The 56,463-nt window shown below is 75.0% G+C and carries 51 protein-coding genes and 1 pseudogene (2 of these 52 running past the window's edge); 28 read left to right on the top strand and 24 right to left on the bottom strand.

Annotated features, from left to right (window positions below; all coding sequences use genetic code 11):
• Both AB0J00_RS02280 and AB0J00_RS02275 read right to left on the bottom strand, forming a co-directional pair.
• Positions 1 to 179, bottom strand: the beginning of a protein-coding gene (locus AB0J00_RS02280) for a class I SAM-dependent methyltransferase (protein ID WP_357739529.1). Its footprint begins 583 nt before the window's first position; 179 of the gene's 762 nt are visible here — the first part of the coding sequence; its start codon is at positions 177 to 179; its stop codon lies off the left edge, out of view.
• Positions 173 to 1,462, bottom strand: coding sequence for a glycosyltransferase family 4 protein (locus AB0J00_RS02275; RefSeq protein WP_357739526.1), 1,290 nt, complete (start codon positions 1,460 to 1,462; stop codon positions 173 to 175). The genes AB0J00_RS02280 and AB0J00_RS02275 overlap by 7 nt, the downstream gene beginning before the upstream one ends.
• A gap of 73 nt (positions 1,463 to 1,535) precedes the next feature.
• Here AB0J00_RS02275 and AB0J00_RS02270 point away from each other — a divergent pair, with 73 nt between their 5' ends.
• From AB0J00_RS02270 to AB0J00_RS02260, 3 genes are all read left to right on the top strand, one after another.
• Positions 1,536 to 1,829, top strand: a complete 294-nt coding sequence (locus tag AB0J00_RS02270; protein WP_357739524.1) for a Dabb family protein — start codon at positions 1,536 to 1,538, stop codon at positions 1,827 to 1,829.
• Between the two features lie 144 nt (positions 1,830 to 1,973).
• Positions 1,974 to 2,813, top strand: a complete 840-nt coding sequence (locus AB0J00_RS02265; protein WP_357739521.1) for a hypothetical protein — start codon at positions 1,974 to 1,976, stop codon at positions 2,811 to 2,813.
• A gap of 202 nt (positions 2,814 to 3,015) precedes the next feature.
• On the top strand, positions 3,016 to 4,146 hold the full coding sequence (locus tag AB0J00_RS02260) for a DUF4192 domain-containing protein (protein ID WP_357739518.1): 1,131 nt from the start codon (positions 3,016 to 3,018) through the stop codon (positions 4,144 to 4,146).
• A gap of 37 nt (positions 4,147 to 4,183) precedes the next feature.
• On the opposite strand, the gene AB0J00_RS02255 is transcribed toward AB0J00_RS02260, so the two are convergent.
• Complete coding sequence (locus AB0J00_RS02255; protein WP_357739515.1) at positions 4,184 to 6,253, bottom strand: S9 family peptidase; 2,070 nt, start codon at positions 6,251 to 6,253, stop codon at positions 4,184 to 4,186.
• 149 nt (positions 6,254 to 6,402) lie between these two features.
• On the bottom strand, positions 6,403 to 7,134 hold the full coding sequence (locus AB0J00_RS02250) for a metal-dependent transcriptional regulator (protein WP_357739512.1): 732 nt from the start codon (positions 7,132 to 7,134) through the stop codon (positions 6,403 to 6,405).
• Positions 7,135 to 7,342: 208 nt separating this feature from the next.
• On the opposite strand from AB0J00_RS02250, the gene AB0J00_RS02245 reads away from it, so the two are divergent.
• A complete protein-coding gene (locus AB0J00_RS02245) occupies positions 7,343 to 8,527 on the top strand; it encodes an acetoin utilization protein AcuC (RefSeq protein ID WP_357739509.1) in 1,185 nt (394 codons plus the stop codon).
• A gap of 71 nt (positions 8,528 to 8,598) precedes the next feature.
• Positions 8,599 to 11,292, top strand: coding sequence for a GNAT family N-acetyltransferase (locus tag AB0J00_RS02240; RefSeq protein WP_357739506.1), 2,694 nt, complete (start codon positions 8,599 to 8,601; stop codon positions 11,290 to 11,292).
• Between the two features lie 60 nt (positions 11,293 to 11,352).
• On the opposite strand, the gene sigB is transcribed toward AB0J00_RS02240, so the two are convergent.
• On the bottom strand, positions 11,353 to 12,336 hold the full coding sequence (sigB, locus tag AB0J00_RS02235; RefSeq protein ID WP_357739503.1) for an RNA polymerase sigma factor SigB: 984 nt from the start codon (positions 12,334 to 12,336) through the stop codon (positions 11,353 to 11,355).
• Positions 12,337 to 12,585: 249 nt separating this feature from the next.
• The gene (dtd, locus tag AB0J00_RS02230; protein WP_357739501.1) at positions 12,586 to 13,017 is read right to left on the bottom strand and encodes a D-aminoacyl-tRNA deacylase; all 432 of its coding nucleotides are present in this window, start codon (positions 13,015 to 13,017) and stop codon (positions 12,586 to 12,588) included.
• A 64-nt stretch (positions 13,018 to 13,081) separates the two neighbouring features.
• Here dtd and AB0J00_RS02225 point away from each other — a divergent pair, with 64 nt between their 5' ends.
• Genes AB0J00_RS02225 through AB0J00_RS02190 form a run of 8 tightly spaced genes read left to right on the top strand, consistent with a single transcriptional unit; the run spans position 13,082 to position 23,071 of the window.
• Positions 13,082 to 13,867, top strand: a complete 786-nt coding sequence (locus AB0J00_RS02225) for an IclR family transcriptional regulator (RefSeq protein WP_357739498.1) — start codon at positions 13,082 to 13,084, stop codon at positions 13,865 to 13,867.
• A 48-nt stretch (positions 13,868 to 13,915) separates the two neighbouring features.
• Positions 13,916 to 15,937 (top strand): acetoacetate--CoA ligase, encoded by a 2,022-nt coding sequence (locus AB0J00_RS02220; RefSeq protein WP_357739495.1) that lies wholly within the window; start codon positions 13,916 to 13,918, stop codon positions 15,935 to 15,937.
• Positions 15,938 to 15,961: 24 nt separating this feature from the next.
• Positions 15,962 to 17,782: a PEP-utilizing enzyme gene (locus tag AB0J00_RS02215; RefSeq protein WP_357739492.1), complete on the top strand. Its 1,821-nt coding sequence runs from the start codon at positions 15,962 to 15,964 to the stop codon at positions 17,780 to 17,782.
• The gene (locus tag AB0J00_RS02210) at positions 17,779 to 18,876 is read left to right on the top strand and encodes a PEP/pyruvate-binding domain-containing protein (RefSeq protein ID WP_357739489.1); all 1,098 of its coding nucleotides are present in this window, start codon (positions 17,779 to 17,781) and stop codon (positions 18,874 to 18,876) included. The genes AB0J00_RS02215 and AB0J00_RS02210 overlap by 4 nt, the downstream gene beginning before the upstream one ends.
• Before the next feature lie 5 nt (positions 18,877 to 18,881).
• Positions 18,882 to 19,382, top strand: a complete 501-nt coding sequence (locus tag AB0J00_RS02205; protein WP_357739486.1) for a biotin/lipoyl-containing protein — start codon at positions 18,882 to 18,884, stop codon at positions 19,380 to 19,382.
• The gene (locus AB0J00_RS02200) at positions 19,379 to 20,746 is read left to right on the top strand and encodes a biotin carboxylase N-terminal domain-containing protein (RefSeq protein ID WP_357739483.1); all 1,368 of its coding nucleotides are present in this window, start codon (positions 19,379 to 19,381) and stop codon (positions 20,744 to 20,746) included. The genes AB0J00_RS02205 and AB0J00_RS02200 overlap by 4 nt, the downstream gene beginning before the upstream one ends.
• On the top strand, positions 20,746 to 22,227 hold the full coding sequence (locus tag AB0J00_RS02195; RefSeq protein ID WP_357739480.1) for a biotin carboxyl carrier protein: 1,482 nt from the start codon (positions 20,746 to 20,748) through the stop codon (positions 22,225 to 22,227). Before AB0J00_RS02200 ends, AB0J00_RS02195 begins: the two co-directional genes overlap by 1 nt.
• Positions 22,220 to 23,071, top strand: coding sequence for an HAD hydrolase-like protein (locus AB0J00_RS02190; protein ID WP_357739477.1), 852 nt, complete (start codon positions 22,220 to 22,222; stop codon positions 23,069 to 23,071). Before AB0J00_RS02195 ends, AB0J00_RS02190 begins: the two co-directional genes overlap by 8 nt.
• Before the next feature lie 3 nt (positions 23,072 to 23,074).
• On the opposite strand, the gene AB0J00_RS02185 is transcribed toward AB0J00_RS02190, so the two are convergent.
• Positions 23,075 to 24,382 carry a DUF2254 domain-containing protein gene (locus AB0J00_RS02185; RefSeq protein WP_357739474.1) on the bottom strand — a complete coding sequence of 436 codons (1,308 nt, stop codon included), beginning with the start codon at positions 24,380 to 24,382 and terminating at the stop codon, positions 23,075 to 23,077.
• 49 nt (positions 24,383 to 24,431) lie between these two features.
• Positions 24,432 to 25,448 (bottom strand): LuxR C-terminal-related transcriptional regulator, encoded by a 1,017-nt coding sequence (locus AB0J00_RS02180; protein WP_357739471.1) that lies wholly within the window; start codon positions 25,446 to 25,448, stop codon positions 24,432 to 24,434.
• Between the two features lie 189 nt (positions 25,449 to 25,637).
• On the opposite strand from AB0J00_RS02180, the gene AB0J00_RS02175 reads away from it, so the two are divergent.
• On the top strand, positions 25,638 to 26,588 hold the full coding sequence (locus AB0J00_RS02175; RefSeq protein ID WP_357739469.1) for a LysR family transcriptional regulator: 951 nt from the start codon (positions 25,638 to 25,640) through the stop codon (positions 26,586 to 26,588).
• On the opposite strand, the gene AB0J00_RS02170 is transcribed toward AB0J00_RS02175, so the two are convergent.
• Entirely contained in the window at positions 26,578 to 27,753 is a 1,176-nt protein-coding gene (locus tag AB0J00_RS02170) for a zinc-dependent alcohol dehydrogenase (protein ID WP_357739466.1), read from the bottom strand. The genes AB0J00_RS02175 and AB0J00_RS02170 overlap by 11 nt on opposite strands.
• Complete coding sequence (locus AB0J00_RS02165; protein ID WP_357739463.1) at positions 27,750 to 28,289, bottom strand: SRPBCC family protein; 540 nt, start codon at positions 28,287 to 28,289, stop codon at positions 27,750 to 27,752. Before AB0J00_RS02165 ends, AB0J00_RS02170 begins: the two co-directional genes overlap by 4 nt.
• A 167-nt stretch (positions 28,290 to 28,456) precedes the next feature.
• On the opposite strand from AB0J00_RS02165, the gene AB0J00_RS02160 reads away from it, so the two are divergent.
• Entirely contained in the window at positions 28,457 to 30,622 is a 2,166-nt protein-coding gene (locus AB0J00_RS02160; protein WP_357739460.1) for a glycogen debranching N-terminal domain-containing protein, read from the top strand.
• Here the strand turns inward: AB0J00_RS02160 and AB0J00_RS02155 are convergent.
• From AB0J00_RS02155 to AB0J00_RS02145, 3 genes are all read right to left on the bottom strand, one after another.
• Positions 30,572 to 31,681: a glycosyltransferase family 4 protein gene (locus AB0J00_RS02155; protein WP_357739457.1), complete on the bottom strand. Its 1,110-nt coding sequence runs from the start codon at positions 31,679 to 31,681 to the stop codon at positions 30,572 to 30,574. The genes AB0J00_RS02160 and AB0J00_RS02155 overlap by 51 nt on opposite strands.
• 111 nt (positions 31,682 to 31,792) lie before the next feature.
• On the bottom strand, positions 31,793 to 32,749 hold the full coding sequence (locus AB0J00_RS02150; protein ID WP_357739454.1) for a helix-turn-helix transcriptional regulator: 957 nt from the start codon (positions 32,747 to 32,749) through the stop codon (positions 31,793 to 31,795).
• A 93-nt stretch (positions 32,750 to 32,842) separates the two neighbouring features.
• Positions 32,843 to 33,133: an ANTAR domain-containing protein gene (locus AB0J00_RS02145; protein WP_357739451.1), complete on the bottom strand. Its 291-nt coding sequence runs from the start codon at positions 33,131 to 33,133 to the stop codon at positions 32,843 to 32,845.
• Positions 33,134 to 33,357: 224 nt separating this feature from the next.
• Here AB0J00_RS02145 and AB0J00_RS02140 point away from each other — a divergent pair, with 224 nt between their 5' ends.
• The 3 genes from AB0J00_RS02140 to AB0J00_RS02130 are packed head-to-tail and all read left to right on the top strand — an operon-like array spanning position 33,358 to position 35,793.
• Positions 33,358 to 34,506: a glutathione-independent formaldehyde dehydrogenase gene (locus AB0J00_RS02140; RefSeq protein WP_357739449.1), complete on the top strand. Its 1,149-nt coding sequence runs from the start codon at positions 33,358 to 33,360 to the stop codon at positions 34,504 to 34,506.
• Position 34,507: 1 nt separating this feature from the next.
• Entirely contained in the window at positions 34,508 to 35,098 is a 591-nt protein-coding gene (locus AB0J00_RS02135) for a type 1 glutamine amidotransferase domain-containing protein (protein ID WP_357739446.1), read from the top strand.
• Positions 35,095 to 35,793: a DUF1345 domain-containing protein gene (locus AB0J00_RS02130; RefSeq protein ID WP_357739445.1), complete on the top strand. Its 699-nt coding sequence runs from the start codon at positions 35,095 to 35,097 to the stop codon at positions 35,791 to 35,793. Before AB0J00_RS02135 ends, AB0J00_RS02130 begins: the two co-directional genes overlap by 4 nt.
• Positions 35,794 to 35,914: 121 nt before the next feature.
• Here the strand turns inward: AB0J00_RS02130 and AB0J00_RS02125 are convergent, their stop codons facing one another.
• The 5 genes from AB0J00_RS02125 to AB0J00_RS02105 all read right to left on the bottom strand — a co-directional run bounded on the left by AB0J00_RS02125 (position 35,915) and on the right by AB0J00_RS02105 (position 41,730).
• Complete coding sequence (locus AB0J00_RS02125; protein WP_357739442.1) at positions 35,915 to 36,658, bottom strand: type 1 glutamine amidotransferase domain-containing protein; 744 nt, start codon at positions 36,656 to 36,658, stop codon at positions 35,915 to 35,917.
• Positions 36,659 to 36,832: 174 nt separating this feature from the next.
• Entirely contained in the window at positions 36,833 to 38,557 is a 1,725-nt protein-coding gene (locus AB0J00_RS02120; protein WP_357739439.1) for an MFS transporter, read from the bottom strand.
• 65 nt (positions 38,558 to 38,622) lie between these two features.
• Positions 38,623 to 39,564, bottom strand: coding sequence for an NAD(P)-dependent oxidoreductase (locus tag AB0J00_RS02115; protein ID WP_357739436.1), 942 nt, complete (start codon positions 39,562 to 39,564; stop codon positions 38,623 to 38,625).
• A 7-nt stretch (positions 39,565 to 39,571) separates the two neighbouring features.
• Positions 39,572 to 40,756, bottom strand: coding sequence for a glycosyltransferase (locus AB0J00_RS02110; RefSeq protein ID WP_357739433.1), 1,185 nt, complete (start codon positions 40,754 to 40,756; stop codon positions 39,572 to 39,574).
• Positions 40,753 to 41,730, bottom strand: coding sequence for a glucosyl-3-phosphoglycerate synthase (locus AB0J00_RS02105; RefSeq protein ID WP_357739430.1), 978 nt, complete (start codon positions 41,728 to 41,730; stop codon positions 40,753 to 40,755). The genes AB0J00_RS02110 and AB0J00_RS02105 overlap by 4 nt, the downstream gene beginning before the upstream one ends.
• Before the next feature lie 60 nt (positions 41,731 to 41,790).
• Between AB0J00_RS02105 and AB0J00_RS02100 the strand changes: the two genes are divergently transcribed.
• The 5 genes from AB0J00_RS02100 (at position 41,791) to AB0J00_RS02080 (ending at position 46,302) form a co-directional block, all read left to right on the top strand.
• On the top strand, positions 41,791 to 42,495 hold the full coding sequence (locus AB0J00_RS02100) for a Gfo/Idh/MocA family oxidoreductase (protein WP_357739427.1): 705 nt from the start codon (positions 41,791 to 41,793) through the stop codon (positions 42,493 to 42,495).
• Positions 42,496 to 42,878: 383 nt separating this feature from the next.
• Positions 42,879 to 43,391 (top strand): glycerophosphodiester phosphodiesterase, encoded by a 513-nt coding sequence (locus tag AB0J00_RS02095; protein WP_357739424.1) that lies wholly within the window; start codon positions 42,879 to 42,881, stop codon positions 43,389 to 43,391.
• Positions 43,373 to 43,711, top strand: coding sequence for a hypothetical protein (locus AB0J00_RS02090; protein WP_357739422.1), 339 nt, complete (start codon positions 43,373 to 43,375; stop codon positions 43,709 to 43,711). The genes AB0J00_RS02095 and AB0J00_RS02090 overlap by 19 nt, the downstream gene beginning before the upstream one ends.
• A 153-nt stretch (positions 43,712 to 43,864) precedes the next feature.
• Positions 43,865 to 45,307, top strand: coding sequence for a cytochrome ubiquinol oxidase subunit I (locus AB0J00_RS02085; RefSeq protein ID WP_357739419.1), 1,443 nt, complete (start codon positions 43,865 to 43,867; stop codon positions 45,305 to 45,307).
• Positions 45,304 to 46,302, top strand: coding sequence for a cytochrome d ubiquinol oxidase subunit II (locus AB0J00_RS02080; protein WP_357739416.1), 999 nt, complete (start codon positions 45,304 to 45,306; stop codon positions 46,300 to 46,302). Before AB0J00_RS02085 ends, AB0J00_RS02080 begins: the two co-directional genes overlap by 4 nt.
• A 9-nt stretch (positions 46,303 to 46,311) precedes the next feature.
• Here AB0J00_RS02080 and nrfD read toward each other — a convergent pair whose 3' ends face one another.
• The 3 genes and pseudogenes from nrfD to fdh all read right to left on the bottom strand — a co-directional run bounded on the left by nrfD (position 46,312) and on the right by fdh (position 51,568).
• Positions 46,312 to 47,235, bottom strand: a complete 924-nt coding sequence (gene nrfD, locus AB0J00_RS02075) for an NrfD/PsrC family molybdoenzyme membrane anchor subunit (RefSeq protein ID WP_357739413.1) — start codon at positions 47,233 to 47,235, stop codon at positions 46,312 to 46,314.
• 44 nt (positions 47,236 to 47,279) lie between these two features.
• The gene (locus tag AB0J00_RS02070; RefSeq protein WP_357739410.1) at positions 47,280 to 48,293 is read right to left on the bottom strand and encodes a 4Fe-4S dicluster domain-containing protein; all 1,014 of its coding nucleotides are present in this window, start codon (positions 48,291 to 48,293) and stop codon (positions 47,280 to 47,282) included.
• Positions 48,290 to 51,568 (bottom strand): annotated as a pseudogene (fdh, locus tag AB0J00_RS02065) (formate dehydrogenase). Before fdh ends, AB0J00_RS02070 begins: the two are co-directional and overlap by 4 nt.
• Positions 51,569 to 51,847: 279 nt before the next feature.
• Between fdh and AB0J00_RS02060 the strand changes: the two are divergent.
• From AB0J00_RS02060 to AB0J00_RS02045, 4 genes are read left to right on the top strand one after another with little or no spacing between them, the layout of a single operon-like run.
• Positions 51,848 to 52,993 carry a zinc-dependent alcohol dehydrogenase gene (locus AB0J00_RS02060; protein WP_357739408.1) on the top strand — a complete coding sequence of 382 codons (1,146 nt, stop codon included), beginning with the start codon at positions 51,848 to 51,850 and terminating at the stop codon, positions 52,991 to 52,993.
• Between the two features lie 16 nt (positions 52,994 to 53,009).
• Positions 53,010 to 53,612 (top strand): hypothetical protein, encoded by a 603-nt coding sequence (locus AB0J00_RS02055; protein ID WP_357739404.1) that lies wholly within the window; start codon positions 53,010 to 53,012, stop codon positions 53,610 to 53,612.
• Between the two features lie 18 nt (positions 53,613 to 53,630).
• Positions 53,631 to 53,774, top strand: coding sequence for a hypothetical protein (locus AB0J00_RS02050; RefSeq protein WP_357739401.1), 144 nt, complete (start codon positions 53,631 to 53,633; stop codon positions 53,772 to 53,774).
• Complete coding sequence (locus AB0J00_RS02045; RefSeq protein ID WP_357739398.1) at positions 53,765 to 54,043, top strand: aldo/keto reductase; 279 nt, start codon at positions 53,765 to 53,767, stop codon at positions 54,041 to 54,043. Before AB0J00_RS02050 ends, AB0J00_RS02045 begins: the two co-directional genes overlap by 10 nt.
• 43 nt (positions 54,044 to 54,086) lie before the next feature.
• On the opposite strand, the gene AB0J00_RS02040 is transcribed toward AB0J00_RS02045, so the two are convergent.
• Together AB0J00_RS02040 and AB0J00_RS02035 are read right to left on the bottom strand one after the other, a co-directional pair.
• Positions 54,087 to 54,305: a hypothetical protein gene (locus AB0J00_RS02040; RefSeq protein ID WP_357739395.1), complete on the bottom strand. Its 219-nt coding sequence runs from the start codon at positions 54,303 to 54,305 to the stop codon at positions 54,087 to 54,089.
• A gap of 80 nt (positions 54,306 to 54,385) precedes the next feature.
• Entirely contained in the window at positions 54,386 to 54,670 is a 285-nt protein-coding gene (locus AB0J00_RS02035; protein ID WP_357739392.1) for a DUF2795 domain-containing protein, read from the bottom strand.
• 423 nt (positions 54,671 to 55,093) lie between these two features.
• Here AB0J00_RS02035 and AB0J00_RS02030 point away from each other — a divergent pair, with 423 nt between their 5' ends.
• Positions 55,094 to 56,314: an EAL domain-containing protein gene (locus AB0J00_RS02030; protein WP_357739389.1), complete on the top strand. Its 1,221-nt coding sequence runs from the start codon at positions 55,094 to 55,096 to the stop codon at positions 56,312 to 56,314.
• On the opposite strand, the gene AB0J00_RS02025 is transcribed toward AB0J00_RS02030, so the two are convergent.
• Positions 56,298 to 56,463: the 3' portion of a LysR family transcriptional regulator gene (locus tag AB0J00_RS02025; RefSeq protein WP_357739386.1), read on the bottom strand. The gene runs 761 nt beyond the window's last position; 166 of the gene's 927 nt are visible here — the last part of the coding sequence; its start codon lies beyond the right edge, outside the window; it ends in the stop codon at positions 56,298 to 56,300. The genes AB0J00_RS02030 and AB0J00_RS02025 overlap by 17 nt on opposite strands.

The raw sequence follows: 56,463 nt of genomic DNA, 5'->3' as shown, positions 1-56,463 counted from the left end.
GCGGCGATGGCCCCGAGCCACTCGGCGGTGGTCGCGACCTCGGACCGGCCCCAGTCGACGGCGAGCACGTCGGCGCCGCGGCGGAACGCCTCGAACGCGTGCCGCCCCTCGCCGCAGCCCAGGTCGAGCACCCGCATGCCCGGCCGGACGTCGAGCAGGTCGTAGTCGACGGTCAGCACCCGGCGGCCCGTCCCGCTGCCGCGCCGGCGGCCCGCCGGTCGAGCACCTCGGCGTACCAGTCGGCGGTGCGCTCCGCGGTGCGCCGCCAGGTGTAGTTGGCCAGCACCCGGGCCTGCCCGGCGCGGCCCAGCTGCTCCTGCAGCGACGGGTGGTCGAGCACCAGCTGCAGCGCGCCGGCCAGCCGGTCGACGTCTCCGGCGGGCACCTGCACCCCGGCGTGCGAGCCGACCACCTCCGGCAGCGCCCCGCCGTCGGTGGTGACCAGCGGCGTCGCGCACGCCATCGCCTCCACCGCGGGGAGCGAGAAGCCCTCGTACAGCGACGGGACGGCGACCACCGCGGCGGTCTGCAGCAGCCGCACCAGCTCCGCGGTCGGCACCCGGCCGGTGAAGCGCACCGCGTCGCCCAGGCCCAGCCGGGTCAGCGCGGCCTCGGTGGGGCCGCCAAGCGCCGGGGTGCCCACCACGGTCAGCCGGACCTCCCGCTCGGTGCGCAGCTTGGCGACCGCCTCCAGCAGGTGCACCAGGCCCTTGAGCGGCACGTCGGCGCTGGTGGTCACCACCACCGAGGAGCCGTCGCGCAGCGCCCGGTCGGCCGGCGGGGTGAAGACGGCGGGGTCGATCCCGACCGGGATGACGTCGACGGCCGGCGCCGGCACCGCCATCCGCTCGGCGATGTCCCGGCGGGAGCTCTCCGAGACGGTGGTCAGGCCGTCCAGCCGGCGCGCCACCCGGGCCTGCATGCCGGTGAACGCGTACCAGCGGCGCAGCGCGAGCCGCCGGCGCCGACCGGTCGCGGCGGCGAGCTCCAGGTCGCGGTCGACCGCGACCGGGTGGTGGACGGTGGCGACCACCGGCAGGCCGCGGCGCTGCAGCTGCAGCAGGCCCCAGCCCAGGGACTGGTTGTCGTGGACCAGGTCGAAGGCACCGGCGAACGGCCCCCGGCGGGCGCCCAGCAGCCGGGCCGCGCGCAGCGAGAAGGTGAGCGGCTCGGGGAACGCGGCGGTGCACATCATCGCCCACTCGGCGACGTCGACCCAGTCGCGGAACTCGCGGGGCCGGGGCGTCCGGAACGGATCGGGTTCGCGGTACAGGTCCAGGCTGGGCACCTCGGTCAGCGGCACCCCGTCGGCCAGCTCCGGGTAGGGCTGGCCGCTGAACACCCGCACCGAGTGGCCGAGCTCGCGCAGCTCGCGGGACAGCGCCGAGACGTAGACGCCCTGCCCCCCGCTGTGCGGCTTGCTCCGGTAGGACAGCAGTGCGACGCGCAGCGACCGTCCCATGACCGGACTCTAACCAGCGGCGGGGCCGCCCCCGGCGCGCGCCCGGGAGCTCCGGGGCTGGCAGGGTGCGCCCATGATCCGTCACGTCGTGCTGTTCACCTGGACCGAGTCGACCGACGCCGCGACCCGGGCGGCCACGGTGGCCGCCCTGCGCCGGCTGCCGGAGGAGGTCGGCGGGATGACCGGCTTCGCGGTGGGCCCGGACGCCGGTCTGGTCGAGGGCAACGCCGACACCGCGCTGGTCGCCGACTTCCCCGACGAGGCGGCGTACCGCACGTACGCCGAGCACCCGCGGCACCTGGAGGTCATCGCCGAGCACGTGCGCCCGCACCTGGCATCGCGGACCGCCGTCCAGTACGCGGTCTGACCGGTCCGGCCCGGGCCGCGACGCACGCGGGTACCGGGCGCGTCGATGATCGAGCGTGACGCCGCGCCGACACCGCGCTCCCGCCGGCGGGTGGCGCGACGGGCAGCACTGGTCCGGTCGGTCGGCTCTCCCTACCGTCGGCGCATGATCGAGGCAACCGGTCGTCGACGTCGCACGGTCGTGCTGCTCGCCACCACCGCCCTCGGGGGTGCGGTGCTGGCGGGGTGCGCCACGGAGCAGCCGGCGGGGGAGCGAGCCGGCACCGCCGTGTCGCCCGCCGCCGCCACGTCGAGCCCGCCGGCCGGCACCCCGGCGGGTGCCTCGTCGAGCGGGGCCGGGAGCACCTCCGGTGGGTCGTCCGACCTCACCGACGGGCTCCTCCCCGAGGCGGCGTTCGGCGACGGTGCCGAGGTGCACACCTGGAGCGGCCCGGAGGGGGACCACGGCCTCCCCGGCTGGGGACCGTGGCACCACGGGCACGACGGGCACCACGGGCACGACTGGCCCCGTGCCGACGTCGACCCCGCCAGCTGCGCGACCGCGTTCGACGAGGCGACGAAGGGGCTGGACGACGCGGGCGACGACGCCGATGCCGCCTCCAGGGTGGGGATCCGGGACGAGGTCGTGACGGTCGAGTCCCTGGTCCAGGGCACGGTCCCGTCGCTCGACGCGCTGCGCTCGGCGCTGGCCGCCTGCCCGACGGCGACGATCGGCGGGCCCGGGCCGTGGCAGGTCTCCTTCTCGATCACGCAGGTCAACGTCCCGGCCCTCGGGGACGGCAGCCTGGCCGTGCGCGCCGACGTGTCGGCCAGCGGCAGCAAGGGCGAGGACCGGCAGCGGTCGGCGCTGCTCGGCCTGGCGCAGGACGGGGACCGGACGGTCGTGCTGGTCAGCACGCGCCACGACGGTGCGCAGCCGGACGAGGCGGCGTTCCGGGAGCTGCTGCAGCAGGCCTACCAGGTGCAGGCGGACGCGCTCGACTGAGCCGTTGCCGGCCCGTCGCCCGAGCAGCGGTGGACGAGCCGGTACGACGGACGGGGGCGGGGAGCAGACCGACGGGGTGGGCACGGGGAGAGCCTGAGCGCTCCCACCCGCCCGGCCGCGCGTCCGTCCACAGCCGGGTGTCCCGTCCACAGATCCGTCGCAGCGCTGTTGCCGGGTCGCTCCCGTGCCCAGGGTCTGCGGCATGGCTGCAGACCCCCTCCCCACCGTCCGCCTCTCCGGGCCCGGCGAGTTCGCCGCCGCCCTCCCGTACCTGGTCGGCTTCAGCCCGCGCGAGTCGCTGGTCGTCGTCAGCGTGCGCGGCCCGAACCGCCGGTTCGGGTTGACGGCGCGCGTCGACCTGCCCCCACCCGCCGTCCGGGCCCGGGTGCTCGCCGGGCTGGTGCGCGCCGTCGCCACCGAGCGGCCGGCCGGCGTGCTCGCCGCCGTGGTGAGCGAGGACGCCGACGTGCCCAGCGTGCCGGTCCGCGCCGGGGGAGCCGGCGGCCTGCCGCTGCCCGACCTGCCGCACCGGGCGCTGGTCCGCGAGGCGGTGCTCGCGTTCCGGGCGTCCGGGGTGGCGGTGCACGACGTGCTGCTGGTGCGGGGCGGTCGCTGGTGGTCCTACGACCGGGCCGGGCCGGACGGCGTGCCGGGGGAGGGCACCCGGCTGCCGGCCGGCACCAGCGCACTGGCCGCCGCAGCGGCGGTGAGCGGGCAGGTCGTGGAGGACGACCGCGCGGAGCTGGCGCAGCGGATCGCGCCGCCGGCCTCGCTGGTCGGCATGGCGCACGCCTGCGACGAGGTGGGCGCGGCGATGGCCGTCCGCTCCATCGTCGACGGCTGGGACGCCGTGGTCGCCGAGTCTCTGCGGCTGGTCGAGGAGGCGGTCGCGACGATGGTCCGCCCCGGCTCGGCGCGGCTGACCGACGAGCAGGTCGCCCGGCTGGCCTGGGGGCTGCGCGACACCGAGGTCCGCGACGCCGCGCTGCGGTTCGCGCTGGGGCACACGTCGGTCGGCGCGGAGGTGCTCTGGACCGAGCTCACCCGCCGGGTGCCGGCTCCGCTGGACGCCGCGCCGGCCACGCTGCTGGCGGTCAGCGCATGGGTGCGGGGCAACGGTGCGATGGCCAACGTGGCGCTGGAGCGGGCGCTGACCAGCGAACCGTCCTACACCTTCGCCGGCCTGCTGCGGACCGCGCTGGACGCGTGCACGCCACCGGACCAGCTGCGCCGGCTCCTGCACGACGTCACCGGCGACCTGCCGGGGGAGCTGCCGGGCACCGGCGCCGGAACCGGCACCGGCCACCCGACGAGGGCGCCCGGTGGCCGGTGACGGGGTGGCCGGCGACCCGCCGGCCACCCCGCGGCGGTCACAGCAGCTCGGGCCGCTGCCACTCCTCGCCCAGGACGTGCTCGGCCAGGAACGCGAGCACCGTCTCGTACCAGACCTGGGCGTTGCCGGGGGTGAGCACCCAGTGGTTCTCGTCCGGGAAGTACAGGAACTTCGACGGGACCCCGCGCTTCTGCAGGTCGTACCAGAGCCGCAGGCCCTCGCCGATCGGCACCCGGTAGTCCTTGTCGCCGTGGATGACCAGCATCGGGGTGCGGATGGCGTCCGCGTAGCGGTGCGGCGAGTTCTGCTCGTAGCGCTTCGTCTCGGCGAGCGGGTCGCCGAACTCGCGCTCCCAGTAGTACGCCGCGTCGGTGGTGCCGCTGAAGCTGTCCAGGTGCCAGAGGCTGGCGTGGGTGACGATGGCCCGGAACCGGTCGGTCTGGGTGGCCACCCAGTTGGCCATGTAGCCACCGAACGAGCCGCCCATCGCCGCGGTGCGGGTCGCGTCGATCTCCGGCAGCGCCTCCGCGGCGTCCACCGCGGCCATCAGGTCGGTGTACGGGGCGTCGCCCCACTCGCCCCGGCCGCGGCGGACGAAGTCCTGCCCGAAGCCCTGCGACAGCGCCGGGTTGGGCAGCAGCACCGCGTAGCCGCGGGCGGCCAGCACCCACGGGGTCCAGCGCCACGACCAGGAGTTCCAGCTCATCAGCGGGCCGCCGTGGATCCACAGCACCAGCGGCGCCGGGCTCTCCGGGCCGGCGCCCTCGGGCAGCACCAGCCAGGACTGCACCCGGGTGCCGTCGGAGGCGGTGGCGTCCAGCTCACGCAGGGTGCCGGGGAAGGCGTCGATCGTTCCGGGGTTCGGCAGCGCCGACGGGTCCTGGTCGGCGGCCGCCGGGTCCAGCCGCACCGGCACCGGCGGGGTGTCGTACCCCGACCGCAGCGCGTACAGGGCGGTGCCGTCGCGGCCCACCTGCAGGTCGCTGTAGGCGCCCTGGGCGGTCAGCCGCACCGGGGTACCGCCGTCGGAGGGCACCCGGAACAGCGCGTGCCGTCCGTCGTCGTCGGCGAGGAAGAAGACCGCCGTGCCGTCCGCGCTGAACTGCGGCGCCGAGGGCCATCGGTCGAAGCCGGCGGTGAGGTCCCGCGGCTCCCCGCCGGCGGCGTCGACGACGAGCAGGGTGTAGTCCGGCGGCTCGGCGAACGTCGACTCCGACTCCCGCACGCACACGACCCGGGCCGAGTCGGGGGAGAAGGCCGGGGAGTGCACGTCGGCCAGCGGGTCGTCGACGAGCACCCGGCTCTCCCCGGACGCGACCTCGGTGAGCACCAGGCGGGTGCGGCGGCCGGCGTTGCCGTGCGGCACCTCCTCGGTGCGCACCAGGAGCCGGCCGTCCGGCGACAGCACGACCTCGTCGCCGGAACCGGTCGGCGCGCCGGCGTCGGGGGTCAGGTCGCGCCACTCCGGCGCGGCGGCGGGCCGGCCGGGCGGCGCCTCGGCCGGCAGCTGGCCCACCCAGTACACGTGCGGGACGGCGGGGCCGAGGTCGTGGTCCCAGTAGCGCACCGGGTAGCTCTCGTGCAGCACGGCGCTGACGCCGGCGTCCTTGCGGGCCTTGCGCCGCGCCTCGTCCGCCGCCGCGTCGGGGGCGCCGGGCAGCGTGGTGGCGACCACGGCCACGTCGCCGCTGTCGGCGGCCACGGCCACCCCGCCGATCCCCGCGGAGCGCTGCAGCACCACCCGGGCCTCACCGCCGTCGGCGGGCAGCACCCAGAGCGCCGGCACCGGGTCGCCGTCCGTGGCCTGCGGGTCGGGTCGGGCGGAGAGGAACAGCAGGTCACCGCCGGGGGTGAACACCGGCGCGGACTCCGCGGCGGGACCCCGGGTCAGCCGCCGGGCGGGGCGCTGCCCGGCGGGGTCGACCTCCCACAGCGCCGACTGCCACTTCTTGCCCTCGGCGTCGAGGGTGGCGACCGTGGTCACCAGCCGGCGGCCGTCGGGGGAGAGCGCGAGCCCGCCGAGGCGGGGCAGCGCCACGAAGTCGGCGAGGCGGTGGAAGGGGGTCGGGGCGGGGGAAGCGCCGTCGGGGGCAGGGGTCTCGCTCACCGGTGCCTTCTCTCTGCGCGTGGAGGCGGGGCGGTCACGAGCCTAGTGAGCCGGTCGTGAGCGGGGCGAACGAGTTGCCGGGGGCGGGAACGGCGGGAGCCGCGCCCCCGGGTGGGGACGCGGCTCCAGGTGCGCGTGCGGCGGCCGGGTCAGACGACGGCGGCCGTGGCCTCCTCGGTGACCTCGGCGGCCTCCTCGGGGGTCAGGGACTCGTCGACCGCGCTGACGAACACGTGCTGCGCCACACCCGGGGGCACCGGCACGCCGTTGACCAGCACCGTGCCGTTGGCGACGGTGGCCGTCACCTTCGAGCCGGGGTGGATGCCCTGGGCGTCGAGGGTGCGCAGCAGCTCGGCGTCCTCCTGCAGCTGCTCGCTGATCCGGCGGATGACCACCGGCCGGCCCTCCGGCGACGCGGTGGTCGACAGCAGCGTCAGCGCGTCCAGCACGGCGCTGGTGTCACCGCCCAGCGCGTCCAGCCCCGGGATCGGGTTGCCGAACGGCGACACGGTCGGGTGGTTGAGCAGGGTCAGCAGCTTGCGCTCGACCGCCTCGCTCATCACGTGCTCCCAGCGGCAGGCCTCCTCGTGCACCTCCGCGTACTCCAGCCCGATCACGTCGACCAGCAGGCACTCGGCCAGCCGGTGCTTGCGCATCACCGCCGTGGCCAGCTTGCGGCCCTCGTCGGACAGCTGCAGGTGCCGGTCGCCCTGCACGGTCAGCAGACCGTCGCGCTCCATCCGGGCGACCGTCTGGCTCACCGTGGGGCCGCTCTGGTGGAGGCGCTCGGCGATCCGGGCCCGGAGGGGCACGATGCCCTCCTCCTCGAGCTCGAAGATCGTCCGGAGGTACATCTCCGTGGTGTCGATGAGGTCGTTCACGTCCACTCCTCCGTCAGTTGCGCCCGATCCTACGAGGCGGAGGGCCTCCTCCGGGGGCGCTCCGCGGAAACGCTGCGCGGACGCCGGACATGCCGCACCGGCGCGGCGGCACCGGTAGCGTCGCCCCGGTGACGGAGCTGGGCGGCTCGACGACGAGCAGCGCACCGCGGCGCGGTGCGCCGGTGGCCGGGCACGCGGGAGGTGGGCGGTGAGCGACTCCGTCGCGGTCGTCTGGGACGACGCGCTGCTCGGCTACACGATGGGCGGCGAGCACCCCATGCACCCGGTGCGGCTGGACCTCACCATGCGGCTGGCCGACACGCTGGGCGTGCTGGCCAGCCCGCGCATCGAGGTCGTCGGCCCGGAGCCGGCCGGGGTCGACCTGCTCACGCTGGTGCACGACCCCGCCTACCTGGACGCGGTCCGCCGCGCGCCCGACGACCCGGCCGGCGCCGGCCACGGGCTCGGCACGGCCGACAACCCCGTCTTCCCCGGCCTGTACGACGCCGCCGCGCTGATCGCCGGCGGCAGCGTGCTGGCCGCGCAGCAGGTGCACAGCGGGCGCGCGCAGCACGCGGTCAACATCGCCGGCGGCCTGCACCACGCGATGCGCGCCGCCGCGTCCGGCTTCTGCGTCTTCAACGACGCCGCGATCGCCATCGCCTGGCTGCTGCGCCAGGGCTACGAGCGGATCGCCTACGTCGACCTCGACGTCCACCACGGCGACGGGGTGCAGGCCGCCTTCTACGACGACCCGCGGGTGCTCACCGTGAGCATCCACCAGACGCCGCTCACGCTCTGGCCCGGCACCGGCTACCCGGAGGAGACCGGGGACCCCGCGAAGGCCCTGGGCAGCGCGGTGAACCTGGCGCTGCCCAACGGCACCGACGACTCCGGCTGGCTGCGCGCGTTCCACGCCGTGGTGCCCGGTGTGGTGCGCGCGTTCGCCCCGCAGATCCTGGTCACCCAGTGCGGCTGCGACGCCCACCACGAGGACCCGATGGCCGACCTCGGGCTCACCGTCGACGGCCAGCGGGCCTCCTACCGCGCGGTGCACGACCTGGCGCACGAGGTGTGCGACGGCCGCTGGGTGGCCCTCGGCGGGGGTGGCTACGGGCTGGTGCGCTGCGTGCCCCGCGCCTGGACCCACCTCATCGCCGAGGCCGGCGGCGACCGGCTGGCCCCGGCCACCGGGATCCCGCAGAGCTGGCAGGACGACGTCCGCCGCCGGGGCCTGCGGGCCACCCCGCCGACGACGATGACCGAGGGCGGCTACACCGGCTTCCGGCGCTGGGACCCGCTGGAGGAGGACCGCGTCGACCGCGCGATCCGGCGCACCCGCACCGCCTCCTTCCCGCTGTTCGGCCTCGACCCGGACGACCCCCGTGACTGATGGAAGGACCACCCAGCCCCCCACCGCTCGCGGGCTCGCGGCGGGGCCCTGCTGGGCGGCCGGTGGAGACCATGACCGCTAGCGACCAGCACCCGGCACCGCCGCCCGCGCACTGGGAGGCCGACGTCGTCGCCTCCGACGGCGGCACCGTGCACCTGCGGCCGATCACCCCCGACGACGCGGAGGGCATCGAGGGCCTGGTCGAGCGCAGCTCCGACCAGACCCGCTACTACCGCTTCTTCGGCCCGGTGCGCCGGCTGTCGGACAAGGACCTGCACCGGTTCACCCACGTCGACCACGACAGCCGGGTCGCGTTCGTCGTCCTGCTCGGCGACCGGGTCATCGGCGTCGGCCGGTACGACCGCTACCCCGGCACCGACGAGGCCGAGGTGGCCTTCCTCATCGAGGACGCCCACCAGCGCCGCGGCCTGGGCTCGGTGCTGCTCGAGCACCTCGCGGCGGCCGCCCGGGAGCGCGGCATCACCCGGTTCGTGGCCGAGGTGCTGGCGCAGAACGGCCAGATGGTGCGGGTGTTCCAGGACGCCGGCTACTCGGCGAAGCGGTCCTACGCCGACGGCGTCGTCCACCTGACCTTCCCGATCGCGCCCACCGAGCAGTCGCTGGCGGTCACCTACGAGCGCGAGCAGCGCAGCGAGTCCCGCTCCATCGGCCGGCTGCTCACCCCCGGCTCGGTGGCCGTGGTCGGCGCCAGCAACGACCGGACCAAGGTCGGCTACGCGGTGCTGCACGACCTGCTCGAGTACGGGTTCGCCGGGCCCATCTACCCGGTGAACCCCGCGGTGCGGCACGTCCGCGGTGTCCCCGCGCACGCCTCGATCGAGGCCATCCCGGACGACGTCGACCTCGCGGTGCTGGCCGTCCCCGCCGACGAGGTGCCCGAGGTGGTCGCCGCGTGCCGGCGCAAGAACGTCCGCGGGCTGGTCGTCATCTCCGGCGGCTTCGGCGAGACCGGCCCCGAGGGGCGGGCCGCCGAGCGGGAGCTGGTCGCGTCGGCCCGCGCGTCGGGCATGCGGGTCGTCGGCCCCAACTGCCTGGGCATCGTCAACACCGACCCGGCGGTCCGGCTGAACGCCAGCCTGGCGCCGCACGTGCCCGGCCGGGGCCGGGTGGGGTTCTTCGCCCAGTCCGGTGCGCTCGGCGTGGCGTTGCTGGACCGGGCCCGCGGCCGCGGCATCGGCCTGTCCAGCTTCGTGTCGGCCGGCAACCGGGCCGACGTCAGCGGCAACGACCTGCTGCAGTACTGGGCCACCGACCCGGCCACCGAGGTCGTCATGCTGCACCTGGAGAGCTTCGGCAACCCCCGCAAGTTCGCCCGGCTCGCGCGCAGCCTCGGCCGCACCAAACCGGTGGTCGCGGTGAAGAGCGGGCGGCACGTCAGCCCCACCGCGGGGCTGGCCGGCACCAGCGTCGCCGTTCCCGAGCAGTCGGTGGCGGCCCTGTTCGCCTCCGCCGGGGTCATCCGGGTCGACACCCTGGCCCAGCTGTTCGACGTGGGCACCCTGCTGGCGCACCAGCCGCTGCCCGGCGGCAACCGGGTCGCGGTCGTCGGCAACTCCACCGCGATGGGCGTGCTCGTCGCCGACGCCGTGCTGGAGCAGGGGCTGCAGCTGGCCCAGGACCGGCCGGTCGACATCGGCACCGGCGCCGGCCCGGAGGACTTCCGCGCAGCCCTCCAGGCCGCCGTCGACGACGAGGCCGTCGACGCCGTGGTCGCGGTGTTCCTGCCGCCGCTGCTGCGCGAGTCCGCGGAGTTCGGCCGGGTGCTGCGCGAGGTGGGCGCCGCCTCGGCCAAGCCGGTGCTGGCCAACTTCCTGTCGGTCAACGGCATCCCCGACGAGCTCGCGGTCCGCGACGCCGAGGGGATGCCCGCCCGCGGCTCGGTGCCGTCGTTCTCCACCCCGGAGCGGGCGGTCATCGCGCTGGCCAAGGTCGCCGAGTACGCCCGCTGGCGCCGCCGCGACGCCGGCGTGGTGCCCGAGCTGCCCGACGTCGACGAGGACGCCGCCCGGGCCGTCGTCGAGGGCGCGCTGGCCAGCAGCCCCGAGGGCCGGGAGCTCGACGACGACGAGGTGATGGCGCTGCTGCGCGCCTACGGGGTGCCGATGCTCGGCACCTGCCGGGTCGAGGACGTCGAGGCCGCGGTCGAGGCGGCCGAGCAGATCGGCTACCCCGTGGTGCTCAAGTCGACCGCGCCGTGGCTGCGCGACCGGCGCGACCTGGGCGGCATGCGCTTCGACCTCACCGACGCCGAGGACGTGCGCGCCGCCTACGCCGCCATCCCGTCCGGTGACCCGGTGATCGTGCAGCAGCAGGCCGCGCCCGGGGTGGGCACCGTCGTCCAGGTGGTCGACGACCCGTCGTTCGGCGCGCTGGTCAGCTTCGGCGTCGGCGGGGTCGCCACCGACCTGCTCGGCGACCGCGCGTTCCGCACCCTGCCGCTCACCGACTCCGACGCCGCGGAGCTGGTCCGCGCGCCCCGCGCCTTCCCGATGCTCGACGGCTACCGGGGCAGCGACCCGGTCGACACCGAGGCGCTGGAGGACCTGCTGCTGCGGATCGCCCGGCTCGCCGACGACCTGCCCGAGGTGCTCGCGCTGAGCCTCGACCCGGTCATCGTCGGCCCCAAGGAGGCCTGGCACGGCGGCCCGTCCCTGGTCGTCGCCGGCGCCTCGGTGCGGATCGGCCCGCCCACCGCCCGCGTCGACACCGGACCCCGGCGGATGTTCCGGCCCGGCACCTGGTGAGGACGCACGAGAGCCCGCCGCCCCCGGAGGGGCGACGGGCTCTCGCTGCTGGGTCCTGCGTCAGGCGAGGTAGTCCCGCAGGGCGTCGGCGCGCTGCGGGTCACGCAGCTTGGTCATCGTCTCGCGCTCGATCTGGCGGACCCGCTCGCGGGAGAGACCGAACCGCTTGCCGATCTGCTCCAGCGTGCGCGGCTGCTCGCCGTCGAGCCCGAAGCGCATGATCACCACGTCGCGCTCCCGCTCCTCGAGCGTCTCCAGCACGTTGCGGACGTCGCCCTTCATCATCTGGAAGGCGACCGCGTCCTCGGCGACCGCGGCGTCGGCGTCCTCGATGAAGTCGCCGAGCCGGGACTCCTCGTCCGCGCCGACCGTCTGGTCCAGCGACACGAGGTCACGGGAGTACTCGAGCAGCTCGGTGATCCGCTCGGGCGTCATGTCGAGCTCGAGGCCGAGCTCCTCCGGGGTGGGCTCCCGCTCCAGCTCCTGGTGGATCCGGCGGCGGGTGCGCACCACCTTGTTGACCTGCTCGGCCAGGTGGACGGGCAGCCGGATGGTGCGCCCGGAGTCGGCCATCGCGCGGGTGATCGCCTGGCGGATCCACCACGTCGCGTAGGTCGAGAACTTGAAGCCCTTGGTGTAGTCGAACTTCTCCACCGCGCGGATCAGGCCGACGTTGCCCTCCTGGATCAGGTCCAGGAACGTCATGCCGTGGCCGGTGTAGCGCTTGGCCACCGAGACGACCAGGCGCAGGTTCGCCTCGAGCAGGTGGGCCTTGGCCGCCTTGCCGTCGGCGGCGAGGAGCTTGTAGTCACGCTGCAGGGCCGGGGTGAGCTTCTTCTCCGCGAGCAGCCGGTCGGCGTACAGGCCGGCCTCGATGCGCTTGGCGAGCTCGACCTCCTGCTCGGCGGTCAGCAGCGCGGTCTTGCCGATGGTGTTGAGGTACACGCGCACCAGGTCCGTCGACACCAGCCCGCTGGTGTCGGGAGCCCGGCGCGGCGAGCGCACCCCGAGGGTGTCGGTGGGGGAGGACTGCAGCACGGTCACGATGAGTCTTCGTCCTTGCTTCGGGATCCGGATGCGCCGCGGCTGTCGTGCGCGTGCGGTGCTCCGGCGTGGTCGGTGCGAAGCGTGGGCCCGGGGTCGTCCGGGGCTGCTCCGGCATCGTTCTGTCCGGTGTGGTACGTCGTGTGCAACGGTTCGAGACCGCTCCGGTGTTCCACGGCGACCGAACTCACAGCGATCTGCCAGGAGCGGTGGGTACCCGGGCCGTCTCCTACCCGGGGCCTCCGGCGGCTAGACCTCGAGCAGCAAGGTCATCGGGCCCTCGTTGACCGACGACACCTGCATGCGTGCTCCGAACACCCCGGTCGCCACGGTCGTTCCCCGCCGCTCCAGCTCGGCCACGACCTCGGCCACCAGCGGCTCGGCGACCTCGCCCGGCGCGGCGTCGGCCCAGGACGGACGACGGCCCTTGCGCGTGTCGGCGTAGAGGGTGAACTGGCTGACCACCAGCACGGGCAGGCCCAGGTCGCCCACCGAGCGGGCGCCGTCGCCGGTGGGGAACACCCGCAGCTCGTGCACCTTGCGGGCGAGCGTCCGCGCGCGGTCGGTGTCGTCGTCCCTGCCCACCCCGACCAGGGCGAGCAGCCCCGCACCGATCGTGCCGACCACCTCGCCGTCGACCGTCACCGACGCCTCGCCCACCCGGGTCACCACCGCACGCACCGCCTCATCCTGACGGGGACATCGCGGCCGGTCGGGACCGGATCCGGGCCGCTAGCATCCGCGCATGAGCAGGTCGGTGACCCTGCGGGCGACCGCCGTCCTCGGCGCGTTCGACGGTGAGCACCGCAGCCTGAACCTCTCGCAGCTGGCCCGCCGCAGCGGGCTGCCGCTCGCCACGGCCCACCGGCTGGCCGGCGACCTGGTCGACGGGCAGCTGCTCGTGCGGCGCGGTGACGGGCGCTACGAGATCGGCGCGCGGCTGTGGCGGCTGGGCCTGCTGGCGCCGGTGACCAGCCTGCGGGAGCTGGCGCTGCCGCACCTGCAGGACCTGGTGTCGACGACCGGGCACACGGTCGACCTGGCCGTGCTCGACGGCACCAGCGCGCTGGTCGTCGACCGGCTCGCCGGCACCCGGAGCATCCCCACCCGGCACAACCCGGGGGACCGGCTGCCGCTGCACTGCACCGCCGTGGGCAAGGTGCTGCTGGCGCACGCCCCGGAGCCGGTGGTCGCGGAGGTCGCCGGCGACCTGACCCGGCGCACCGCCTTCACCGTCACCGACGCCCGCGTGCTGCACCGGCAGCTCGACGGGATCCGCCGGGAGGGGCTCGCCCGCAGCGCGCAGGAGCACCGGCTCGGCGTCTCGTCGGTGGCGGTGCCGGTCCCCGGCAGCGACGGTGTCACGGCGGCGATCGGCCTGCTGGCGCCGCTGACCAGCGCGCGGCTGGCCGCCGCGCTGCCGCACCTGCGGTCCGCGGCGGCGTCGATCGGTGCCGACGTCCGGCGCAGCGGGCTCGCGGCCCCGACCCGGGACGAGCCGCGGGCGGGAGCGGGCAGAGTTCCCGGATAGCGGAAACCGTGCCTTGCCCCGCACCCACGGCTCCTCCACGGTCTGCGCATGACCGGGGCAGGGACGCGGCGGGGGGCCGACCCCGGTGCGGTCGGTGAGGGCGACCTGCTCTGGACGCCGTCACCCGAGCGGGTCGAACGGTCCCGGCTGACGGCCTTCACCCGGTTCGCCGAGGAGCGGACCGGTCGGGAGTTCGGCGACTACACCGCCCTGTGGGAGTGGTCGACGACCGAGCTGGCCGAGTTCTGGCAGGCCGTCTGGGACTTCTTCGACGTCCGGTCGTCGGCGCCGCACACCGCGGTGCTGGAGAGCCTGGTCATGCCGGGCGCCCGCTGGTTCCCCGGGGCCCGGCTGAACCTCGCCGAGCACCTGCTCCGGATGGAGCGCCCCGGCGACGCGGCCCTCCTGCACACCGCCGAGGACGCGCCGCTGCGGGAGCTGGGCTGGGCGGACCTCGCCGGTCAGGTCCGCAGCGTCGCCACGCACCTGCGCTCGATCGGCGTCCGCCCCGGCGACCGGGTGGTGGGCTACCTGCCAAACGTGCCGCAGGCGGTGGTCGCGGTGGTGGCGGCCGCGAGCGTCGGCGCGGTGTGGGCCGCGGTCTCCCCGGACTTCGGCGCGCGGGGCGCGGTCGACCGGCTGGGCCAGCTGGCGCCGACGGTGCTGCTGGCGGCCGACGGGTACCGCTACGGCGGCCGGGTGTTCGACCGGCGCGGCGTGGTCGCCGAGCTCGTCGCGGGCCTGCCGTCGCTGCGCGAGGTCGTGCACGTGCCCGTGCTGGGCCTGGACCCGGGCCCGGGCGGCACCCCGTGGGCCGAGGTGGTCGGCGGCCCGCCGGTGCCGGCGGCGGGGTTCGCCTGCGAGCAGGTGCCGTTCGACCACCCGCTGTGGGTGCTGTTCTCCTCCGGCACCACCGGGCTGCCCAAGCCGATCGTGCACGGGCACGGCGGGATCCTGCTCGAGCAGCTCAAGCTGCACGTCCTGCACCACGACCTGCGCGCCGGCGACCGGGCGTTCTTCGCCACCACCACGGGCTGGATGTTGTGGAACTCCCTGGTCGGCATGCTGCTGGCCGGCGCGGTGCCGGTGCTCCACGACGGCAACCCCGCGCACCCGGACGTCGGCGTGCTGTGGCGGATCGCGCAGGACAGCCGGGCGCGGCTGCTGGGCGCCGGCCCCGCCTTCGTCGAGCTGGTGCGGAAGGCCGGCGTGGTGCCCCGGGAGCAGTTCGACCTCTCCGCGCTGGACGTCGTGATGCCGGCCGGCTCGCCGGTCGCCCCCGCGGTCACCGCGTGGTTCTACACCGACGTCAAGGACGAGCTGCACGTCGCCACCGGCAGCGGCGGCACCGACGTCTGCACCGGGCTGGTCGGGGGCGTGCCGACGCTGCCGGTGCGGGCGGGGGAGATCCAGGCCCGCTCCCTCGGCGTGGCCGCGGAGGCGTGGGACGACAGCGGGCAGCCCGTCGTCGGCCGGGTCGGGGAGCTCGTCGTCACCCGGCCGATGCCCTCGATGCCGCTGTTCCTCTGGGGCGACGAGGACGGCGCCCGCCACCGGGCCAGCTACTTCGAGACCTTCCCCGGGGTGTGGCGGCACGGCGACTTCCTGGAGGTCAACGAGCGCGGCGGGTGCTTCGTCCGGGGCCGCTCGGACGCCGTCCTGAACCGGTACGGGGTGCGGATCGGGACCGCCGAGGTCTACCGCGTGGTCGAGGAGGACCCCGCGGTGCTGTCCTCGCTGGTGGTGCACCTGGACCTGCCCGGCGGCGGTTCGTTCATGCCGCTGTTCGTCCAGCTCGCCCCGGGTGCCGAGCTGGACGCCGACCTGGAGGCCCGGCTGCGCCGCCGGCTCCGCGAGGAGCACACCCCGCGCCACGTGCCCGACCGGGTCGTCGCCGTCGACGCGATCCCGCTCACCCGCAGCGGCAAGAAGATGGAGGTGCCGGTCCGCCGGGTCCTGCTGGGCGCCGACCCCGCCACCGTCGCGGACCCCAGCGCCATGGCCGACCCCGCCGCGCTGACCCCGTTCGTCGAGTACGCCCGCGCGCAGCGGGACTACTCGCTCGCCTGACCCCACCGAGCAGAGGAGACGACGATGTCCCAGGTTCCCGGCGAGCGGTCCTTCCCGCTGCCGTCCCAGCTCGCCCCGGTCCCCGGCGCCGAGGGGTGGGAGGAGATGTACCCCTACTTCTCCCGCTTCCAGCCCGAGGACGACCAGCGCTTCTGGTTCTACAACTCCATGCACTTCCCCGAGGTGGTGCCGGCGTTCGACGGGCTGACCTCGGAGATCCCGTACACCGCGATCGGGGCGAACACCGCCCGGCTGTTCAGCTTCCCGACCACGCTGGGCATCGAGTACCGCATCGTCCACGGGCGGGTCTACATCACGGCCAACCCGGTGACCGACCCCGCGCAGGTCGAGCAGCGGCTGGCGCACTTCCAGGAGCGGGCCGGCCACTACTACGCCAACTGGGACCGGCTGTACGGCGAGTGGCAGCAGCGGATCGAGGCGCTGATCGCCGACATCGAGTCCGTCGAGGTGCCGCGGCTCGGCGAGCTGGACGACCTCGAGGTGGTCACCGGCGCCCGCGGGTACGCCAGCAACCACCTGCTGCGGGAGGAGTTCCACCGCTGCATCGACCTGTACTCGAAGATGTGGCACCACCACACCGAGTTCCTGATGCTCGGCTACGGCGCGTACGTCGTCTTCTTCGAGTTCTGCAAGCGGGCCTTCCCCGAGATCGGGGACCAGACGGTGGCCCGCATGGTCGCCGGCATCGACGTCACCATGTACCGCCCGGACGACGAGCTGAAGAAGCTGGCGGCCCTGGCCGTCGAGCTGGACCTCGCCGACCTGTTCGTCGAGGGCAGCGACCCGGGCAAGGTGCTCAGCGGCCTGGCCGGGCGCGGGGACGCCGGCCACCGCTGGCTGGCGGCGCTGGAGGCGGCCAAGGACCCCTGGTTCAACGTGTCGGTCGGCGACGGCTTCTACCACCACCACCTCTCCTGGGCCGACGACCTGACGGTCCCGTTCGCCGCGCTGCCGCGCTACGTCGAGCAGGTCGCCGCCGGCAGGAGCCTGACCCGGCCGACCGAGCGGCTGGCCGAGGAGCGCGAGCGCATCGCGGTGGAGTACCGCGCGCTGCTCGGCTCCGAGGACGAGCGGGGCGCCTTCGACCAGATGCTCGGCCTGTGCCGGCAGGTCTTCCCCTACATCGAGTCGCACAAGTTCTACTGCGAGCACTGGTTCACCACCCGGTTCTTCCAGAAGGTCCGGGGCTTCGGCCGGCTGCTGGCCGAGCGCGGCGTGCTGGCCGACGCCGACGACGTGTTCCACCTCCGCCACGTCGAGGTGGAGGACGCCCTGGCCGACGTGCAGCTGGCCTGGGCCTCGGGCGGGCAGGAGCTCGGGGCCCGGCACTGGCAGCCGATCGTGGCCCGCCGCAAGCAGGTGCTCGAGGCGCTCGCCGGGTGGTCGCCGCCGCCGGCGCTGGGCCCGGCGCCGGAGTCGCTCAACGACCCCGCCGTGCAGATGCTCTGGGGTGTCACCGACGAGACCATCGAGACCTGGCTCGGCGCCCAGGAGCTCGACGAGGACACCGTGCGCGGGTACGCAGCCTCACCGGGCGTGGTCGAGGGCACCGCCCGGGTGCTGATGAACGTCAACGACATCGGCCAGATCCGCGAGGGCGAGGTCCTCGTCTGCCCGGTGACCGCACCGAGCTGGGGCCCGGTCTTCGGCACGATCGCCGCAGCGGTCTCCGACATCGGCGGCACCATGTCGCACGCCGCGATCGTGGCCCGCGAGTACGGCATGCCGGCCGTCGTCGGCACCGGCCAGGCCACCGCCAGGATCCGGACGGGTGACCGCGTCCGGGTCGACGGGGACCGCGGCATCGTCACCGTGCTCCGGTGAGCGGGCCCGCCATGACCACCGCCCCCCTCGTGCTCCGCTTCGCCGACGTCGGCCGGGACGACGTGGCCGTCGCCGGCGGCAAGGGCGCCAGCCTCGGCGAGCTGAAGCGGGCCGGCATCCGCGTCCCCGACGGGCTGGTGGTGACCACCGAGGCGTTCCGGACGGCGGTCGCCGCGCTCGACCCCGGTCAGCGGGTGACGGCCCTCGACCCGGCCGACGGCGACGCGGTCGCGGCCGCCTGCGCCGGGCTGCGGGCGACCGTGGAGGCCGCGCCGCTGCCGCCCGGGGTGGTCGAGGCGGTCACCGCCGGCTACGCGCGGCTGGCCGGCGAGTGCGGGCAGGCCGACCTGCCGGTCGCCGTGCGCTCCAGCGCCACCAGCGAGGACAGCGCGGAGGCCAGCTTCGCCGGGCTGCAGGACACCTACCTGTGGGTGCGCGGTGCCGACTCGGTGCTCGAGCACGTGCGCCGCTGCTGGGCGAGCCTGTACAGCGTCGAGTCGGTCAGCTACCGGCTGCGCCGGGGGATCCCCGAGACCGACCTGGCGATGGCGGTCGTCGTCCAGGAGATGGTCGGGGCCCGCAGCTCCGGGGTGATGTTCACCCGCAGCCCGCTCACCGGCGACCGCTCGGTGGTGGCCATCGACGCCAGCTGGGGCCTCGGCTCCGCCGTCGTCAGCGGCGACGTCACCCCGGACACGTTCGTGGTCAGCAAGGTCACCGGGGAGATCAGCCGGCGGACGGTGGCGACCAAGCTGCGCTGGCACCAGCCCGACCCCCGCGGGTCGGGGGTGGTGGAGAGCGACGTGCCGGCCAACCTGCGCGACGTCCCGTCGGTCAGCGACGAGGAGATCGCCGAGCTGGTGGCGATCGCCCGCCGGGTCGAGGCCCACTACGGCTGCCCGCAGGACATCGAGTGGGCGGTGTCCCGCACCGCGCCACCAGGGGAGACGATCCTGCTGCTGCAGAGCCGGCCCGAGACGGTCTGGGCGGAGCAGGACGCCGCCGCGGCCGGGCGCACGGGAGCCGCCCCGGCCGCCCGCGCCTACGACCACGTCTTCGACCTGCTGGGCGGCAAGCGCCCGTCGGAGGGGTGAACCCCGTGGACCTGACCCCGGACGACGTCCGCGACGTCCTGCGGGCGCTGGACTCCAGCGGCCTGGACGAGCTGCACCTGGAGCTGGCCGACCTCACCCTCACGGTGCGCCGGGCGGGGGCGACCGGCTGGACGGCCGAGCAGCACGTGCTCCGCCGGCCGGTGGTGGAACGCGGGGACGAACCGGCGGTCGCCGCCGAGCCGGACCGCCCGCGCGCCGCCGTCCCCGAGGGCCTGGTGGCGGTGCACCCGCCGCTGCTGGGCACCTTCTACCGCGCGCCGAAGCCCGGGGCGCCCCCGTTCGTCGAGGCCGGCGACGCGGTGGCGGAGGAGACCGTGGTCGGCATCGTCGAGACCATGAAGATGATGACCCCGGTGCACGCGGGCGTCCGCGGCACGGTGGCCGAGTTCCGCCTCCGCGACGGCGAGTTCGCCGACACCGGCGCGGTGCTCCTCCTGGTGGACCCGGCACCGGGCACGGCCGGGCCCGGCGGTGGGCCGCAGTGAGGATCCGCCGCCTGCTCGTCGCCAACCGCGGCGAGATCGCCGCCCGGGTGGTCCGGACCTGCGCCCGGCTGGGCATCGAGTCGGTGCTCGCCGCCTCCGACGCCGACCTCGACCAGCTGCCGGCCCGGCTCGCCGACCGGGTGGTGCGGCTCGGGCCGGCCCCGGCCGCGCAGTCCTACCTGGACCCGGCGGCCGTGGTGCGCGCCGCGGTCGCCGTCGGCGCCGACGCGGTGCACCCGGGGTACGGCTTCCTCTCGGAGAACCCGGCCCTGGCGCGGGCCTGCGCCGACGCCGGGGTGGTCTTCGTCGGGCCGGACGTGGCGACCCTCCTCGCCGTCGGCGACAAGCTCACCGCCCGGTCGCACGCCGTCGCCGCCGGGCTGCCGGTGGTGCCCGGCGGGGAGGCCGCCGACCTGGCCGGTGCCCGGGCGGTGGCCGCCGAGGTCGGCTACCCGCTGCTGGTCAAGGCGGTCAGCGGGGGCGGCGGCCGGGGCATGAAGCTGGTCCGCTCCGCCGAGGAGCTGCCGGCCACGCTGGACCTGGCGACCAGCGAGGCGGCCGCCGCCTTCGGGGACCCGCGGGTCTACCTGGAGCGGTACGTGGCCTCCGGCCGGCACGTCGAGGTGCAGGTGCTCGGCGACGGGACGTCGGCGGTGGCCCTCGGCGACCGGGACTGCTCGGTGCAGCGGCGCTACCAGAAGCTGTTCGAGGAGGCACCGGCCCCGCTGCTCCCCGCGGCGGTGCACGCGGAGCTCGCCGCCGCGGCCCTCGCCCTGGCCACCCACCTCGGCTACCGCGGGCTGGGCACCGTCGAGCTGCTCTACGACCGGGACCGGCAGGCCTTCTACTTCCTGGAGATGAACGCCCGGATCCAGGTCGAGCACCCGGTCACCGAGCTGGTCACCGGCCTGGACCTGGTCGCCGAGCAGCTCGCGGTCGCCGAGGGCCTGGCGCTGCGCATCCGGCAGGAGGACGTCGTCCTGACCGGGCACGCGGTGGAGTGCCGGATCAACGCCGAGGACTGGGCGCACGACTTCCGCCCCTCCCCGGGCCGGGTCGACCGGGTGGTGCTGCCGGTCGGCGACGGCATCCGGGTCGACACCCACGTCCAGGGCGGCTCCGTCGTCCCGCCGTACTACGACTCGCTGCTGGCCAAGCTGGTCGTGCACGGCACCGACCGGGCCGACGCGCTCACCCGGGCCCGGGCAGCCCTGGAGCTGCTGCGCATCGACGGGGTGGTCACGACCGCGCCGCTGCACCGCGCGCTGCTCGACGACGCCGAGTTCGCCGCCGGCGGGGTGGACACCGCCTTCTTCGAACGGTTCCTGCAGGCCCGGCGACCCGACCTGGTGGAGGTGCCCTGATGGCCGACGTCGGACTGGTCGACGTCTCGCTGCGCGACGGCAACCAGAGCCTGTGGGGCGCCGCCGGGCTGCGCAGCGCCCACGTGCTGCAGCTGGCGCCGCTGCTCGAGCGGGTCGGCTTCCGGGCCCTGGACTACAGCTCCAGCACCGCGATGGGGATGCTCGTGCGCACCCACCGGGAGAACCCGTGGGAGCTCCTCCGCCGCACCCGCGCGCTGATGCCGAGGACGAAGCTGCAGTTCATCGGCACCGGGTTCCGCTTCATCAGCTGGCAGAACTCGCACCCGGACACCATGCAGCTGGTCTACGACCGGCTCGTCGTCAACGGCATCGACCGGGTCGTCGTCCTGGACCCCATGCACGACGTGGACGCCGCCCGCGCCACCGCCCGGCGGCTGAAGCAGGCCGGCGTCGACGAGGTGGTCGGGGCGCTGACCTACACGATCAGCGCGGTGCACGACGACGCGTTCTACGCCGACCTCGCCCGGCAGATGCGCGAGTGCCCCGACATCGACCGGGTCTACGTCAAGGACCCCGCCGGCATCCTCACCGCCGAGCGGGCCCGCACCCTGCTGCCGGCGATCACGGCGCAGCTGGCCGGCACCCCGCTCGAGCTGCACTCGCACGCGACCATCGGGCTCTCCCCGCTCACCTACGCGATCGCCCCGGACCTGGGGGTGGAGGTCGTGCAGACCGGCTGCGGCGCGCTGGGCAACGGGTCGTCCCTGCCGGAGGTGCGCCGCACGGTGGCCAACCTGCGGGAGATGGGTCACCGGGTCGACGTCGACGACCGCGCCCTGGGCCTGGCCTGCGACCTCGTCGACCGGCTGGCCGCGGCCGAGGAGCTGCCGGTGGGGCGCCCGCAGGACTACGACGCCGCGTTCCTGCACCACCAGATCGCCGGCGGCGTGCTCACCACGACCCGCCGCCAGCTGCGCGAGATCGGGATGGAGCACCGCTTCGAGCAGCTGATCGAGGAGGTCGGCCGGGTCCGGGCCGAGCTCGGCCACCCGATCATGGTGACCCCGTTCCCGCAGATGGTGGTCTCGCAGGCGCTGTTCAACGTGCTCGGGGAGCGCTGGGCGACCGTGCCCGACCAGGTCATCCGGTACGCCCTCGGCAGCTTCGGCCGGCCCACCGCGCCGATCGACCCCGGCGTGCTGGACCGGGTCCTCGACCGACCGCGGGCCCGCGAGCTGCAGGCCGAGCCACCGCCGCCGTCACCGGCGGAGCTGCGCCGCCAGTTCGGCCCCACCCCCAGCGACGAGGAGCTGCTGCTGCGCGCCCACATGCCCGCCGACCAGGTCGACGCCATGGTCGCCGCCGGCCCGGCACCGCGGCACTACCAGCCCACCCTCGCCCCGGTGCTCGGCCTGATCCGGGAGCTGGGGGAGCGGACCACCGTGCACGACCTGGCCGTCGCCAAGCCCGGTCTGCGCCTGTCCGTGCACCGCCGCCCCGAGGAGGACGCTCGTGCCTGAACCCGCTCCCGCCGTCCTCGACCGGCTGCGCGCGGTGCGCGGCTTCGTGCTCGACATGGACGGGACGCTCGTCCTCGGCGACCGCGACAACCGGGGCCTGCGCGCGCTGCCCGGGGCCGTGGAGTTCCTGCGGCTGCTCGCGGAGCGGGGCACGCCGTTCTGCGTGTTCACCAACGGCACGGTGAAGACCCCCGGCGAGTGCGCGGACGCCCTCCGGCGCGCCGGCTTCGCCGTGCCCGGTGACGCCGTGCTCACCCCGGCCACCTCCGCCGCGGAGGTGCTCCGGCGGCGGGGGCACCAGCGGGTCATGGTGCTCGGCGGCAAGGGCATCACCGAGCCGCTGGAGGCCGCCGGCATCGAGGCGGTCCCGCCGCTGCGGGGGACGACCGCGGACGCCGTCCTCGCCGGCTGGTTCCGGCAGGAGCTGACCTTCGACGCGCTGGAGGCGGCCTGCTTCGCGGTCCTCGGGGGCGCAGAGTTCTACAGCGCGTCGCAGTCGCCGTTCTTCGCCACCGCCGAGGGACGCACGCTGGGCACCTCGCGGGCGATCAGCGCCGTGGTCCGCGACGTCACCGGGGCGCCGGTGACCGTCGTCGGGAAGCCCGCGCTCGAGGCGCTGGAGGTGGCCGCGCGGCACGTCGGCGTCCCGGCGGCGGACCTGGCGGTCGTCGGCGACGACCCGGAGCTGGAGGTGCCGATGGCCCACGCGGGCGGCGCGCTCGCGGTCGCGGTGCACACCGGCATCGGCCACGCGGAGTCCTACGCCGGGCTGCCCGCGGAGGTCCGCCCGCACTTGGACCTGACCGACGTGGGGGTGCTGGCCGGACTGCTCGGGAGCGGCTGACCGTCACCTCGGCAGGGCGGCGCTGCGCTCCCTCGTGCCCGGCCGCGGCGCGGTGGTGACGTCCTCGCCGGACCCGATGCCCTCGGTGTCCGGGGTCAGCGCGGACAGCACGTCCTCCTCGTCGTCGTGCGCGCGCCGGACGGCGGCGTCGAGCAGCCGGAGCTGGCGGTCCAGCGGCGCCTGCCGGTCGGGCGGTGCCACGCCCTTGAGGTCGGCCAGGGCCGCGCAGAGCTTCCGGGTCACCTGCGGCTCCGACGCCCCGGCCAGGCGGATCTCGTCGAAGGCGAGCCGGACGTAGCCGTCCCAGCTGACGGTCCGCTCGACCAGGCGCACCACGCCGTCCGCGTCCCGGTGCTCCCCGCAGGGCAGGGGCCGGGGGGCGATCTGGCGCAGCAGGTCGTGCAGCCGGTGCAGCGCCTGGACCGCCGTCGTCGGGTCGTTGAACGGCTGGGCGATCGACCGCACGCCGATGTCGACGAGCTTGCGGATGCCGTAGGCGAGGTCCTCGGTGTGCACGCGCTCCGGCCCGAGCAGGACGTGGCGGGTGACGTCGGCGGCCCCCAGACGGGCAGCCGGCTCCCCGTCCGTGCTGCGCACCCGGAACAGCGGTGCGCCACCGACGACGAAGTCCCCGACGACGGGCACCAGCTCCAGCACGCAGTCGGCCCGCCGGGCCGCGGCGACCAGGGCGGGCCGGTCGACGCGCACGATGTTGCCCGGTCGGGCGGCGAGGACGTCGGACGGGCTCCCGGCCGCGGCGGGGACGTCCCCGTGCTCGCGGACGATGAAGGCGCGGCTCCGGTCACCGACGAGGTCGATCAGCCCGGCGACCCGCAGGCCCTGACCGGCGTGGTGCACGAACAGGACGAGCGCGACGATGCTGGCGAGCATCAGGACGTAGGACAGCAGCATCGACAGCCCCGGCACGATGCCGGTGTCGGAGCCGCGGACCTCCCGGAGGGTCAGCACCGCGACCAGGAAGGTCGCGCCGAACAGCCCGATCGCCAGCTGGTTGAACCGGTCGTCCAGCAGCGCCCCCACGATGCGGGGCGAGAACTGGCCCATCGCCAGCTGGACCGCGACCAGGGTGACCGTCAGCACGAGGCTCGTCAGCGACACCATGGCCGTCGCGAAGGAGGACAGGATCGTCTGGGCGTCGGACGGCGTCCCGGTCAGGCTCTGCGGCACCAGCCGGTACCCCGTCGCCCGGTCCACGGCGAGCGCCCCGACGGCGAGGAGCACGCCCGCGGCGAGGCAGCCGAGCGGCAGCAGCCACAGGCTGGAACGGACGAAGCGTTGGAGGCGCAGCATGCTCATGTCTCCTGGTGCCGGGCGGGGCACTTCCGACGCGGGGTGCGGTTCAGGCCCGGCAGGGCGGCTCGGGCGAGGGCACGTAGAGGCCTTCGCGCTCGGCCCGCACCGCCGCGAGCGTCCTCGTGGGCGCATCGAGCTTGACGAGGATGTGCTCCACGTGCGCGGCGACGGTCCGCGGCGCGACGACCAGCGCGGAGGCGATCTGCTGGTTCGAGCACCCGTCGACCAGCAGGCCGAGCACCTCCAGCTCTCGCGGCGTCAGCCCTCGCAACCCGGTCGCAGGGGAGAGGACCACCGCCCCCAGCACGTGCGCCGATGCCTCCGGGCAGCTGGCCAGCACGGTCACGCGGACGTGGCCGCCCGGGGCGTGCCGGCCTCCCCGCGGCCACAGGAACGACGCGAAGGGCTGGCCGTCGTCGATGCGCGAGCGTGCGACGGCGACAACGGGTGCCCCTTCGGTGAGCAGTGCGTCGCCGTCGAGGCCGGGCATCGGGAGGGTGGCCCGGCCGGAGCGCAGCACCGCCCCGGCGGTCGCTCCGCGCACCATCTGCACCGCCGCGGCCAGCGACCGGAGCGGGTCGATCCCGCGCGCCAGGAGCGGGGTGAGCGTGTGCAACCGGCGCCGCACGGCCGGGGACGGTGGCTCCTTGCTGCCGGACAGGAGCGTGACGAACCCGACGTGGCGCCGCCCTCTGTCGTACAGGGCGACCGCCAGGGCCTCGTTGATGCCGGCGGGTGCGAGGCACTCTGCCCACGTCGGCAGCTCGTCGGCCGGGTAGGGCAGGTCGGAGGGGCTCCGCGGGGGGCGGGCGCGGTTGGTCTCGGTCACCTCGATGTCGTGGGCCATCTGGGGACCGCCCAGGTAGCGCAGGGTGTCCTCGTCGAGGTCGGCGCTCGCCAGCGCGGTGTAGCTGCGGGTCACCGGGTCGGCGAGCGCCAGCCAGGCGGCGTCGAACGGCACGAGGCGGCGCAGGCAAGCCAGCAGGTCCTGCGCACGCTCGGCTGGCTGAGCGGGCGAGAGGGCCAGCTCGGCCAGCTGGGCCAGCCCTTGCTCCAGCGTCATCGGTGCTCCCAGGCGTGGGCCGGTCAGCTGGAGCACCGCGTCTCGACGCCGCTGACCCCGGACGATCGTCGCAGTGCTACCGCGCCGGACCCGGTCGTAGTCCTGGTGACCGTGAGCAAAAGTTGCAGGGGTGTGAGGAACGACCTCCGGCACGTGCCCGGCTGTGCCAGCGGAGCCACAATCTCGACCATGGAGTTGCGCCAGCTCGCGTACTTCCTGGCCGTGGCCGAGGAGGGCCGGTTCAGTCGTGCCGCGCAGCGGCTGCACATCGCCGCGCCCTCCCTCTCCCAGCAGATCCGGGCCCTGGAGCGGGAGCTGCGCGTGGCGCTCTTCGAGCGCACGCCGCAGCGGGTCGAGCTCACCGTCGCCGGGCACGCACTGGCAGTCCGGGCGAGGGTGATCCTCGCCGAGGTGGACCGGGCCCGCGAGGACGTGCGGTCCGCCGGTGCCTCGGGCCGGGAGCAGGTGACCCTCCGGGTGTGCACCATGGCCGAGAGGGTCCTCGACGGCCCCCTGCGCACGGTGGCCGAGGCCATCCCCGGGGTGGAGGTCTTCGTGACCTCCAGCCCGGGGGACGACGCCGTCGAGGCGGTGCGGCAGGCCCGGGCCGATGCAGCCGTCGTCTGGAGCCGGCCGCGGGAGCACCGCGACCTCGACGGGGTCGTCCTCGGCACCGTGCTGTTCGGGATCGTGCTGCCGGTGCGGCATCCGCTCTCCGGCCAGCCGCAGGTCGCGGTCGCCGGGCTGGCGGACCAGTCCACGGTGATGTTCCCGCTGTCGCCCTTCGCCGGCATCTGGCAACGCACCGTCGACCACCTGCTGCCCGCTGGAGCGCAGCCGGGGCAGGTGGTCATCGAGCCAGATCTGATCAACAGCCCCGAGGCGATGCTGCGGGCGGTCGCGGCAGGGGCCGGGGTCGCGCCGGGGATCCTCGGGGTGGTCGAGCACATGGACGTGGCCGGTGTCGTGGTGCGCCCGCTCGACCCGCCGTTGTCCCTCGAGCTCGAGGTCGTCTGGCGCCGACCGGGTCGGCTCGCCGTCCGCCGGCTCGTCGATCACCTCGTCGAGGCGGCGAACGGGCCGGAGGTGCTGATCAGCCCGCCGCGTCGCCGCCGGGAGCCGTCGTCGGTCACGGGCTGACCACCACCTTCTCGCAGCCTTCCCGCTTGTTCTTGAAGAGGTCGTAGCCGTGGGGGGTCTCGCTCAACGGGAGCCGGTGGGTGATCACCCGGGTCGGGTCGATCTCGCCGCGCTCGATCCGCTCGAGCAACGGCCGCATGTAGCGCTGCACGTGGCACTGCCCGGTCCTCAGCGTCAACGACCGGTTCATCCAGGAGCCGGCCGGGAACTTGTCGACGAACCCGCCGTACACCCCGATGACCGAGACGATGCCCCCGCTGCGGCAGGACATGATCGCCTGGCGGAGCGCGTGCGGCCGGTCGGTCTCGGAGCGGACGGCCTGCTTGGCCCGGTCGTAGAGGTCCACGTGGGCGGCGCCGTGCGTGGCCTCCATGCCGACCGCGTCGATGCACTTGTCCGGGCCGCGCCCGCCGGTCAGCGCGAGCAGCGCCGACCGGACGTCGGTGTCGGAGAAGTCGATCGTCTCGTAGCCCTGCGCGGCGGCCATCGCCAGCCGGTAGGGGACGTCGTCGATGGCGATCACCTTCGCCGCACCCAGCACCCGGGCGGAGTCCATCGCGAACTGCCCGACCGGCCCGGCGCCCCAGACGGCGACGACGTCGCCGTCGGTGATCTCGCACATCTCGGCGCCCATGTAGCCGGTGGGCAGGATGTCGGAGAGGAAGAGCACCTGCTCGTCGGTGAGGTCGGACTCGATCTTCAGCGGGTTGACGTCGGCGAGCACCACGCGGGCGTACTCGGCCTGGCCGCCGGCGAAGCCGCCGGTGAGGTGCGAGTAGCCGTAGATGCCGGCGACCGGGTGGCCGAACATCTTCTCGGCCACGCCGGCGTTGGGGTTGGTGTTCTCGCAGCAGGACCACAGCTGGCTCCGGCAGGCGGCGCAGGCACCGCAGCCGATGGGGAAGGGGACGACGACCCGGTCGCCGACCCGGAGCCTGTCGCGGTCCACGCCGGAGCCGACCTCGACCACCTCGCCCATGAACTCGTGGCCCATGACGTCGCCCTGCTGCATCGTCGGCACGTAGCCGTCGAGCAGGTGCAGGTCGGAGCCGCAGATCGCCGTCGACGTGATCTTCACGATCGCGTCCCGGCTGTTCAGGATCTTCGGGTCGGGGACGTCGGTCACCTCGACCTCGTTCGGGCGGATCCAGCAGTTGGCCTTCACGCCAGCGCCTCTGTGAACTCCTCGTCGGTCAACGGCTGGGCGGGGTGCTGCGGGAACTCCCCGCGGGCCTGCTTGCCCCGCGGCGCGCCGTCGGACCGGATCACCTCGCCGGTCTCCAGCACCTGCTTGAACCGCCGCAGGTCGTCGTCCAGCTGCTGCGACGGCTCCTCGCCGAAGTACGTCGCCGCGGCCTTGCCCAGCGCGCCGCCGGGCATCTCGTAGCTCAGGAGCACGTACACCTCGGTGCCCCGGCCGCCCGGCGCCGGCACGAACCGGACCTGACCGGAGTTGGGCACGGCGGCGCCGTCCAACGACCGCCAGGCGATGCGCTCACCGGGGACGTCCTCAGTGGTCTCGGCGTCCCACTCGACCGACCGCCCGAAGGGTGCGCTGGCCGTCCAGTGGGTGCGACGCCCGTCGGTCGTCCTGACCTCGTCGAGGTGCGCCATGAACGTGGGGAGCCGGTCGAGCCGGCGCCAGAAGGCGTACACCTCCTCGGGCGGCCTGGTGACGGTCGTGGTCGAGGTCAGTTCCATCGGGTCACGCGCTCCCCTCGTCCGGTCCCGGTGCCGGCTGGAAGACGGTCTCGGAGTGCAGCCCATCGCCGGAGCCCGGCCCGCGCCATCGGCAGAACGACCGATTGCCGCCCGGACCCGGCGGCACGAACGTGGAACGGTCTGCCGAAGCGATCGAGGGTGGGGCGATGGGCGCCGGACTGCCGGAGAAGTGGAACCCGGAGAACGAACCGGCCCGCGTCGGCGGGGGCGCCGTCACGCTGGTGGAGGGGTCCTCGTTCTGCATCTGCACGCCCGGTGGGGACATCGGGGGCGGCGGTCCCCTCGGCGTGTTCTTCCGGGACACCCGCGTCCTCTCCCGCTGGGAGCTGCGGGTCGACGGCGAGGTCCCCGACCCGCTGGCGGCGATGACCCCGGACCCCTACCGCGCGACGTTCCTGGGCCGGCTCGCCCGGCGGTTCGGTCGGACCGACACCAACCTCCTCGTGCAGCGGGACCGGCGGGTGGGCAACGGGCTCCGCGAGGACCTGGTCCTGCGCAACCCGGGGGCCGAGCCGACGACGTGCACCGTCACGGTCGCGGTGGCGGCGGACTTCGCGGACCTGTTCGAGGTCAAGGAGGGGCGCGTGCAACCCCGCGGGGAGCCGCGGGCGCGGGCCCAGGACGACCGGCTGTACCTGGACCTGCACTGGCGGGAGACCCACCGCGGGGCGGTCGTCGACGCGCCCGGCGGCACGGTGGTGGCGTCCGCGGGCCCCGGCGCCGGAGCGGGGGTCATCCGCTTCGAGGCCCTCGTCCCCGCGCGCGGCGAGTGGTCGGCGTCGCTGCTGGTGCGCCCGGTCGTCGACGGCGAGGCGGCCGAGCCGTCCTTCCCGCTGGACCGGCCGGAAGGGGAGTCCCTGCCGGCCCGGCGGCTGCAGCGGTGGCGCGAGACCACGCCGATCGCCACGACCGGCCACGACAGCCTGCAGCGCACGCTGCGGCGCAGCCAGGAGGACGTGGGCGCGCTGCGCATCTTCGACCCCGAGGACCCCGCGCTCGCCGCGGTCGCCGCCGGCGCGCCCTGGTTCATGGCCCTGTTCGGCCGGGACTCGCTGCTGACCGCCTACATGGCGCTGCCGGTCGACCGGAGCCTGGCGCTCGGCACGCTGCGCACGCTCGCACGGCACCAGGGGCGCACCACCGACCCGGTGACCGAGGAAGAACCTGGCCGCATCCTGCACGAGGTGCGGCTGGGCGTCGACTCGGGGCTCTCCCTGGGCGGCGGCAGCATCTACTACGGCACCGTCGACGCCACCCCGCTGTTCGTGGTGCTGCTGGGGGAGTTCGCCCGCTGGGGCGGCGAGCGCCGGGAGGTGCAGGAGCTGCTGCCCCACGCCGACCGGGCGCTGGCGTGGATGGAGCGCTACGGCGACCGGGACGGTGACGGCTTCCTCGAATACCGCCGCGCGACCGACCGCGGGCTGCAGAACCAGGGCTGGAAGGACTCCTGGGACGGGATCACCTTTGCCGACGGCCGCCCGGCCGAGGCGCCGATCGCGCTCTGCGAGGTCCAGGGGTACGCCTACGGCGCCTACCGGGCCCGGGCCGAACTCGCCCGCTGGCTGGACGACGACGCCGGGGCGCAGCACTGGCTGGAGCGGGCGGCGACCCTGAAGAAGGCCTTCAACGAGCGGTTCTGGCTGCCGGAGCGAGGGTGGTACGCCCTGGCGCTGGACCGGGGCGGGAACCCGGTCGACGCCTGCGCGTCCAACATGGGCCACTGCCTCTGGAGCGGCATCGTCGACGCCGACAAGGCGCCGCTGGTGGCCGAGCACCTGCTCTCCCCGGCGATGTTCTCGGGCTGGGGAGTGCGCACGCTCAGCAGCGCCATGGGCGCCTACGACCCGGTCAGCTACCACAACGGTTCGGTGTGGCCGCACGACAACGCCTTCATCGTCGCCGGGCTGATGCGGTACGGCTTCGTGGCACAGGCGCAGCGGGTCGCCGAAGCGCTGCTGGAGGCGGCCGAACACTTCGGTGGCCGGCTGCCCGAGCTCTTCTGCGGCTTCGACCGCGGCGAGTTCCGCGAACCGGTGCCCTACCCGACCTCCTGCTCGCCGCAGGCGTGGGCCTCCGCGACCCCGGTCCAGCTCGTCCGGACCCTGCTGCGGTTCGACCCGGACCTGCCACGGGAGGAGCTGCGGGTCGACCCCGTCCTCCCGGCGGCCTTCACACCGCTGCGGGTCGAGGGCGTGGCCCTCGGCGCCGGCCGCGTCACCGTCGAGGTGACCGGCGCCGGGACCGTGGTGGAGGACGTGCCGTCAGGCGTCGAGCTGCGGTGCGAGCCCGCGCGGCTGGAGGACCCTGCGTGACACCGGGTGGCCGGTCACCCGCGGACGCGGCAACCGCCGCTCGGAGTCCAGCAGGCCGGTGTACAGCTCGACGTGCTCGCGGACCATCCGGTCGGTGTCGAAGCGCGCCACGGCCGACGCTCGACAGGCCGTCCGATCCAGGTCCGCGGCCGCCAGCAGCGACTCGATGAGGGCGTGGCGGTCGCCGCGCAGGTACCCGGTGACACCGTCGTCCACGATCTCCGGCGCCGCGCCCGACGGCGTGGTGACGACCGGTGTCCCCGTGGCGAGCGCCTCGATCATCACCAGGCCGAAGGGCTCGGGCCACTGGATGGGGTTGAGGAGGGCGAAGGAGTCGCCGACGAGGTCCAGCTTGTCCTTCTCCCCGAGTTCCCCCACGTACTCGATGCCGCCGCCGAGCAGCGGTTCGACCTCGGCCTCGAAGTACTGCCGCTCCGCGGGCTCCCGGAGCTTCGCCGCGAGGCGCAGCGGGACTCCCGCGGCGCGGGCGACCAGCACCGCTTCCCGGGGACCCTTCTCCGGGCTCATCCGACCGAGGAAGCTGGCGAACCCGCCACGGCCCCGACCCTCCGGCACGGCGACGACGTCGATGCCGTGGTGGATCACGGCGGCGATGCGGACACCGTCGGCGGACGCGGCCTGCGCGTGCGAGATGGCGATGACCGGGACGTCGCGCAGGGAGCGGTAGATCGCGTTCAGCGGGGCGTTGAACGGGCCGTGGTTGGTGGTCACGACCGGGACGCCCACCGGCTGGTGCCGGTACACGGGTCCGCAGGTGGTGTGGTCGTGGACGACGTCGACGTCGCCCATCGCCCCGTAGCTGGTGACCACGTGGCGGACCTCGTCGACCGCGCCGCCGGTCGCCGGTGCTCCGGCGACGGCTTCGTCCGTGCCGGGCACCCGGCCCACCGGGCAGGTGCTGTTGGCCGCCGCGGCGAGCAGCACCTCGTGGCCGTCCCGGACGAGACCGCGGGCGAGCCGGTCGATGACCGACTCGGTTCCGCCGTAGGCCGGGGGTGGGACGGGGAGCCAGGGCGGAGCGATCAGGCCGATGCGCATGGGACGTCCCTCGGAGCGGGCGGCGCGCGCCGCGATGGTGGACGGGATCGTCTGCAATCACAACCGCCGGAGCGGGCCGCGACCATCGGCAGTGCGACCGATTTCCCCGGCTCAGTCCGCCCGCGGAACCCGCGGCGGGATGCGCATCCCGCGCCGGAGCGCGCGCACCGCGGCGACCGTGGGGTCACCGGTCCGCAGGGCGGCCAGGCCCCGCGCCACGGACTCGGCGACCGCGCCGGGGGACACGCGCAGTGACCGGGCGAGGTCGCGGGTGCCCGTGACGCCGTCGACCAGCAGTCCCAGGACCCGCAGATCGAGCACGGTGAGCCCGTGCAGGTCGCCCGGTGGCGCCAGGACGACCGCGGCGGCGAGGTGGTCCAGGTCCGGACGGGCGACGTCCAGGGCGGTGACGCGGACCAGGTGCTCGCCGCCCGCGCCGGATGCGGGGGCGAGGAACGAGACGTGTGCGCCGCCGGCGGCCAGCTCGTCCGCGGCGACCGCGATCACCGGGGAGCCCGGTGCCAGCAGGCGGTCGCCCGGCAGCCCGGGCAGCGGCAGGACCTCTCCCGCGCGGGTGACCACCGCGCCGGCTCCGGCCCGCTCGACGATCCGAGCTGTCTCGGCGACGTCCCGCGTCCGGTCGAGCTCGTCGGCGATGGCCGTCGTGACGGCCGCGACGACGTCGCGACCGGCCTCGCCGGGTCGCGACGGATCGGCGGAGAGCAGGCTGAGGAAGCCGACGTGCCGCCCCCTCGACGTGAACAGCCCAGCGGCCAGGCCCTGGCGGAAGCCCGCCGGGAGCAGGTGGTCGCCCCAGGCGCGCACCTCGGGCAGCGGGCCCGGTATATCGGTGGCGAGCATCGGCGGCCGGCACCGGTTGAGGCCCAGCAGCTCTACCTCCTCGTCGGCCTCCGGACGGCGGAAGTAGGCGGTGAGCGGCTCGACAGGACCGGTGGTGGCGAGCGGGGCGCACCGGCACTGCTCTGGGTCCCGCAGTGCCAGCCAGCCGGCGTCGAAGGTCAGGATCCGCCCCAGCCGCTGCAGGACGTCGGCAGCTCTCTCCTGCACGGTCCAGCCCGGCGCTCCGGCTTCCGCCGCCGTCCCCGGGAGACCTGTCCTCTCACCGCTCATCGCGATCGACCCCTCTGCGCGGGCAGCGACTCACAGCCTGCCCGTGTAGATCACCGTCTCGGCCAGCTCGCGCACCTTGACGTTGCGGTGCTGGCTGTGGGTCCGGAGCACCGCGAACGCCTGCTCCTCGGTGAGCCGGCGCTGGCACATCAGGATGCCGATCGCCATCCCGATGCGCCGGTTGCTGGCCAGCGCGCGCTCCAGGCCGGCCGCCCGGTCCTCCGCGGACCGGGCCCGCTCCTGCAGCTCGTCGAGCAGGGTGAGCACGTCGGGCGGCTCCGCAGGGGTGGCCATCAGCTCCACGGGCAGGACGACGGTCATCGGTGCTGGCTCCTCCTCAGGCGCGGTCCCCGCGACGGACCTCCAGGGTGCGTGCGCGGCGCGGCACCCGACATCGGCAGGGCGACCGATCCGCACGGCGGCCGTCCGGGATGGGCATGTCTGCCGATACCGCGGCCTCCCCGCCCGGCGTCGGATGGACGAGCGCCCGGCGTCGTCCGCCGACATCCGGGCCACCCCGTGGCGGAGACGAACGAGGAGGCACCGTGAAGGCAGTGGTCTACGAGGGCCCGCGGCAGGTCAGCGTGAAGGACGTACCGGATGCCCGCATCGAACGGCCGACCGACGTGCTGGTGCGGATCACCTCGGCGAACATCTGCGGTTCGGACCTGCACATGTACGAGGGCCGCACCGACTTCGAGACGGGGCGCTGGTTCGGTCACGAGAACCTGGGCCAGGTGGTCGAGGTCGGCGACGGCGTGGACAAGGTCCAGGTGGGGGAGTACGTCGTCCTGCCGTTCAACATCGCCTGCGGGCACTGCAAGAACTGCGAGCAGCAGCTCACGAACTACTGCCTCACGGCGCAACCGAAGAAGGAGTGGGCCGGCGCGGCCCACGGCTTCGCCGACATGGGCCCCTGGGCCGGCGGGCAGGCCGAGCTGCTGCGGGTGCCGTGGGGGGACTTCAACTGCCTGCGGCTGGGTGAGGACGCCGAGGAACGCCAGACCGACTACGTGATGCTCGCCGACATCTTCCCGACCGGCTACCACGCCACCGAGCTGGCCGGCGTGAAGCCCGGTGACCAGACGGTCATCTACGGCGCCGGTCCGGTCGGGCTGATGGCCGCCCTCTCGGCCACCATCCGCGGGGCCAGCAAGGTGATGGTCGTCGACCGGCACCCCGACCGGTTGCGGCTGGCCGAGTCGATCGGCGCGATCGCGATCGACGACTCGGAGGTCGACCCGGTGCAGGCCGTCCTCGACCAGACGATGGGCCTGGGCGCGGACAACGGCTGCGAGTGCGTCGGCTACCAGGCGCACGAGCCGGACGGGCAGGAGCAGGCGAACCTGACGATGAACCGGCTGGTCGCCTCGGTGCGCTTCACCGGGAAGATCGGCAACGTCGGCGTCTTCGTGCCGCAGGACCCCGGGGGCGCCGACGAGCTGGCGAAGCAGGGGAAGCTCGCCTTCGACTACGGCATGTTCTGGTTCAAGGGCCAGCACATCGGCAGCGGCCAGGCGCCGGTCAAGAAGTACAACCGGCAGCTGCGCGACCTCATCGCCGGGGGCAAGGCCGAGCCGTCGTTCATCGTCAGCCACGAGCTGCCGCTGGACCGGGCCCCGGAGGCCTACGAGCACTTCGACAAGCGCGACGAGGGCTGGACCAAGGTCGTCCTGCACCCGGCGGGGGCGTGAGGTGGCCGGGGAGCTGAACGGACGGCGGGTCGCGATCCTGGCCGCCGACGGCGTGGAGCGGGTGGAGCTGGAGACGCCGCGCCGGGCCCTGGAGGACGCCGGTGCCCGCACCGACGTCGTCTCGATCACCAGCGGGGAGATCCTGGCGCGCAACCAGGACCTCGAGGACGCCGGCACGTTCGGCGTCGACCGGCTGGTCGGCGCTGCGTCGGTCGACGAGTACGACGCGCTGCTGCTGCCCGGGGGGACGGTGAACCCGGACAAGCTGCGGATGGAACCGACCGCGGTGCAGTTCGTCCGCGACTTCGTCCGGTCGGGCAAGCCGGTGGCCTCGATCTGCCACGGACCGTGGAACCTCGTCGAGGCCGACGTCGCGCGCGGCCGCCGGCTGACCTCGTTCCCGAGCATCCGCACCGACCTGCGCAACGCCGGCGCGGAGGTGGTCGACGAGGAGGTCGTCACCGACGGCAACATCACCACCAGCCGGTCTCCCGACGACCTGCCCGCCTTCTGCGCGCGCATCGTCCAGGAGTTCGCCGGGGCCGGGGTCGGGGCCGCGGCCCCGACCGCCGCGCGTCCCGCTCCCTCGTGAGCGACCCGGTTCGCCGGCACCCACCGCGGGGCGGTACCGCGGTGGGTGCCGGGCACGAGGCGGACGCGGGCCGGGAACGCACGATCATCTCGTGGCGCCGCCTGGTCGTGTCCCTGGCCGCGGGAGCCGTGGCGGCGATCGCCGTGGCGCTGCTCGGGCCGCCGCACCTGGGCGTGCTCGTCGGGTGGGCCGTGGCCGCCTCGGGCGTCCTGGTGTGGGTCTGGCGGATCAGCTGGCCCCAGGACCACCGGGGCACCAAGCGCCTGGCGGAGGACGAGGGGCGCACCCGCGCCACCGACGCCGCGGTCCTGGTCGCCGCCGTCGCGAGCCTGGCGGTGGTGTTCGACGGCGTGCTCAGCGCGAGCCGTCAGGACGCCGTCGCGGTCGCCGCGGTCATCCTCGCCGTCGTCGACACGATCCTCTCCTGGGCGCTGGTCAACACGGTGTTCGCGCTCAAGTACGCGCGGCTCTACTACGAGGGCGGGGACGGCGGCATCGCCTTCGAGGGGGACGAGCGCCCTGCCTACAGCGACTTCGCCTACCTGGCCTTCACGGTCGGCATGTCGTTCGCGGTGTCCGACACCACGCTGGCGAGCACGCGGATCCGCCGGGTCGGCCTCGGGCACGCGCTGCTGTCGTACCTGTTCGGCACCGTGCTGCTGGCGGTCGCCGTCAGCCTGCTGACCAACCTCTGAGCGGCCGGGCCACCTCCCGCACCGGGACGGAGGGGGAGGGGGTCCCCGATGTCCGCAACTCCTGGGGGAGCAGCGGCGGCCCCCCGTCCTCGCCACCCGGCGTGCGCGGCAGCCGCCGCGATCACCGGGCCCGGCCTGCCGCCCGGGCCCACCAGCTCCGCGCAGCCGGGGCCCGCACCGCGGCGGCGGCACCCAGGCCGACGGACAGTGCGGCGACGGCCGACGGCTTGGGGGACCACCGCAACGCGGCGAGCGCCCAGCCGACGGGTGCGTCGAGCTGCCGATCGGACTCCCGGCGTGGCGCTGCCGGCGCCGGTGCGGCCGCCGCGAAGGCGTCGAGCATGCCGGGGACGAAGGCGGCCATGTCCTGCGGCCCCCGGCTCGTGGTCAGGTTCCGGTCCCGGACGAGTTCCTGGTCCAGCCAGGTGGCGCCGGCGTTCACCAGGTCGTCGCGGATCCCGGGCCAGGAGGTGAGGGTCCGTCCGTCCAGGAGTCCCGCCGAGGCGAGCACCCAGGGGCCGTGGCAGAGGGTGGCGATCGGCGTGCCCCGGTCGGCGAACGCGCGGACGAACTCCCGGGCCGGGGCGGACTGCCGGAGGAGGTCGGGGTTGATGAACCCGCCGGGCAGCAGCAGACCGTCGTAGTCGCCGGGGTCGGCCTGCTCGACCGTCCTGCGCACGCGGACCCGGCTCGCCGGCACGTGCAGGTTCACCCCGCGGATCCGCCCGCGCCGGAGGGAGACGACGTCGACCGTGGCGCCGGCCGCCCTCAGGGCCCGCATCGGCACGACCAGCTCGACCTTCTCGAAGCCGTCGGCCGCCAGCGCGGCGATCCTGCGGCCCTCGAGCCGCCGTCTGGTGGGCATGAGGTCCCCCTGTCGCTCGGGGAGGTCCCGGCACCCGGGAGCCTCGGTCGTGGCACTCCACGAGTAGCACTGAGCTGGCCGGCTGCTCGGCGGTGAGGGGGTACCCCCAGGCGGTCACCGGACACCTCCGCGGGCGAACGGCGCCGGTGGTTCCCGGTCGCCGGCCGACCGGTCTCACGGCGGGTCCGCCGCGGCGGGGGCGGCCGCCGGAGTCGGCTCCGGGAGCGCGTTCGGGACGACGTCCGGCTCGGTGTCGGCCCGCGCTGCCGGCACGGCGTAGGCCCAGACGAGGTGCTCCACGACCGGGCCCGCCCCGGCCAGCAGCGCACGGGCCCGTTCCTCCAGGGCGGCGTCGGCGACCGTGCCCCGTTCGACGTGCTGCCGCAGGTGCTCCCGCCACGTGCTGACCGTGAACGTCTCCAGGAACGACCCGGGGTCCTCGGCGTCCTGGAACACGCCCCACAGGGAGGCGCCGGTCCGGCGCCGGGCCCGCGCGAGCTCCCGCATCACGTCCAGGAAGTCGGGGACGTCGGGGGCGCGCACCCGCCACCGCACGGTGACCAGCACCGGTCCGGCGTCCGGGTCCCGGTCCAGGGTCGGCGGTCGCGGCCACGGGAGCTCGGTGTGGCGCACGTCCTGGCCCGACTGCAGCGGGACCAGGAGCAGCCCCACGAGGGCGGCGAGCACGAGCCCACCTGCCGGCAGCAGGAACGCCGGGGTCAGCCCGAGGGCGTCCGCGACCGCCCCCCACGCCACCGCCCCGAGCGCCTGACCGCCCATGAACACGAGCTGGAACCAGGCCAGCGCCCGGGCGCGGGCCCAGCCGGGGAGGAGCAGCTGGGCGGTCGCGTTGAGCGTGGACTGGACGGCGATCCAGCTGAGGCCCGCCAGCACGAGGGCGGCCACGACCAGGACGGGGGACGGGTGCAGGCCGACCACCGCCACGGCCGCCGCGTAGGCCAGCATCGCGGCGGTCACGACCACCCCCGCGCCGCGCCGGGCGCGCAGCCGCGGCAGCACCGCGGTCCCGAGGACCGCGCCCGCCCCGACCGCGACCAGCAAGCCCCCGTACCCGTTCGGCCCGGCGCCGAGGGGCCCGCGGGCCACGGCCGGCAGCAGCGCCCACAGCGCGCTCGCGAACACCATGAACAGGGCCGACCGGGCGAGCACGCTGCTGAACGCGGGCGCACTGCGGACGTACCGCAGCCCCGCCCGGATGGCCTGGCCGATCGGCTCGGCGCCCAGCGGCCGCCGGGTCGCCGGCCGCGGCCACCGGTACAGCACGCCCAGCACACCGAGGAAGGACGCCGAGTTCAGCGCGAACGCGGCAGCCGGGCCGGCCCCGGCCACCAGCAGCCCGCCGACGGCCGGCCCGACGGCGCGGGCGACGTTGGCGTTCGCACCGTTGAGCAGCGCCGCGAGCGGGAGCTCCTCCCGGGGGACCAGCTCGGGTTGGACCGCCTGGAAGCAGGGGGCGGCGAGGGCCTGCCCGACCGCCAGCGCCGCGGTGAGGCCGAGCAGCCGGCCCGGCGTCACGCCGCCCGCCGCCGTCAGCACCGCCAGTCCCGCCGAGGCCAGCAGCATCAGCGTCTGGCTGACCAGCAGCAGCCGCCGCCGGTCCAGGACGTCCCCGAGCGCGCCGGCCGGGATGACGAGGAGGAAGACCGGCAGCGTCGCAGCGGTCTGCACGAGGGCGATCTGCAGCGCCCTGCCGCCCAGGTCGCCCATCAGCCACTGGGCTCCGACGGTCTGGGCCCAGGTGCCGGTGTTGGCGACGAACTGGGCGATCCACACCGCGCGGAACCACGTGTGCCGCAGCGGCGACCAGGCCGACGGCACGGTCGCCCCGGCGGATTCGCGAGCGGGGGTGACCGGGTGGACGTCGACGGCGTCGACCATGCCGGGGCGGTACCCGGCATCTCCCGGCCCACGCCTCGGCGGGAGCCGCGGCCCCGGTCGCCGGCTCAGCTGATCGCGGCGAGCCCGCGCTGGACCGCGGTCTCGCCGGCGGCCAGGCGGTCCCGGACCACGGGGAGCAGGTGCCCCTCGGCGTCGAGCAGGTCCCGCCAGCTGCGCAAGGGAGCCCAGCCCAGCAGCTTGTCGGCCTTGACGCACGAGATGCCCGACGCGTCGGGCCTCGGCACCGGCCGCAGCCGCACGGCGTCGCCGAAGTGCCGCCGGACCAGATCGTGCAGCGGCAGGCCGTTGGCGTTGTCCGCGGCGGCGGCGTAGACGACCTCGTGGCCGCCGGTGCAGGCCGTCACGGCGGCGAGCAGGAGCTCGGCCAGGTCGTCGACGACGACGTAGGACCAGAACGAGGCGCTGGTGTCCTCGCCGCGGGCCCGCACGATGGGGCCGATGTTGCGCTCGACGTTGCCCTCCCACTGGACCCAGGTCGGCCGGATCGACACCGCAGTGATGTCCGACCGGGCGACAGCGGCGTCCATGAGCAGTTCGCCGAACCACTTCGACAGCGCGTAGGTGTCCTGCGGTGCCACCGGGTGCAGCTCGTCGACGGGTGCGTACTCGGCGTGGAAGTAGCGCTTCGGGTACGAGAAACCCGGCACGGTCTCGCTCGAGATGTGCACGAAGCGCCGCACGCCGGACCGCTCGGCGGCTTCCAGCGTGGCGCTGGTCGCCAGCAGGTTGGTCCGGAGGATCTCGTGCGGCGGGTTCTTCACCGGGCTGGGGATCCCGGCCGCGTGCACGACGGCGTCGTGGCCGGGCACGACGGCCGCCGCGTGCCCAGCATCGGTCAGGTCGGCCTGGATGTAGCGGACCGGCCCCGCCCGCTCGTACACCGGGGGCAGCCGGTCGACGGCCGTCACCTCGTGCCCCGCCCGGAGGAGGGTGTCCAGGGTCGCCGCGCCCAGCTTGCCGCGGGCGCCGGTCACCAGGACGCGCACGGCCGGGTCACCGCCCCACCCGTCCGTCCCGGTGGGGGCCCGCCGCCGTCCGGGCGAGGAGCTCGGCGTAGAGCCGTTCGTAGCCGCGGGCCATGACCTCCGGGCTGAACCGGCTGACGGCCGTGGCCCGGCAGGCCTCCGGGTCCAGCTCGTCCAGCCGGCCCAGGGCCGCGGCGAAGTCCGCCTCGTCCTCGGCCAGGTACCCGGTGACCTTGGGCTCGACCAGCGAGGGGAGGCACCCCCGGGCCATGGCCACGACCGGGGTGCCGGCGGCCAGCGCCTCGCAGACCGCGGTGCCGCCGGGCTCCTCCCAGCGGATGGGGAAGAGCACCGCCCGGGACCGCCGGAGCAGGTCGGCCTTCTGGGCGCCGGCCACGCTGCCGATCCAGCGGACCCGGTCGCCGTCGAGGAGTGGCGCGACGCGGTCGAGGAACCAGCGGACGTCGGGGTAGTTGCGCACCGGGCTCGTCGGGTCGGCGAGCGCGGCGTCCAGGGCCGCGCGGTCGGGCAGGCCCCCGACCGGCCCAGCCAGCACCAGCGGCACCCCCGCCGCCCGGCAGGCGCGCACCGCGATGTCGATGCCCTTGAGCTCGCACAGCCGGGAGAGGACCAGCACCGCGTCCGTCCGCTCCTGCGGCGCCGCCGGCCCGCCCTCGGGGATCGGGACGGCGAGCGGCACCGAGCCGAGGGTCTGCCGGCGCAGCGCGGCCGGCCCCCGGGCGAGCTGGGAGTCGGAGACCCCGGCGAAGAAGACCCGCCCCCGGCCGTCGAAGGACGCGTAGAAGTCGGCGTTGCGGCGCAGGTCCCAGTGCAGCGTGTGCAGCACCGGCGGGGCCGTCGCGCCGAGCGCACCCAGCACCGCGGGGCCGACCACCTCCAGGTGCGTGTGCACCAGGTCGAACGGCTCACCTGCCGCGGCGTGCCGGCCGATCTCCTCCACCGCGACCTGCGCGTGGGCGTGCGCGGTCCCGACCACCGCCGGGTACGGCGCCGCCAGTCGGCTGAACTGCCCCCGGAGGAAGGCCCACACCCGGCCGTCGGCGTCCTGCTCGCTCTCGCCCACCGTCGCCAGGACGACGCGGTGGCCGCGACGGCGGAGCTCCGTGGTCAACGTGGCGACGACGTTCTCCAGGCCGCCGTAGCCCCGGGGCGGGACCGCCAGCCACGGGCCGGCGTCCATGAGGACCTTCACGCCGGCCAGCCCGGCGCACCGGCCGCCCGGCGGGCGGCGTAGGCGGGCACCGTCCGCATCGGTGGGCGCTCGACCACGCCGACGTCCCAGGTCACCGCCTCGACGCCGCCACCGGTCCGGACGTACTGGACCAGCTGGTCGCTGGGCACTCCGATGCCGGGGCAGCGGGCCAGGGCGGTCTGCAGGATCTGCCCCGCCATCCGCCCCAGCGCGGCGTCGGGCTGGTGGGAGTGCTGCCGCGTCCCGAGGTCGACCTGTGCCAGCGCGTCCACCCCGGCGAGCTCTGCGAGGTCGATGAGCAGCCCGAGCTCCACGCCGTAGTGCGAGACGAACGGGACCTGCTCCAGCAGCTCGCGCCGGCCCGCGTACTCACCCGACAGCGGTTGCACGAAGCCGGACAGCTCCGGCCACAGCGCGCCCAGCAGAGGTCGGGCGGTCAGCTCGGTCACCCGACCGCCGCCGCTGGGCACCAGCCCCTCGGTGGTGGACAGCGGCCGGTCGTAGAGCCCCTTGACGTAGCCGACGGTGGTGTCGGTGAGCAGCGGGCCCAGCAACCCGACCACGAACTGCGGGTCGAAGCAGATGAGGTCGGAGTCGATGAAGACGACCAGGTCGCCGTCGGTGACGTGCAGCGACTTCCACAGCGCCTCGCCCTTGCCGGCCACGTGGCCGTGCTCGGGCAGCGCGTCGTCGGCCCGCACCACCCGGGCGCCGGCCCGCGCTGCGGTGGCCGCCGTCCGGTCCGTCGAGCCGCTGTCGACCACGAGCAGCTCGTCCACGAGCGCGTGCCGCTCCACGAGCTCGCCGCGGATCGCCGCGACGATGGCGCCGACCGTGCGTTCCTCGTCCAGCGCGGGGAGCACGACGCTGACCGTGCGGCCCTGCGCCCGCTTGGCGGCTGCCAGCTCGGTCGCCCGGTAGTCCGTGGCGGTGTAGGTCCGGCGGGCGAGCCACCTGGAGACGTCCGTGCGCATGTCGTGTCCTTCCCGTCCGGTGAAGACCGGCGCGACACCGGGTCCCGGTGGCGCGCCGGGATGGCGCGGCCCGCCCGTCCCGGCGGGACGGCGGGCCACCCGGGAGGCGGTCCACGGGGGCAGGATCGGCACGTCGACCTGGTCGCGGTCTGCGACCCCGTGGCGCGGTCCGCCCAGGCGCTGGCCGGGGCGGTGGGTGCCTGGCACGTCCCCGACGTCCCCGCCCTCCTCGCCCTGGGGCTGGACGCCGTCTGGGTCTGCGTGCCGCCGTTCGCGCACGGGGAGCTGGAGCTGTCGATCGTGCGCGCCGGCCTGCCCCTCCTCGTGGAGCAGCCCCTGGCGGCCGACCTGGCCGTGGCCGAGCGCGTGGCCGCCGCGGTCTCCGCCGCGGTGCTGCCGACGGCGACGGGGTACCACTGGCGGCACCTGGACACCGTCGAGCGGGCCCGCGCGCCGCTGGCCGGAGCTGCCGTCCGCCTCGTGGCCGCGCGCTGGTGGGGCGCCACACCCCCGCCCGCCTGGTGGAGTCGCCGAGACCGGTCCGGCGGCCAGGTCGTCGAGCAGGCGACCCACGTGCCGGACGCCGGTGCCGCGGTGCTGCGCCTGGAGTCCGGCGCCGTCGGGACGGTCAGCGTCTCCTGCGTCCTGCCCGCACTGGCGGCCGCCGGCCTGGAGGTCGTCGCCGACGGCGTCACAACGGGCTGTCGCTGCGCTGCGCCCAGATGCTCGACGTCCATGGCGAGAGGATCAGGACAACGCTGCTGACCGTCGTCGTACCCTTCGCCGAGGCGCCCGGTCTGCTCGCCGACATCAGCGCGCGGCGTCGGCACGTGATCACCGCAGCACTGAGCGTGCCGGAACCGTGAGGGAGTCATCCAGTCACCCCTCCCGTGCCCGCCCGGGGGACACGCGTCCCTGCGCGTCGGCGCGCTCCGCGCGTCCATGGCACAGGGGTGGGACCGCCACCGTCGATCGGCAGGACGACCGATGTGCCGGGTCGGCCACTCCCCGACCGGAGATCGGCCGTTCTGCCGACGGCGTCCGGGCACCGGCCCGGGCAGCATGGAGGCCGGGCGCCCGGCCGGACGCGCAGGGCGATGCCCCGCAGGTCGGCACGACAGCGACCACCGGGACGAGGTGATGCGGTGATGACGGCAGCCGGGGCGGGCGTGCGCCCGGACGTGTTCGGGGAGGGACCGGCGGTCATCGGGCACCGCGGACTCGGCTGCGGCGTCGTCGCCGGGCACCCCCAGAACACCCTCAGCTCGTTCGTGGCCGCCGCGGGCCGCGGGGCGCAGTGGGTGGAGGCCGACGTCCGGCGTCTGCGCGACGATGTCCTGGTGGTGGCCCACGACGCCGCGCACCCCGACGGCTCCCCGCTGGCCGACCTCACGGGGGCGGAGGCGGACCGCCGCGGGGTCCTGCGCCTGAGCACGCTCCTGGACGAGCTCCCCCTCCAGGTGGGGGTGAACGTCGACCTCAAGTCGTCGATGGACGACTGCCTGCGGTCGCCCGGGCGGACCACCGCGGGCCTCCTGGCGCCGGTGGTGGCGGCGGAGGCCGTCCGACGGCCGCTGATGGTCTCCTCGTTCGACCCGTCGACCCGTCGGCCCTCGGGCTCCTGCGGGCGTCGGCACCGCGGGTGCCGCTCGGCCTGCTGACCTGGCACCGGTTCCCCCTGGAGATGGCCGTGGCGGCCTGCGTCCACATGGACGTCGAGGTGCTGGCGCTGCACGTCGGCTCGCTCTGCGAGGGGCAGGCCGCCGGCCAGATCGACCAGGGTGTCCTGGCACGTCTGCTGTCGCTGCTCCACCGCTGCGGCCGGCAGCTGCTGGTCTGGTGCCCGCAGATCGCCTCGGCCCGCCTGCTGGTGGCCGCGGGCACTGACGCCGTCGTCGTCGACGACCTGCCGGAGGCGCTGGCCGCGCTGGGCCCGTCCTCCGGGCCGGGGACCAGCTCCGCCGCGCCGGCGCAGGCCTGATCCGCCGCACCGGAATCGGTCGATCTGCCGAGTGTGCCGCGGGCGGCCGAGGCCCACCCTGATGCGGACACCGTGCAGGCGTCCACGCCGCCCCTGGGACCGCCGCCCGTTCCCGGGCCCGGCCACGGCGGGCCCGGCCAGGAGAGGCGAGGCATGACGGGTGCGACGCAGGTCGTCGGCGTGCTGGCGGCCGACCCCGAGCAGCTCCTCCCGGCGCGCCAGATGATGGCGTTCACCCTCGGCTTCCACATCGTCCTGGTGCCCTTCGGCGTCGCCTTCACCGCGATGATGCTGATCGCCAACTGGCGCGGGCTCCGGCGGGACGACGAGCAGGCGCTGGTGCTCGCGCGGCGGTGGTCGCAGGTCGCCGGGGTCCTCTTCGCGGTGGGGGCGGTCTCCGGCACGGTGCTGTCCTTCGAGCTCGGTCTGCTGTGGCCCGGGCTCATGGGCCGGTTCGGTGCCGCCTTCGGCATCCCCTTCGCCGTCGAGGGCCTGTTCTTCTTCCTCGAGGCGATCTTCGTGGCCATCTACATCTACGGCTGGCGCAGGATGCGTCCCTGGCCGCACTTCTGGACCGGCGTCCCCGTGGTCCTGTCCGGGATCGGCGGCACGTCGTCCGTGGTCGCGGCCAACGCGTGGATGAACCGGCCGGCCGGGTTCACGCTGGACGCCGACGGCCGGGTGGTCGACGTCCGCCCGCTCGACGTCCTCTTCACCGACGCCTTCGGCTACGAGGCCGTGCACATGCTGCTCGCCGCCTACATGGTCGCCGGCTTCACCATCGCCGGGGTCTACGCGGTCGGCATGCTGCGCGGACGGCGCGACCGGCTGCACCGCCTGGGCCTGGTCATCCCGCTCACCGTCGCCGCGATCGCCACCCCGGTCCAGGTGGTGGTCGGCGACGTCGCGGCCCGGGAGGTGTTCCAGCAGGAGCCGGCGAAGTTCGCCATGATCGAGGCGCTGACCGAGACCGACACCCGGGTGCCCGAGGTGCTCGGCGGGGTGCTCGTCGACGGGGAGCTGCGCTACGGCCTCGAGGTCCCGCTGGGGGCCTCCCTGCTGGCGGGCCTCGATCCGGACACCGAGATCCAGGGGCTGGACGCCATCCCGGCGGAGTACCGGCCGGCCGACCGGCTGGTGAACACCGTGCACATCGCGTTCCAGGTCATGGTGGGCATCGGGACGGCGCTGCTGGCGCTGTCGGCCTGGTACGCCTGGCTGTGGTGGCGCCGGCGCCGGCAGCCGGACCGGGTCCCGGACAACCCCTGGTTCCTGCGCTGCGTCGCCGTCAGCGGCGTCCTGGCGGTCATCGCCCTGGAGGCCGGCTGGGTCGTCACCGAGGTGGGCCGGCAGCCGTGGATCGTCGTCGGCCACCTGCGCACGGCCGAGGCCGTGACGACCAGCGGCAACGTGTGGCTGTTCTACGGCGCCACCGTCGCGCTGTACGCGGCCCTGGGGGTGGGCACCTTCTTCGTCCTCCGGCTCCTCCGCCGCAGGTGGCGCGAGGGCAGCGACACGACGGGGGAGGACGCCCCCGGCGGAGAGGGCGACGTGCCGTACGGGCCGTCGCGGGCGCGAACCGACGCCCCGGCATGAGCACCCTCGCCGCCGTCGTCCTGTTCACCGGGGTGATCGCCTACGCCGTCCTGGGCGGAGCCGACTACGGCGCCGGCTTCTGGGACCTCACCGCCGGTGGGGCACGGCGCGGTCGGCGCCCCCGGCACCTGGTCGACGAGACGCTGGCCCCGGTCTGGGAGGCCAACCACGTCTGGCTCATCTTCTGCCTGGTCATGCTCTGGACCGGGTTCCCCACGGCCTTCGCCGCGATCATGACCACGCTGCACGTCCCGCTCGGCCTGGCCGCGCTGGGCATCGTCCTGCGCGGCTCGGGCTTCGCCTTCCGCAAGGTCATGGTGCGCACCGACCAGCAACGGGTCACGGGCGCGGCCTTCGCCCTCTCCTCGGTGCTGGTCCCGTACTTCCTGGGCGCGGTGGCCGGGGGGATCGCGTCCGGGCGGGTCCCGCCCGGCGGCCGGGGCGACCCGCTCACCAGCTGGTGGAACCCGACCTCGGTGCTCGGCGGCGTGCTGGCCGTACTCGTCTGCGCCTACACCGCGGCCGTGTTCCTGACCGCCGAGGCCCGGCGGCACGGCGACGCGGAGCTGGAGGTCTGGTTCCGCCGGCGGTCGTTGGCCACGGCGGCCGTCACCGGGGCGGTCGCGCTGGCCGGCCTGTTCGTCCTGCGGGCCGACGCACCCCGGCTCCTCGACGGCCTGCTGTCCCGCGGCCTGCCGCTGGTCGTGCTCTCGGGCGCGTGCGGCCTGGCCGCGCTCCTCGTGCTGCGCCGGGCCGCCCCCCGGCTCCTGCAGGCGCTGGCGGTGGGCGCCGTCGCGGCGGTGGTCGCCGGGTGGGGGGTCGCCCAGTACCCGTACCTGCTCGGCACGCACACCACCATCGCCGCGGCAGCCGCGCCCGAGCCGACCCTCTGGGCGCTCACCGTCGTCGCGGCGGTCGCCTTGGCCGTCGTGGTGCCCGCCACGGCCTTGCTGTTCGTGCTGGCGCAGCGCGGCGGCCTGGACGCCTCGCACTGACCCGGCCGCTCAGCGCCCCGGGCGGCCGCCCTGGTGCCCGTCGAGGGTCCCGCGCGCGGCGGCGTCCAGGCGCTCGCGCTGCGGCACCACCGTGTACCGGGGGTCCCTGGTGGACTCGACGCCCGCCTCGAAGACCCCGAACCGCTGCAGCGCGCTGCCGGTCAGCAGGGCGATCCCGGAGGCGGCCGCGCCGGCCCGGCTGCGCCGGGCGAGGAGGACGGTGCCGGCCAGCCCCGCGGCGGTCAGCACCTCGGACGCGCGCCGGCGGCGCGCCACGGGGCCGTGCTCGTAGACCTCCCGGACCAGCCCCATCCGGTGCTCCATCAGCCGGGACGCCAGCAGCTCACCGGACGCCCCGACCGCCGCGAAGACCCGGGCCGGCCGCGCCTCGGCCGGCGGGGCGGTCAGCATGCCGAAGCCGCCGCTGGCGGCCGCCGCCGAGCCGGCGAACACGAACGGCAGCTCCTCCCGGACCTCAGCCCAGCCCGGGACCGCCGTCTGGGAGAGCAGGGCAGCGGTGTAGGTCCCGACGCCGGGGGCGGTGGCGGCCGACGCCAGGCCGAGCGCGCGGGCCAGGCCGCGGAGCAGCCGCGCCGGCCACGTCGACCGCCAGCGCGCCGGCACCAGCTCCGACACCGCCGCCGCGCCGACGCCGGGGCCGAAGGCGCTCAGGAGCCAGGTCCCGACGCTCATCGGCGACGTCGGCTTGGCCACCCGCAGCATGTGGTGGAAGCGCTCCGGTCGGCCGAGGTCCCCGACGAGCAGCACGACGCTGGCCAGCAGGGCGCCGAACGAGCCGAGCCAGCAGGACCGGCGCAGGTGCGGGGCGCGGGTCAGGTCCGCGCCCGCGGCGAGCACGGCCGTGCCCGCGGCGAGCCCCCCGGTGAACAGGTAGGCGGCGATCTTCCACTCCCACACCGGCGCCTTCAGCACCGGCCGTCCGTAGTACGAGGGAGGGTCGGGGTGCGCCGGCCCGGTCACCGGTCGTCACCGAACGCGGAGGAGACGAACGCACCGATGCCGGCCAGGGCGAACGCGGCGGCCGCCGCACCGACCCGACGCCAGATCTGCGGCGCCGAGCGGGTGGGCACCACCGGCGCCGGCGGCAGCCCGTACACCTCCGGCCGGTCGAGCAGCAGGAACATCGAGCCGTGGCCGCCGACGCCGTCGTCCGGGTCGCGGCCGTACAGCTGCGCCTCCGCGACGCCCTGCCCGTGCAGCTCGGCCAGCCGCCGGTCGGCGCGCTCCCGGAGCACGTCGAGCGGACCGAACTGGATCGACTCGGTGGGGCAGGCCTTCGCGCAGGCCGGCGTCAGGCCGCCCTTCAGCCGGTCGTAGCAGAGCGTGCACTTCTGCGCCCGGCCGTCATGCGGGCGCCGGTCGATCACGCCGTACGGGCAGCCGCTGACGCAGTACCCGCAGCCGTCGCAGATGTCCTGCTGGACGACCACGGTGCCGAACTCGGTGCGGAACAGGGCGCCGGTGGGGCAGACGTCGAGGCAGCCGGCCTCCGTGCAGTGCTTGCACACGTCGGACTCCATCAGCCAGCGGAAGTCCGTCCGCGTCTCCGCCCCGGTGCCGTCCCCGGGACGGCCGACGGTCGGCATGCCGAGGTCCGCGACGGCGCGCTTGGGCGAGGTGGGCAGCGGGGTGGTGCCGAGCTCGGAGCCGCCCCGGGGGGCGGCGCGCAGCCGGGGCTCGACCGCGGCGGTCTGCTCGTCCGGTCCTCCCGTGCCCGGGCGGCGCTGCTCCACGAACGCGACGTGCCGCCACGAGTTCGCGCCGAGCATCCCGGTGTTGTCCATCGACATGCCCAGCAGGTCCAGGCCGTCCTCCGGCAGGGCGTTCCACTCCTTGCAGGCCACCTCGCAGGCCTTGCACCCGATGCACACCGAGGTGTCGGTGAAGAAGCCCACCCGCGGCGGGGGCTCGTCGTAGCCGGCCCTGCGGGCGACGTCCAGCGGTGGTGGTGGCCGGTCCGGATCGGTCATGGCGTCTCCCTGGGCGGGTCGGTGGGGGAGGGGCCGGCGGTGACGAGCGTCGTCCCGGTGGTGGCGGTGATCCCGGCCCGGGTGCGCAGCCGAGCCAGCAGCGCGGTCAGCTCCGCGCCGCGCGGCCGGCGGCCGCGCAGGACGTCGCAGGTGGCGACCTTGCTCTCCTGGATGAGCACGTTGGCGTCGGCGACGATGCCGAGCAGGTCGTTGACCACGTCGCCGGTGACCAGCCCGGTCGGGCCCCAGTGGTAAGGGAGCCACACCTGGTGCACGACCTGCCCGTCGAGCTGCAGCGGGGCCATCCGGTCGGTCACGTGCACGCGGGCCTCGACCGCGGCCCGGGCGGTGACCACGTGGGCCCACCACAGGTGCGTCAGCCCCCGCAGCCGCGCCAGCTCCGGGGAGACCTCGACGAACAGCTCCGGCTGCAGCTCCGCGAGGTGGGGGAGCTGCCGGCTCATGCCGCCGGCGGTGTGGTGCTCGGTCAGCCGGGCCGCGGTGAGCACGAACGGGAACACGCCGGGGTCGCCCTCGGGCGGGGACGGGTCGTAGGGGTTCTCGGGCCGGGGGTACACGCGGCGGGTCGGGTTGCCCTGCTGGCCGTAGAGCGGGTTCCGGACCGGCGACTCGTGGGGCTCGTAGTGGGTCGGCAGCGGCCCGTCGACGACCCCCGTGGGTGCGAACAGCCAGCCCTTGCCGTCGGCCTGCATGATGAACGGGTCGTCGCCCCGCAGGGCGGCCGGCCCGCGGGCGCCCGCCGGCGGTTCGTGGCCCGGCGGTGTGGTCGGCGGGAAGTCGGGGACGTCGTGCCCCGTCCACCGCCCCTGGTCGGGGTCCCACCAGACCAGCTTCTTGCGCTCGCTCCAGGGCCGTCCGTCGAGGTCGGCCGAGGCGCGGTTGTACAGCAGCCGCCGGTTGGCCGGCCACGTCCAGCCCCACTCCGGGTCGTACGGGCCCTGCTGGTCGTGGGGCTTGCGCCGGGCGGCCTGGTTGACCTCGTCCGCGTAGACCCCGGAGTACTGCCAGCAGCCGCACGCGGTGGTGCCGTCGGCGCGCAGGTCGGTGAACCCGTCGACCGTCCGCCCCGTGGTCAGGTCGACGCCGTTGATCCGCCGCAGGACGTCCTCGGGATCGGGCTCCTCGTCGTCCCCGGTTCCCTCCGTCCGGTAGTCCCAGGCCAGCCGCTGGAGCGGCTCGTCGCGCGGGTCGGTCGAGTCGGCCACCCGCTCCCGGATCCGGCGCCAGAGTTGGTGGAAGAACCAGAGGTCCGAGCGCTGGTCACCGACCGGCTCGGCGGCCTTCTCCCGCCACTGCACCATCCGCTGGGTCTGGGTGAAGCTGCCGGCCTTCTCCACGTGCGACGCGGCGGGGAGGAAGAAGACCTCGGTGCGGCACCGCTCCGGGGCGATCTCCCCGGTCTCGACCTCGGGGGCGTCCTGCCAGAAGCTCGCCGTCTCGATCATCGTGAGGTCGCGGACGACGAGCCAGTCGAGGTTCGCCAGGGCCAGCCGCTGCAGCCGCCCGTTCGCCGAGCCGACGGCGGGGTTCTGCCCCATGACGAGGTAGCCGGACACCCGTCCGTCGACCATGTCCATCGTCGTCCGGTAGGTGCCGTGGTCGCCGTCGATCCGCGGCAGCCAGTCGAAGCCGAAGTCGTTGTCCGCCGTGGCCGCCTCACCGAAGTACTCCTTCAGCAGCGAGACGAGGTAGGCGTCGGCCTCCTCCCAGTACCCCTTCTGGGTGCGGGCGCGCAGCCGGTCGAGGTAGGCGGCCAGGTCGGCCTGGCCGGCGCGGGGCATGGGGAGGTAGCCGGGCAGCAGGTCGAACAGCGTGGGGATGTCGGTCGAGCCCTGGATGTTGGCGTGCCCGCGCAGCGCGTAGATGCCACCGCCCGGCCGGCCGATGTTGCCCAGCAGCAGCTGCACGATCGCCCCGGCGCGGATGTTCTGCGCGCCGACGGTGTGCTGGGTCCAGCCCACGCTGTAGACCAGCGCCGACGTGCGCTCGCGGCCGGAGTTCGCCGTCCAGGCCCGGCAGACCTGCAGGAACTCCTCCCTCGGGACGCCGCAGACCCGCTCGACCATCTCCGGGGTGTACCGCGAGAAGTGCCGCTTGAGCACCTGGAAGACGCAGCGGGGGTCCTCCAGCGTGGGGTCCTGGGCGATGCCGCCCGCCGCCCCCTCGATCGGGGGCCCGCCCATCCCGGTCTCCATGGGGGCGGTCGCCCGCTGGCGGGCGCCCTCGTAGTCCCAGGTGGTGCTGGCGTAGCTGCCCGTGGCGGGGTCGTAGCCGCTGAACAGGCCGTCGAGGTCCTCCGTGTCGGCGAACCCCTCGTTCACCAGGAACGCCGCGTTCGTGTAGGCCGCGACGTACTCCCGGAAGTCCAGGTCGTTGCTCAGCACGTGGTGGACCACGCCGCCCAGGAAGGCGATGTCGGTGCCGGCGCGGATCCGGACGTAGGAGTCGGCGAGCGCGCTGGTGCGGGTGAACCGCGGGTCGACGTGCACCACCCGGGCACCGTTCTTCTTGGCCTCCATCACCCACTGGAACGCGACCGGGTGCGCCTCGGCCATGTTCGAGCCCATGATCAGGATGAAGTCGGTGTTGACCAGGTCCTGCAGGTAGTCGGTGGCGCCACCCCGGCCGAACGACGTCCCCAGACCGGGGACGGTGGCGGAGTGCTATATGCGGGCCTGGTTCTCGATCTGCACCGCGCCCAGCGCCGTCCAGAGCTTCTTGAAGAGGTAGTTCTCCTCGTTGTCGGTCGTCGCGCCCCCGAGCCCGGCCAGGCCCGTGGTGCGGCGCAGCACGTTGCCCTGCTCGTCGGTGTCCTGCCAGCCGCGCCGCCGGGCGTCGAGCACCCGGTCGGCCACCATGTCCATCGCGGTGTCCAACGGCAGGTCGGTCCACCCGGTGGCGTAGGGCGCCCGGTAGCGCACCTTCTGCTCGCGCTGCGGACCGGTGACCAGCTGGAGGCTGGCCGACCCCTTGGGGCACAGCCGCCCGCGGGAGACCGGCGAGTCGGGGTCGCCCTCGATCTGCACGACGCGCCCGGCGTCGGCGTGGACGCGCTGGGCGCAGCCGACGGCGCAGTAGGGGCAGACCGACCTCGCGGGCGGCCCGGGGGTGTCGGTGCGGGGGCGCAGCGCCCTGGACCGCGGGGACTGCGCCGCGGCGCCCCGGCCCGTCCGGTCGGGCCCGGTCAGCTGCCGGTAGACCGGCCAGGCCGCCAGCCACCCGCGCACGCGCCGCTCGAGCGGGTTGCCGCCCATCGTCGTCCCCCGCCCGGTCGTGCGCGCCCGGCCACCGTGCCGTTCCTGCTCGGCCGTGCGGGCGACGGAGACCATCAGAGCCGGGTGGTGCCCGTCCCCCCATCGGCAGATCTACCGATCTTTCGGCGGAGCGGGGCCGTGCGGGTGGATCCGGGTGGCCGGGGCGGGACGGCCGGCGCAGAGTCGGGGAGCCGGTGAGCAGGGCCGGCCACCGGGCATCCCCTCAGGGCTCCCAGGAGCCGGGGGGCCCGCGCGCCAGGAGGCGGTGCCATGCGAGCGATGGTGTACCGAGGTCCCTACAAGGTCAGGGCGGAGGAGAAGGAGCGGCCGGGGATCGAGCACCCCAACGACGCGATCGTCCGGGTGCAGCTGGCCGCGATCTGCGGCTCCGACCTGCACCTCTACCACGGCATGATGCCGGACACCCGGATCGGCCACACCTTCGGCCACGAGTTCATCGGGGTGGTGGACGAGGTCGGTTCGTCGGTGCGGAACCTCGCCGTGGGCGACCGGGTGATGGTGCCGTTCAACATCTTCTGCGGCACCTGCTGGTACTGCGCGCGGGGCCTGTACTCGAACTGCCACAACGTCAACCCCAACCCCAACGCCACCGCGGTCGGCGGCATCTACGGCTACTCGCACACCACCGGCGGCTACGACGGCGGCCAGGCCGAGTACGTGCGGGTGCCCTTCGCAGACGTCGGCCCGTCGAAGATCCCGGACTGGATGGCCGACGAGGACGCGGTCCTGCTGACCGACGCCACGGCGACCGGCTACTTCGGGGCGCAGCTCGGCGACATCGTCCAGGGTGACGTCGTCATCGTATTCGGCGCCGGGCCCGTGGGCCTGGTCGCGGCGAAGTCGGCCTGGCTGATGGGGGCCGGGCGGGTCATCGTCATCGACCACCTGGAGCACCGGCTGGAGAAGGCGCGCACCTTCGCCCACGCCGAGACCTACAACTTCACCGAGTACGGCGACATCGTCCTGGAGATGAAGAAGCAGACCGACTGGCTCGGCGCCGACGTCGCCATCGACGCCGTGGGCGCGGAGGCCGACGGCAACTTCCTCCAGCACGTCACCTCGTCCAAGCTGAAGCTGCAGGGCGGCTCCCCGGTGGCGCTGAACTGGGCGATCGACTCCGTCCGCAAGGGCGCGACCATCTCGGTGATGGGTGCCTACGGCCCGCTGTTCAGCGCCGTCAAGTTCGGCGACGCGATGAACAAGGGGCTGACGATCCACACGAACCAGGCCCCGGTGAAGCGGCAGTGGCCGCGGCTGTTCGAGCACGTGCGCAACGGCTACCTCAAGCCCAGCGAGCTGGTCACCCACCGCATCCCGCTGGAGGACATCGCCGAGGGCTACCACATCTTCTCGGCCAAGCTCGACGGGATCATCAAGCCCCTCGTCGTCCCGACCGCCGCGTGAGCGACAGGAGACCCCGATGACGTACACACCGCACAAGCCCCCGATCGCCGAGTCGCCCGAGGAGCTGCGGGCGCGCATCCCCGGCTGGGGCGTCGACCTCGATCCCAAGGACCGCCCGTCGGTGCCGAAGCTGCAGTTCCAGGAGGACTTCACCGGAGCGCACTGGGAGTTCCCGGAGCGGCAGCCGGAGAAGTACCCGCGGGAGCGCTCGCCGGAGCACGGGATGCTCACCCCGGTCTTCGGCACCGCCCAGCCGCCCTCGGGCGTCCCCGGTGCCATCCGCCGCTACGCCTACCGCTACAGCGAGGGCCGCACGGCGCACTGGTTGCTGCTGGTCTTCGCCGACCGGGTGGACGCGTGGGTGCACCACCTGAAGTCCTTCCTCACGCTGCACCCGGACAACCCGATCACCGAGACCGGGGTCAAGGCCGAGTTCACCCACCACGGCATCTCGTCGCGGTTCGGCCAGAGCCGGACCGACGTCAAGCACCAGTGGCTGGACCCGGTGATCGTCGGCGGCCCGTGGATCGCCGCGGCCGGCGTCGTCTACAGCGGTGCCCGGAGCGTGGCGAAGGCGCTGGCGAACGGAGGGTCCGACGGACACCGGCCGCTGCACTGAGCCGGGAAGGGGTCCGGTGTGACCGCGTCCGCGGTGCGCACCGTGCCCCTTCCCGACGGCACCGCCGCCCCGGCTCTCGGGGTGGACACCTGGTACCTCGGCAAGGACCCCGGCAGCACCGACGACGAGTGCCCTGGTGCCGCGACCGGCGCATGCCGCTGATCGCGTACTCACCCGTCGACCACGGCCGGCTCCTCCAGCACCGGGCCGTCCGTGACCTGGCCGTCGAGAAGGGGGTCACCGCGGCCCAGCTGGCCCTCGCGTGGGTGCTGCGGCTGCCCGACGTGCTCGTCGTCGCCAAGGCCTCGACCCGCGCGCACGTGGCCGAGGACCGCGCGGCGCTGGAGATCGGCTTCACCAGGGCGGAGCTGGACCGGCTCGGCCGGCTCTTCCCCCCGCCGACCGGCAAGGTCCCGCTCGAGGTCCTGTAGGACCGGCGCGGCCCCGCAACCGGCGGGTGCAGGGCCGCGGAGGTCAGACGAGTCCCTCGTTGTGCGGCTCGATGCTCGCCGAGGGGTCCACACCGCCGTCGGCGTCCGGCTGGACGGGGCCCTCGCCCGGCTCGGATCCCGAGCCGGCGGCGGTGTTCCGGGAGGACCGCTCCGGATCGGTCACGTCCGTGGTCGTCGGGGCCTGACCGATGCGCTTGGCGGCCGGCCCCGTCCCGGTTTCTTCCAGCTCTGAGTCGCTCACGTCTGCTCCAGTCCAGCTCTGTCGACGAGGGTGGTCGTGCTGCACGCCCGGCGGACCGGTGCAGTCCGCCGGCTGGTCTCCTACCGGGGCTCGCGCATGTGCTCGGCGACCCCCGAGGGAGCTCGGGTGCGGGCCTGCTCGGCCGCCCGGCTCGCCGACCGGCCGGCACCGGGGTCGACCGGCACCGACCGCGTCACCTCCGCGCGGTTGCGGTACTCGACGGGCGGGATGGCCCGGAGGCCGCGCACCACGGCCTCGGGGGCGCCGGCCCGCTCGGCGGCGGCGACGAGGGCTTCCTTGTCGGCCGGGTAGTCGACGTCCTCCAGGTACCGGAGGACCTGGTCAGGGGTGATCGGGTCGGGCACGGGAGCTCCTTCCTGGTCGCGGCCGTCGGAGCCGGCGGCCGTGGGTGGGGTCAGGCGGACGGCGCCGGTCGAAGGGTCTCGTCGTCCGACCGCGGCTCACGCTAGGTCCGGTCGCAGCGCCAGGACATCGGTCGATCGGCCGATCCGCCTCCGGCCGCGGGGTGCGCCCGGCCGAGGCCTCGGCGCCGCGGCCCATCGCCTCCCTCGATGGAGAGCATCGAGAACGCGTGATCAACCCACCGGCGTGTGTCGTCGACACTCGGGTGGGGGCTCCCGACGGGGGGAGCACCGTGGAGATCGCGGGGAGTTGGCGTGCGCAGAGAGCATCGCACCGCTGGTGCTGTCCTGGGTCTTGCGCTGGGTGCCGTCACCTCCGCGGCGGTCCGCGCGGGGGTCCACCCGGATGCTCCGGGCACACCGGGGGTGGGAGCCGGGAACGCGGCGCTGGCGGTCGTCATCGCGGCTGCGGCATGGGCGGCCGGGCGGTACTCCTGGTCCGGTGCCGCCTCGCGCCGCCACTCCTCAGCGCGTGACCAGGTCGGCGAGGAGGTCGTCTGGGAGTGCGACGCGGGAGGCCGGTTCACGCATGCCAGCCCGCAGTGCCTGGAACTCCTCGGGTACGCCCCCGAGGAGGCACGGTCCCTCACGCTCCTCGACATCACCCATCCCGACGAGCACGCCCTGGTGACCCACCTGCTCGCGACCGGACGCGGGTGGCGGCGTCGCCGGTTCCGGTGCGTCACGAAGGGCGGCGCACCGGTGTCGCTGCGCAGCACCGCCGTGGCGCGGACCGACGGTCACGGACGGTTCACCGGGCTGCTCGGCGCGTCCCACCGGGTCGCGGACGCTCCACCGGGCGAGTCGGCGGGAACGTCCGCGGCGATCGTCCGACTGCTCGCCGAGGACGGGCTGCGGACGGCGTTCCAGCCGATCGTCTCGCTGACCGACGGCCGGGTCCTCGGGGTCGAGGCGCTGTCCCGGTTCCCCGCGTCCGACGGGCGACGCTCCCCGGAGGACTGGTTCGCCGACGCCGCGCGGGTCGGCCTGGCCGTGGACCTCGAGGTCCACGCGGCCCTGCAGGCGCTCCGGCTGGCGACGGCCCTGCCCGGGCACGTGTACGTGTCCGTGAACTTCTCCCCGGAGACGCTGTTGTGGCCGGGGCTGCCCGACGCGCTCCGGCAGGTGCCCGTGCCGCTGTCCAGGATCGTCGTCGAGCTGACCGAGCACTCCGCGGTGGAGGACTACGACGCCCTCGAGGCGGCGCTGCGACCGCTGCGGGACGCGGGGCTCCGCGTCGCCGTGGACGACGCCGGTGCCGGCTACGCCACGTTCCGCCACATCCTCCGGCTCGCCCCCGACCTCATCAAGCTCGACCGCAGCCTGATCAGCGGCATCGACGGTGACCCGGCGCAGCGGGCGCTCGCGGGCGCCGTCGTGGCCCTGGCCCGCGAGATGCGCGGTGTGGTCGTCGCCGAGGGGATCGAGCGGCCCGCGGAGCTGGCGGTCGCGCTGGGCATCGGCGTCGACGCCGGGCAGGGGTACCTGCTCGGCCGGCCCAGCACCGACGAGCGGGCCTGGCGCGACTGCGACCGGTCGCGACCGCAGCAGCTGCCCAGCCCGGGACTGCTCAGCCGGACCTCCTGACCTCACGCGCGCCCGACCCGGTGGGGGCGGACCGGCAGTGTTCGAGGTAGGCGGCCAGGAAGGCGCGACCGGCGGCGCCGCGGAGGGTCCCGTCCCGGGCGATGACCCCGAAGTCCCACACGGGCGCGCCGGCCAGCGTGGCCGTCGCC

It is taken from the genome of Modestobacter sp. NPDC049651, from assembly GCF_040659695.1.
Taxonomy (GTDB): Bacteria; Actinomycetota; Actinomycetes; order Mycobacteriales; family Geodermatophilaceae; genus Modestobacter.
This window is presented reverse-complemented; position numbering and strand designations above follow the sequence as displayed.

Bases quoted from the DNA above. Each gene is read 5' to 3' on its own strand.
- AB0J00_RS02160 (WP_357739460.1), top strand. From the start codon at position 28,457: ATGGGCGCCGGACTGCCGGAGAAGTGGAACCCGGAGAACGAACCGGCC.
- AB0J00_RS02165 (WP_357739463.1), bottom strand. From the start codon at position 28,289: ATGGAACTGACCTCGACCACGACCGTCACCAGGCCGCCCGAGGAGGTG.
- AB0J00_RS02080 (WP_357739416.1), top strand. From the start codon at position 45,304: ATGAGCACCCTCGCCGCCGTCGTCCTGTTCACCGGGGTGATCGCCTAC.
- AB0J00_RS02045 (WP_357739398.1), top strand. From the start codon at position 53,765: ATGCCGCTGATCGCGTACTCACCCGTCGACCACGGCCGGCTCCTCCAG.
- AB0J00_RS02125 (WP_357739442.1), bottom strand. From the start codon at position 36,658: ATGCCCACCAGACGGCGGCTCGAGGGCCGCAGGATCGCCGCGCTGGCG.
- AB0J00_RS02105 (WP_357739430.1), bottom strand. From the start codon at position 41,730: ATGCGCACGGACGTCTCCAGGTGGCTCGCCCGCCGGACCTACACCGCC.
- AB0J00_RS02180 (WP_357739471.1), bottom strand. From the start codon at position 25,448: ATGACGCTGGAGCAAGGGCTGGCCCAGCTGGCCGAGCTGGCCCTCTCG.
- AB0J00_RS02270 (WP_357739524.1), top strand. From the start codon at position 1,536: ATGATCCGTCACGTCGTGCTGTTCACCTGGACCGAGTCGACCGACGCC.
- AB0J00_RS02195 (WP_357739480.1), top strand. From the start codon at position 20,746: ATGGCCGACGTCGGACTGGTCGACGTCTCGCTGCGCGACGGCAACCAG.
- AB0J00_RS02155 (WP_357739457.1), bottom strand. From the start codon at position 31,681: ATGCGCATCGGCCTGATCGCTCCGCCCTGGCTCCCCGTCCCACCCCCG.
- AB0J00_RS02260 (WP_357739518.1), top strand. From the start codon at position 3,016: ATGGCTGCAGACCCCCTCCCCACCGTCCGCCTCTCCGGGCCCGGCGAG.
- AB0J00_RS02055 (WP_357739404.1), top strand. From the start codon at position 53,010: ATGACGTACACACCGCACAAGCCCCCGATCGCCGAGTCGCCCGAGGAG.
- AB0J00_RS02215 (WP_357739492.1), top strand. From the start codon at position 15,962: ATGTCCCAGGTTCCCGGCGAGCGGTCCTTCCCGCTGCCGTCCCAGCTC.
- AB0J00_RS02095 (WP_357739424.1), top strand. From the start codon at position 42,879: ATGACGGCAGCCGGGGCGGGCGTGCGCCCGGACGTGTTCGGGGAGGGA.
- AB0J00_RS02240 (WP_357739506.1), top strand. From the start codon at position 8,599: ATGACCGCTAGCGACCAGCACCCGGCACCGCCGCCCGCGCACTGGGAG.
- AB0J00_RS02100 (WP_357739427.1), top strand. From the start codon at position 41,791: ATGGCGCGGCCCGCCCGTCCCGGCGGGACGGCGGGCCACCCGGGAGGC.
- AB0J00_RS02185 (WP_357739474.1), bottom strand. From the start codon at position 24,382: ATGCTGCGCCTCCAACGCTTCGTCCGTTCCAGCCTGTGGCTGCTGCCG.
- AB0J00_RS02085 (WP_357739419.1), top strand. From the start codon at position 43,865: ATGACGGGTGCGACGCAGGTCGTCGGCGTGCTGGCGGCCGACCCCGAG.
- AB0J00_RS02275 (WP_357739526.1), bottom strand. From the start codon at position 1,462: ATGGGACGGTCGCTGCGCGTCGCACTGCTGTCCTACCGGAGCAAGCCG.
- AB0J00_RS02120 (WP_357739439.1), bottom strand. From the start codon at position 38,557: ATGGTCGACGCCGTCGACGTCCACCCGGTCACCCCCGCTCGCGAATCC.
- AB0J00_RS02060 (WP_357739408.1), top strand. From the start codon at position 51,848: ATGGTGTACCGAGGTCCCTACAAGGTCAGGGCGGAGGAGAAGGAGCGG.
- AB0J00_RS02265 (WP_357739521.1), top strand. From the start codon at position 1,974: ATGATCGAGGCAACCGGTCGTCGACGTCGCACGGTCGTGCTGCTCGCC.
- AB0J00_RS02070 (WP_357739410.1), bottom strand. From the start codon at position 48,293: ATGACCGATCCGGACCGGCCACCACCACCGCTGGACGTCGCCCGCAGG.
- AB0J00_RS02145 (WP_357739451.1), bottom strand. From the start codon at position 33,133: ATGACCGTCGTCCTGCCCGTGGAGCTGATGGCCACCCCTGCGGAGCCG.
- AB0J00_RS02220 (WP_357739495.1), top strand. From the start codon at position 13,916: ATGACCGGGGCAGGGACGCGGCGGGGGGCCGACCCCGGTGCGGTCGGT.
- AB0J00_RS02225 (WP_357739498.1), top strand. From the start codon at position 13,082: ATGAGCAGGTCGGTGACCCTGCGGGCGACCGCCGTCCTCGGCGCGTTC.
- AB0J00_RS02175 (WP_357739469.1), top strand. From the start codon at position 25,638: ATGGAGTTGCGCCAGCTCGCGTACTTCCTGGCCGTGGCCGAGGAGGGC.